Source organism: Clostridioides sp. ZZV14-6150, assembly GCF_020657875.1.
In the GTDB taxonomy this organism is placed as follows: Bacteria; Bacillota; Clostridia; order Peptostreptococcales; family Peptostreptococcaceae; genus Clostridioides.
The window spans coordinates 1-43,348 of sequence record NZ_JAGWDA010000024.1 but is presented as its reverse complement, the minus strand read 5'-3'; the positions used below and the strand labels follow the sequence as shown (position 1 = coordinate 43,348).

At 29.6% G+C, this 43,348-nt stretch carries 30 protein-coding genes, 3 tRNA genes and 1 other annotated feature; of the genes, 32 read left to right on the top strand and 1 reads right to left on the bottom strand.

Going from position 1 to position 43,348, the window contains the following annotated elements; all coding sequences use genetic code 11:
• Positions 1-82 precede the first annotated feature (82 nt).
• From KGF41_RS19170 to KGF41_RS19095, 16 genes are all read left to right on the top strand, one after another.
• A tRNA-Cys gene (locus KGF41_RS19170) sits at positions 83-156 on the top strand.
• A 7-nt stretch (positions 157-163) separates the two neighbouring features.
• A tRNA-Arg gene (locus KGF41_RS19165) sits at positions 164-240 on the top strand.
• A gap of 12 nt (positions 241-252) precedes the next feature.
• Positions 253-328, top strand: a tRNA-Val gene (locus tag KGF41_RS19160).
• Between the two features lie 74 nt (positions 329-402).
• Positions 403-816 carry a hypothetical protein gene (locus KGF41_RS19155; RefSeq protein ID WP_227830198.1) on the top strand — a complete coding sequence of 138 codons (414 nt, stop codon included), beginning with the start codon at positions 403-405 and terminating at the stop codon, positions 814-816.
• Between the two features lie 303 nt (positions 817-1,119).
• Positions 1,120-4,551, top strand: coding sequence for a pyruvate carboxylase (locus tag KGF41_RS19150; RefSeq protein WP_227842880.1), 3,432 nt, complete (start codon positions 1,120-1,122; stop codon positions 4,549-4,551).
• A gap of 239 nt (positions 4,552-4,790) precedes the next feature.
• Positions 4,791-6,719: an elongation factor G gene (locus tag KGF41_RS19145; RefSeq protein WP_227830196.1), complete on the top strand. Its 1,929-nt coding sequence runs from the start codon at positions 4,791-4,793 to the stop codon at positions 6,717-6,719.
• Between the two features lie 504 nt (positions 6,720-7,223).
• On the top strand, positions 7,224-7,688 hold the full coding sequence (locus KGF41_RS19140; protein WP_227830195.1) for a CtsR family transcriptional regulator: 465 nt from the start codon (positions 7,224-7,226) through the stop codon (positions 7,686-7,688).
• A gap of 6 nt (positions 7,689-7,694) precedes the next feature.
• Positions 7,695-8,189 (top strand): UvrB/UvrC motif-containing protein, encoded by a 495-nt coding sequence (locus KGF41_RS19135; RefSeq protein WP_227437113.1) that lies wholly within the window; start codon positions 7,695-7,697, stop codon positions 8,187-8,189.
• A gap of 15 nt (positions 8,190-8,204) precedes the next feature.
• Positions 8,205-9,230 carry a protein arginine kinase gene (locus KGF41_RS19130; protein WP_227830193.1) on the top strand — a complete coding sequence of 342 codons (1,026 nt, stop codon included), beginning with the start codon at positions 8,205-8,207 and terminating at the stop codon, positions 9,228-9,230.
• Positions 9,217-11,664, top strand: coding sequence for an ATP-dependent Clp protease ATP-binding subunit (locus tag KGF41_RS19125; protein WP_227842881.1), 2,448 nt, complete (start codon positions 9,217-9,219; stop codon positions 11,662-11,664). Before KGF41_RS19130 ends, KGF41_RS19125 begins: the two co-directional genes overlap by 14 nt.
• A gap of 179 nt (positions 11,665-11,843) precedes the next feature.
• Complete coding sequence (gene radA, locus KGF41_RS19120; protein WP_227830191.1) at positions 11,844-13,217, top strand: DNA repair protein RadA; 1,374 nt, start codon at positions 11,844-11,846, stop codon at positions 13,215-13,217.
• Positions 13,218-13,219: 2 nt separating this feature from the next.
• Positions 13,220-14,290: a DNA integrity scanning diadenylate cyclase DisA gene (gene disA, locus KGF41_RS19115; protein ID WP_227437106.1), complete on the top strand. Its 1,071-nt coding sequence runs from the start codon at positions 13,220-13,222 to the stop codon at positions 14,288-14,290.
• 88 nt (positions 14,291-14,378) lie between these two features.
• The gene (locus KGF41_RS19110; protein WP_227830190.1) at positions 14,379-15,473 is read left to right on the top strand and encodes a PIN/TRAM domain-containing protein; all 1,095 of its coding nucleotides are present in this window, start codon (positions 14,379-14,381) and stop codon (positions 15,471-15,473) included.
• A gap of 128 nt (positions 15,474-15,601) precedes the next feature.
• Positions 15,602-17,779, top strand: coding sequence for a hypothetical protein (locus KGF41_RS19105; RefSeq protein ID WP_227842882.1), 2,178 nt, complete (start codon positions 15,602-15,604; stop codon positions 17,777-17,779).
• Between the two features lie 227 nt (positions 17,780-18,006).
• Positions 18,007-21,435 (top strand): excinuclease ABC subunit UvrA, encoded by a 3,429-nt coding sequence (gene uvrA / locus KGF41_RS19100; RefSeq protein ID WP_227857061.1) that lies wholly within the window; start codon positions 18,007-18,009, stop codon positions 21,433-21,435.
• Positions 21,436-21,447: 12 nt separating this feature from the next.
• Entirely contained in the window at positions 21,448-22,659 is a 1,212-nt protein-coding gene (locus KGF41_RS19095; protein WP_227857060.1) for an MFS transporter, read from the top strand.
• On the opposite strand, the gene KGF41_RS19090 is transcribed toward KGF41_RS19095, so the two are convergent.
• Positions 22,642-23,472: a MerR family transcriptional regulator gene (locus KGF41_RS19090; RefSeq protein ID WP_227839840.1), complete on the bottom strand. Its 831-nt coding sequence runs from the start codon at positions 23,470-23,472 to the stop codon at positions 22,642-22,644. The two genes, KGF41_RS19095 and KGF41_RS19090, sit on opposite strands and share 18 nt — an antisense overlap.
• Positions 23,473-23,886: 414 nt before the next feature.
• Between KGF41_RS19090 and KGF41_RS19085 the strand changes: the two genes are divergently transcribed.
• The 16 genes from KGF41_RS19085 to proS all read left to right on the top strand — a co-directional run bounded on the left by KGF41_RS19085 (position 23,887) and on the right by proS (position 42,973).
• Positions 23,887-24,840: a sugar-binding transcriptional regulator gene (locus KGF41_RS19085; protein ID WP_227857059.1), complete on the top strand. Its 954-nt coding sequence runs from the start codon at positions 23,887-23,889 to the stop codon at positions 24,838-24,840.
• A gap of 37 nt (positions 24,841-24,877) precedes the next feature.
• Complete coding sequence (locus KGF41_RS19080) at positions 24,878-25,840, top strand: thiamine pyrophosphate-dependent dehydrogenase E1 component subunit alpha (RefSeq protein ID WP_227830184.1); 963 nt, start codon at positions 24,878-24,880, stop codon at positions 25,838-25,840.
• Between the two features lie 24 nt (positions 25,841-25,864).
• Positions 25,865-26,851, top strand: a complete 987-nt coding sequence (locus KGF41_RS19075; RefSeq protein WP_227830183.1) for an alpha-ketoacid dehydrogenase subunit beta — start codon at positions 25,865-25,867, stop codon at positions 26,849-26,851.
• 12 nt (positions 26,852-26,863) lie between these two features.
• Complete coding sequence (locus KGF41_RS19070) at positions 26,864-27,910, top strand: 2-oxo acid dehydrogenase subunit E2 (RefSeq protein ID WP_227842885.1); 1,047 nt, start codon at positions 26,864-26,866, stop codon at positions 27,908-27,910.
• Between the two features lie 169 nt (positions 27,911-28,079).
• Positions 28,080-29,810, top strand: a complete 1,731-nt coding sequence (gene lpdA, locus KGF41_RS19065) for a dihydrolipoyl dehydrogenase (protein ID WP_227857058.1) — start codon at positions 28,080-28,082, stop codon at positions 29,808-29,810.
• A 391-nt stretch (positions 29,811-30,201) separates the two neighbouring features.
• Entirely contained in the window at positions 30,202-33,153 is a 2,952-nt protein-coding gene (locus tag KGF41_RS19060; protein ID WP_227857057.1) for a sigma 54-interacting transcriptional regulator, read from the top strand.
• Complete coding sequence (locus KGF41_RS19055; RefSeq protein ID WP_227830179.1) at positions 33,128-33,592, top strand: PTS sugar transporter subunit IIA; 465 nt, start codon at positions 33,128-33,130, stop codon at positions 33,590-33,592. Before KGF41_RS19060 ends, KGF41_RS19055 begins: the two co-directional genes overlap by 26 nt.
• Positions 33,593-33,673: 81 nt before the next feature.
• A complete protein-coding gene (locus KGF41_RS19050) occupies positions 33,674-33,976 on the top strand; it encodes a PTS sugar transporter subunit IIB (RefSeq protein ID WP_227437087.1) in 303 nt (100 codons plus the stop codon).
• Between the two features lie 77 nt (positions 33,977-34,053).
• A complete protein-coding gene (locus tag KGF41_RS19045) occupies positions 34,054-35,409 on the top strand; it encodes a PTS galactitol transporter subunit IIC (protein ID WP_227839845.1) in 1,356 nt (451 codons plus the stop codon).
• Positions 35,410-35,438: 29 nt separating this feature from the next.
• Positions 35,439-35,912: a hypothetical protein gene (locus KGF41_RS19040; RefSeq protein WP_227839846.1), complete on the top strand. Its 474-nt coding sequence runs from the start codon at positions 35,439-35,441 to the stop codon at positions 35,910-35,912.
• A gap of 175 nt (positions 35,913-36,087) precedes the next feature.
• Complete coding sequence (locus KGF41_RS19035; RefSeq protein WP_227857056.1) at positions 36,088-36,738, top strand: class II aldolase/adducin family protein; 651 nt, start codon at positions 36,088-36,090, stop codon at positions 36,736-36,738.
• 178 nt (positions 36,739-36,916) lie between these two features.
• A complete protein-coding gene (locus KGF41_RS19030) occupies positions 36,917-37,849 on the top strand; it encodes a biotin/lipoate A/B protein ligase family protein (RefSeq protein ID WP_227830175.1) in 933 nt (310 codons plus the stop codon).
• 277 nt (positions 37,850-38,126) lie between these two features.
• Complete coding sequence (gene ispD, locus KGF41_RS19025; protein WP_227830174.1) at positions 38,127-38,840, top strand: 2-C-methyl-D-erythritol 4-phosphate cytidylyltransferase; 714 nt, start codon at positions 38,127-38,129, stop codon at positions 38,838-38,840.
• Positions 38,837-39,322 (top strand): 2-C-methyl-D-erythritol 2,4-cyclodiphosphate synthase, encoded by a 486-nt coding sequence (gene ispF, locus KGF41_RS19020; protein WP_227830173.1) that lies wholly within the window; start codon positions 38,837-38,839, stop codon positions 39,320-39,322. The genes ispD and ispF overlap by 4 nt, the downstream gene beginning before the upstream one ends.
• Before the next feature lie 94 nt (positions 39,323-39,416).
• Positions 39,417-39,625 (top strand) — a binding site (T-box leader).
• A gap of 63 nt (positions 39,626-39,688) precedes the next feature.
• Entirely contained in the window at positions 39,689-41,404 is a 1,716-nt protein-coding gene (locus KGF41_RS19015) for a proline--tRNA ligase (RefSeq protein ID WP_227830172.1), read from the top strand.
• Positions 41,405-41,527: 123 nt separating this feature from the next.
• Positions 41,528-42,973 carry a proline--tRNA ligase gene (proS, locus tag KGF41_RS19010; protein WP_227857055.1) on the top strand — a complete coding sequence of 482 codons (1,446 nt, stop codon included), beginning with the start codon at positions 41,528-41,530 and terminating at the stop codon, positions 42,971-42,973.
• Positions 42,974-43,348: the final 375 nt, after the last annotated feature.

Genomic DNA, 43,348 nt, shown 5'->3' with positions numbered 1-43,348 from the left:
GTCTATTAGCTCAGTCGGTAGAGCACCTGACTTTTAATCAGGGTGTCCCGCGTTCGAGTCGCGGATAGATCACCAAAAAGGTGGCGACATAGCCAAGTGGTAAGGCAGTGGACTGCAACTCCTTGATCCCCAGTTCGAATCTGGGTGTCGCCTCCAATAAAATGCGCTCATAGCTCAACTGGATAGAGTGTCTGACTACGAATCAGAAGGTTAGGGGTTCGAGTCCCTTTGGGCGCACCATATAAACATCGAGGGATTATAGCTCAGCTGGGAGAGCACCTGCCTTACAAGCAGGGGGTCACAGGTTCGAGCCCTGTTAATCCCACCAGTGCAAACCTCTAGTAATTTTACTAGAGGTTTTATTTTTGATTAAAAAAGATTTATATTTAGGAGGTAAAAAATTTGTATATAATTATAGGAAATGAAATAGTTGATAGTGAAGAACTTAAAATAATCATAGATAAAAATAGTAAATTCAAAGTTGAGAAGGATTTAAGTAAAAGTACAAAAAGAGAGGATGTAATAGCTTATCAATTAAGTATAAATTTGGATTACTTAGATACTATTATAAGTGAACAAGATGAGTATATGACTTTATCTGATGAGGAAAAGTTTGATGAGTATATGACTTTATCTGATGAACTTGCACTAGATTTAGAAGAACTTATGCCAAAGTACACAATAATAAATGCTAGAGCATATAAATTAGATGAGGTAGAAGGAGTAGTAAAAATAATACTAGTTATAGCATATGCAGATTTAGGTCATCTAAAACTTTCTGATGTAATAAAACGTTTGTTAAGACAGATAGATTAAGATATGAACTATATTGAGAAAAGTATGTGAAATATTACGTAAAGATGAAAATAATTATGTAAACAGAGAAAAAAATAGTATAAAATAAAATCAATTGTAGAAATTTTCACACAAGTTTGTCTGAAATTCCATAAAAAATCCCTTAATTTTAGTGAGGTAAATTGAGTTTAGACAGTCTAAAAGTTATATATATTTATAAATTTATCTTATTAATTAAGGAACTTGCTTAAACATCTTCAAAAATAAAGTATTTTAGTCTATAATCTTTAATATTACACAAACAATAAAGGAGAAGAATAGAGTATGCTTAAAAAGTTTAATAAAATACTAGTAGCTAATAGAGGCGAAATAGCTATAAGAATATTTAGAGCCTGTTCAGAATTGGGGATAAAAAGTGTTGGTATATATAGTAAAGAAGATAAATATGGATTATTTAGAACAAAAGCAGATGAATCGTATTTAATAGGGGAAGGCAAAGGTCCAATAGATGCATACCTAGATATGGATGGAATAATAGACTTAGCAAAGAGAAAAAAAGTTGACGCTATACATCCAGGATATGGTTTTCTAGCAGAAAATGCAGAATTTGCTCGTAAATGTGAAGAAAATGGAATTACTTTTATAGGCCCATCATCTAAAGTAATGAATATGATGGGGGATAAGATAAACTCTAAAAAAATTGCAAAAGAAGTTAATGTTCAAACTATACCAGGAGTGGAAAAAGCAATAAGAAGTACTGAAGAAGCAAAAGAAGTTGCAAATAAAATAGGTTATCCTGTTATGATAAAAGCATCTAATGGTGGTGGCGGTAGAGGTATGAGAATCGTACATCATGAAAAAGATTTAGAACTTGAATATGAAACTGCTTGTAGTGAATCAAGAAAAGCTTTTGGTGAAGATATTATATTCATAGAAAAATATATAGCTGATCCAAAGCATATAGAAGTTCAAATATTAGGGGATAACTATGGAAATATAGTTCATTTATACGAAAGAGATTGTTCTGTTCAAAGAAGACATCAAAAGATAATAGAATATGCACCAGCATTTTCATTAGATGAAAAAGTAAGAAAAGAAATATGTGATGATGCAGTCAAGTTATCAAGATATGTAGGATATTCTAATGCAGGGACACTAGAATTCTTAGTAGATGCAAATGGTGGTCATTATTTTATAGAAATGAATACAAGAGTACAAGTTGAGCATACTGTAACAGAAATGGTTACAGGAATAGATATAGTTCAAAGTCAAATATTAATAGCTCAAGGATACAGTTTAGATAGTGAAGAAATAAATATAAAATCACAAGATGATGTTGAAATAAGAGGATATTCTATCCAATGTAGAATAACTACAGAAGACCCTAAAAATAGATTTATGCCAGACACAGGTAAAATTCAAGTTTATAGAACTGGTTCAGGATTTGGTATAAGACTAGATGGTGGAAATGGATTTACAGGAGCAAACATAAGTCCTCACTATGATAGTTTATTGGTTAAGACAATATCTTGGGATAGAACATTCCAAGGAGCAATAAATAAAACTATAAGATCTATAAAAGAACTTAGAGTTAGAGGTGTTAAGACTAACGTAGGATTTTTAGTTAATGTCTTAAATAATCCTATATTCTCAAATGGTAAATGTAGTACTAAATTTATAGATGAAAATCCAGATTTATTTGAAATAACAGAAAGTAAAGATAGAGGAACAAAATTACTTCAATTTATAGGTGATGTAATTGTAAATGATAACGCTTGTCAAGAAAAACCATTATTTGATGCGTTACATGAACCAAGAATGAATAAAGATGGTTCAAAGGCAGAAGGAAGTAAGATACTTTTTGATAAGTTAGGTAAATCTGCATATATAGAAAAAATAAAAAATGATAAAAAACTATTATTAACAGACACAACAATGAGAGATGCACATCAATCATTATTGGCAACAAGATTAAGAACATATGACTTACTAAAAGCTGCTAAACCAACAGAAAAATATCAAAAAGATTTATTCTCACTTGAAATGTGGGGTGGAGCTACTTATGATGTTGCATATAGATTCTTAAAAGAGTCACCTTGGCGTAGATTACAAAAACTAAGAGAAGAAATACCAAGTATAATGTTCCAAATGTTGCTTAGAGCATCAAATGGAGTTGGATATAAAAACTATCCAGATAATGTAATAGAAGAATTCACAAAAGAGTCTGCTAAACAAGGAATAGATGTATTTAGAATATTCGACTCATTAAACTGGGTTGAAAATATGAAACCATCTATTAATACAGCTCTAGAAACTGGAAAAATAGTTGAAGCAACTATGTGTTATACAGGTGATATATTAGATAAGACTAAAACTAAATATGACTTAGAATATTATATTAAGATGGCAAAAGAGTTAGAAAGTTTAGGAGCAGATATAATAGCAATAAAAGATATGTCAGGACTTCTTAAACCATACTCTGCTTATACATTAGTCAAAGAACTAAAGAAAAATGTAAAAGCACCAATACATTTACACACTCATGATACAAGTGGAAATGGTGTGGCAACTTGTTTGATGGCATCAGAAGCTGGTGTAGATATAATTGATGCTGCATTAGAATCTATGGCAGGGCTTACAAGTCAACCATCGCTTAATGCAATAGTAGAAGCTCTTAAAAATACAGAAAGAGATACAGGTATAGATTTATTTGGATATGATGAGTTAGGAAAATACTATAAGGATTTAAGAAAAGTTTATAACAAATTTGAAAGTGACTTAACTAACTCTTGTGCAGAAATATATAATTTTGAAATACCAGGAGGTCAATATACAAACTTAAAACCTCAAGCTGATAGTTTAGGATTAGTTAATAGATTTGATGAAGTTAAAGAAAAATATAAAGAAGCTAATGAAGTTGTAGGAGATATAATAAAAGTAACACCATCTTCAAAAGTTGTAGGAGATTTAGCTATCTTTATGACTAAAAATAAATTAGATAAAGATAATATAATAGAAGAAGGTAAGAACTTATCATTCCCAGATTCTGTTGTAGACTACTGTAAAGGTATGATTGGTCAACCAGAAGGTGGAGTACCAAAAGATTTACAAGAAGTAGTTTTAAAAGGTGAAGAAGCTATTACAGTAAGACCAGGTTCACTATTACCAGCAGAAGATTTTGATGAGATAGCAAAATATCTAAATGAAAAATATGATATAAATGCAAATATAAGAAATGTTATAAGTTATGCTTTATATCCAAAAGTTTATGAAGACTATATTAAACATTTACAACATTATAATGATATATCTAAACTTGAAAGTGATGTATTCTTCTATGGATTAAATAAAAATGAAGAATGTGAAGTAGAAATAGAAGAAGGTAAAGTATTAACAATAAGATTAGTTGAAGTTGGCGAAGTTAAAGAAGATGGATTTAGAACTATAGGTTTTGAATTAAATGGAATGGTTAGAGAAGTGGAAATAAAAGATAGAAACTTCTCTGGAAAAGTTACTAATGTTGAGAAAGCTGATATGAATGATCCACTTCAAATCGGAGCAAGTATACCAGGAAAAGTTATAAAGATAATGGTTAAAGAAGAAGATGAAGTAAAAGCAAATCAACCATTAATAGTTATAGAAGCAATGAAAATGGAAACTATAATAGTTGCTAAGACTGATGGAGTAATTAAATCAATTAAAGTAAAAGAAGATGATATGGTTGAAGATAAACAATTATTAATGATAATGAAATAATTGAATTAAAACAACTTATAAAACACTCTAAAATATTTTTATTAAATATTTAGAGTGTTTTTATTTATTTAAATTAAATATTTGTTAAAAAAAAGAGGAAAATTATATCCCTATGTAGAAATAAAGCTAGTAAGGAAAATGTTATCTAAAAATTCTAAAAATAATAAACATTTTCTAGACTATTTCTTAGGAAATAACAGCTAAGAGAAAATACATAAATTTAAAAGGTGGGTGCTTATATGAAAGTTTATGATAGTAATATGTTGAGAAATGTAGCGGTATTAGGACATAGCGGATGTGGTAAAACAAATCTAATCGAAACTATAGCTTACACAGCAAACACTAATAAGATACCTAAATTAACTGACAAGGTAAATATGACTTATAGTATGGGATTAATACCTATAGAATATAATGACTATAAGTTTAACTTATTGGATACACCAGGATATTTTGACTTTAGCGGAGACGTTGTATCATCTCTTAGAGCAAGTGATGCAGCAATAATAGTAATAGATGCAACAGCACCTATTCAAGTTGGTACAGAGAAATCATTAGAACTAACTGAGAGTATTCCTAAGATAATGTTTATAAATAAAATAGATAATGAAAAAGCAAGATATAAAGATGCAATAGCAATGTTAAGAGAAAAATACAATAATAAGATAGTTCCAATGATAAGTCCTATATACAAAGATAAAAACTTTGTCAAGTTACATAATGTATTTGAAAATATAGATGATTTAGAAGGTGAATTTAAAGAACAAGCTATGAGTGTAAAAGAAGCTTTAATGGAACTTATAGCAGAAACAGATGACCAAATATTAGATAAGTATTTTAATGGAGAAGAGTTAACTACAGAAGAAATCCAAAAAGGTATTGTTATAGGTATACAAAGAGGAGATATTATACCTGTAATATGTGGTTCAACTATAAATAACATAGGGACAAAAGAAATATTAGATACAATATCAAATTATATAGAACCTATATTTACAGAAGAGAGTAAGCCATTTAAAGGATTAGTATTTAAAACTATGGTCGACCCATTTGTAGGAAAAATGTCATATATAAAAATTACTCAAGGTACAATTTCTAAAGATAAAGAAATTTTTAATATAAACAAAAACATAAAAGAAAAAATAGCTAACATATATACATTGAGAAATAGTGAGTTAGTTGAAATAGAAAAAGCTAAGGCTGGTGATGTAGTAGTTGTAACTAAAGTTAATTCTCTAAAAACAGGAGATACTATATCTGTAGATAAAGATGCAGAAGCTTTAGATAAGATAGATTTCCCAAAACCACAAATATATTATGCTGTCAATCCTAAAAATAAGGGTGATGAAGAAAAGGTAGCTGCTGTATTAAACAAACTTGTAGAGGAAGACCCTACATTACATTGGTATAGAAATACAGAGACAAAGCAAGCTCTTTTAGGAGGACAAGGGGAACTTCACATAAAAACAATTAAAAATAAAATGAAAGATAAGTTTGGGGTAGATGTTGAATTAAATGACCTTAAAGTTCCTTATAGAGAAACTATAAAGGAAACAGCTGATGTACAAGGGAAACATAAGAAACAATCAGGTGGCCATGGTCAATATGGAGATGTAAAGATAAGATTTGAAAGATGTGAATCTGATTTTGAATTTGCAGAAGAAATATTTGGTGGTTCTGTACCAAAACAATATATACCAGCAGTAGAAAAAGGTTTAAAAGATTCTATGCAAAAAGGGGTATTGGCTGGTTTCCCTGTTACAAATATAAAGGCTACACTTTATGATGGTTCATATCATGATGTAGATTCTTCTGAAATGGCTTTTAAGATGGCAGCAAGTGCAGCCTTTAAAAAAGGTATGGAGGAAGCTCATCCAATATTATTAGAGCCTATTATGAAACTTAAGATAACTGTTCCAGAAGAATATATGGGAGATGTTATGGGAGATATAAACAAGAGAAGAGGTAAAATATTTGGTATGGAGCCAGATAATAAAGGAAAACAAATAATATTTGCAGAGGCTCCACAAGCAGAGACATTTAAATATGCAATAGATTTAAGAGCAATGACACAAGGTAGAGGATACTTTGAAATGGAATTAGAAAGATATGGAGAAGTTCCATCACAATTTGCAGAAAAAATAATTGGATTAGTTACTGCAAAGTAATAAAGAAGATATAATATTATATAATTAATATCCATCTATTATATAATATTATATAAAAATAATTTTGTAATTAAAGCTAGGTATATGCTTATTTTAAATAAGTATATATCTAGTTTTTATGTGTTTTTATAAAAAACAAGAAAAAATCAAATTAAAGTAATAAAAAATGTGAAGAATAAAAGATACTTTCTTAAACTGTTTTAATAAAAGAAAGTATCTTTTTATATTATTATTTTTAGAAATGTTTAATAATAATGATATGAAGGTATATTTACAAATACAAGGTATAGATACATTAAAAATAAATTAATAACCAAGAATTTTAAAACTTAATTATTGTAAATGTAAGAAGTAGAAGCTTATATTTAAAAAAAGATGGACACTTACATTTAAATTATTATGAAAAAAATAAATTTACACAATTTAGGGCTTTAAAAATTTAAATAATAGGTGTAAAATAGTAGTCAAAGAAAGTCAAAAATAAAAAGGTGTGTGGTGATATAAATGGCAACTATGACAGATATAATTGAAAAATTTATTAAAGATTTGATGGAAGAAGATAGTAGTATACAAATTCAAAGAAATGAACTAGCAAACTTGTTTAGTTGTGCACCATCACAAATAAATTATGTTTTAACGACAAGGTTTACCATAGATAAAGGTTATTATATAGAAAGCAAAAAAGGTGGCGGAGGATATGTTCAGATAGAAAAAATACGAAGAAGTAAAGATGGACATATTAGAGAAATATTGAATGAAAGAATAGGAAGCCAAATATCCTATAAGAAGGCAAAAGAGTTGGTAGAAAGTTTGAGAGAATCAGACTTGATTAGCGAAAGAGAATTAAAACTAATATTATATGCAATAGATGATAAGTCATTATGTATGCCAGTATATGAATTAAAAGAGAAGGTAAGGTCTAATGTTTTAAAGAATATAATAATAGGAGTATTTAGTATAGAGGAGTGATAATTTATGCTATGTCAAAAATGTAATAAGAATAAAGCATCTGTATATTACAATAAAATAGTCAATGGAGAAAAGACTGAAATGTATCTGTGTAGTGAATGTGCTAAAGAGAATACAGAGATGAATTTTAATTTAGATATGCCTTTTTCAATGATGGATATATTTTCTAACTTAGGATTTCAACCTAAAAAAGAGCTTGAAGAAAAGTTAGTTTGCCAAAAATGTAATATGACATATAGTGAATTTAAGAATAATGGAAGATTTGGATGCAGTGAATGTTACAATGCATTTAGCAGTCAAGTAAATCCAATGCTTCAAAATATACATGGCCATATAGAACATATAGGTAAGGCTCCTAAAAAATCATTTTATAAAATAAGTGTAGAAAATGAGATTAGAGAATTAAAAGAAGATTTAGATAGAGCTATAAAAAATGAAGAGTATGAATTAGCTGCTCAATTTAGAGATAAGATTAAGTATTTAAAAGGCTCTATTGACTAAGATTGGAGTGATATTATGAAAGAGAATATAGTCATGAAATCAAGAGTTAGGCTAGCTAGGAACTTGAACAATTATCCTTTTCCAAATAGATTAGATAAAGAGTGTGCTATGGAAATAATAGAAAAGGTAAAAAATGCATTTATGAATTCTAGTTTAGAACATAAAGAAGAGTTTGATTTCTATAAGATTGAAGATTTAGACCAATCTAAAAAGATGCTTATGGTTGAAGAGCATATGATAAGTCCAGACTTAGCAGAAAATGATAAAAGCGCTGTTATAGTAAAAAAAGATAAAACTGTAAGTATAATGATAAATGAAGAAGACCATATAAGAATACAAACTATATGTGATGATTTAAATTTAGAAAATGCTTATAACATAGCAAATGAGATAGATGATTTATTAGAATCAAATTTAGAATATGCATTTAGTACAAAGTTGGGTTATCTAACATCTTGCCCAACTAACACAGGAACTGGAATGAGAGCTTCTGTGATGATGCACTTGCCTGCATTAAGTCAATTAGGTTATATGGATGAACTTTATAAGATTTCATCACAAATAGGTATAGCAATAAGAGGTATATATGGAGAGCGAACAGAAGCATTGGGAAATATATACCAAATATCTAATCAGCTTACACTTGGAAGAACAGAGTCTAATATTATAGAGAATGTAAGTGGCCTTACAAAGGATGCAATTTCAAAAGAAGTGAAAGCCAGAGAAATATTACAAAAAAAATTGGGTATAAAATTAGAAGATAAAATATTTAGGTCAATAGGAACACTTGAAAATTCAAGGGTAATGAGTAGTTCAGAGGCAATGAGCCATCTATCAAATATAAAAATGGGAATAGAAATGAACTATATAAAAAAATTAGATTTAAAAGCTATAGAACAACTTATGATAGGTATACAACCAGCACATCAGTCAATAATGTATAAGAGTGATGATGTTGAGAATAGAGATATAAATAGAGCAACATACATTAGAGAAACTTTGGAAAAATTAAGAGGAGGGATAAATTATGAACTTCAATAGATTTACACAAAGAGCTAAAAAAGCAATTGATTTAGCGTTTGAGTCTGCTAAAAACTTAGGACATAATATTGTTGGAAGCGAGCATATACTTTTAGGTCTTTTAAAAGAAGAAGAAGGAATAGCTGCCAAAGTTCTAAGTAAGGTTGGATTTACAGAGGCTTATTTAGAAGGCAAAATAATTGATATGGAAGGTAAGGGTGAAGGAATCCCAGAGGATATAGTATTAAGCCCAAGAAGTAAACAAATATTGGAACTATCAGGAATGTTTGCAAATAAATTAAAAACAAATTATATAGGAACTGAGCATATATTATTAGCTATTATTCAAGAAGGTGAAGGAATAGCCAATAAAGTTTTGAACTATGCAGGTGTAAATGACAGAACTCTAGCCCAATTAACAATTGATATGATGGGTATAAGTGATAATAATCAATATAAATCAGAAAATAGTTACACGGGCAACCAAAATCAAACAGAGTCTAAGATTCTCGATAAATATGGAAGAAATCTTACACTATATGCAAAACAAAATAAAATAGACCCTGTTATAGGAAGAGAAAAAGAAATACAAAGAGTTATACAAATATTAAGTAGAAGAACTAAAAACAATCCTGTGCTAATAGGAGACCCAGGAGTAGGTAAAACAGCTATAGCTGAAGGTCTAGCAACAAACATAGCATTAGGTAATGTTCCAGAAACACTAAAAAGTAAAACGCTGTATTCTTTAGAGATGGGTTCTTTATTAGCTGGTGCTAAGTACAGAGGAGAATTTGAAGAAAGAATTAAAGAAGTTGTAGATGAAGTTGTTAAAAACGGAAATATAATTTTATTTATAGACGAGATGCATACCATAATAGGAGCTGGGTCTACAGGAGAAGGCTCTATAGATGCGTCAAATATATTAAAACCTGCGTTAGCTAGAGGCGAAATACAAGTTATAGGTGCAACAACAATAGATGAGTATAGAAAGCATGTTGAAAAAGACTCTGCACTAGAAAGAAGATTCCAACCAGTTATGGTGGATGAACCAAGTAAAGAAGATTCAATAAAAATATTAGAAGGATTGAGAGATAAATATGAAGCTCATCACAAAGTCAAAATAACTGATGATGCTATAAAAACAGCTGTAGAATTATCAACTAGATATATATCAGATAGATATCTACCAGATAAAGCGATAGATTTGATTGATGAAGCAGCATCAAAAGTTAGGCTAAAGGAAAATACTCCTCCAGCCGAAATAAAAAAATTAGAATTAGAAATAGAAAATATAGATAAAGAAAAAGAAGAGGCAGTAAGATGCCAAGATTTCGAGAAAGCAGCAAAAATAAGAGATGAGCAAGGTATACTTAAAAAACAATTAGAAGATGTTAGAGAAAGATGGAATAAATCATCTAAACATTCTGATTTAGTTGATGGAGAAGTCATTGCTGAAGTAGTAGGTTTATGGACAGGAATACCTGTTAATAAAATTCTTGAGGAAGAAGCTGATAGACTTTTAAAACTTGAAGAAATCTTACACAATAGAGTTATAGGTCAAGAACAAGCAGTAAAATCTATTTCCAAGGCAATAAGAAGGTCAAGAGCGGGTCTTAAGGATCCTAATAGACCAATTGGTTCATTTTTATTTTTAGGGCCTACAGGAGTAGGAAAAACAGAATTATCTAAGGCATTAGCAGAAGTGCAATTTGGAGATGAAAATCAAATAATAAGAATTGATATGTCTGAATATATGGAAAAACATGCTGTATCAAGAATGATAGGTTCACCTCCTGGTTATATAGGTCATGATGAAGGAGGTCAATTAACTGAAAAAGTAAGAAGAAACCCATATTCAGTTATTTTATTTGATGAGATAGAAAAAGCTCATCCAGATGTGTTTAATATTCTATTACAAATTCTAGATGATGGTAGATTAACAGATTCAAAAGGAAGAACTGTTGACTTTAAGAATACTATTGTTATAATGACATCAAATGTTGGTGCATCTACAATTGGTAGACAAAAAACTTTAGGGTTTAGTATAGCTAAAGGAGACGAAGAAGAAAAGTCTCAATATGAAAAAATGAAAGAAAACATAATGGGTGAATTAAAGCAAAGATTTAGACCAGAGTTTTTAAATAGAATAGATGATATAATAGTTTTCCATTCATTAAATGCAGAACACATATCTAAAATAGTAATTTTAATGGTAGACAAATTACAAGAAAGACTAAAAGATATGGATATAAAACTAGAAATGAGTGATGAAGCTATAAATTTAATTTCTAAATCTGGGTTTGATTTGGAATATGGAGCAAGACCTCTTAAAAGAGCCTTACAAAAAGAACTAGAAGATGAGTTATCTGAAGCGATTTTAAAAGGTGATGTAAAAAAAGGAAGTAATATAATAGCAAAAGTTAAAGATGAAAAAATAGTTTTTGAAACTAAATAATTCAATAGAGTTGCATTTTAAAATCTTATAGATATAAGTTTTATAGTTTAAAGAAAATTTTAAGGGCAATGAATCTATAATAATTCATTGTCCTTAATTATTTTATTTAATCTTTACCTATTCTCTTTCACATATGCTAAAATTATAGTATAGAATAATAAATTAAGGATGATTAAAATATGGCAAAAATAAAAACTAAATATGTATGTCAATCCTGTGGATATGAAACAGCTAAGTGGCTTGGAAAATGTCCAGAGTGTACAAAATGGAATACATTTGTAGAAGAAGTAGATCAAAAAAGCACAAAAAAAGAGGTCTTTATAATAGATAAATCTTCATCTAAACCAGTTAGTATAACTTCAATAGAGAGCAAAGAAGAAGAAAGGTTTACAACAGATATAAAAGAATTAGATAGAGTACTTGGGGGAGGTATAGTTAAAGGTTCTCTAGTACTTGTTGGTGGAGACCCTGGTATAGGTAAATCCACACTTTTAATTCAAGTTTCTAGTAATGTAGCTAAGTTAGGAAAGACTGTTTTATATATAACTGGAGAAGAATCAGAATCACAGATAAAAATGAGAGCAAAAAGATTAGGTATTAATTCAGAAAATTTATATATATTTGCCGAAAATAATTTAAGTATAATTGAATCTTATTTAGAAAGTGTAAATCCAGAATTAATAATTCTAGACTCAATTCAAACTGTCTTTAGTCCAGAAATATCTTCAGCACCAGGAACTGTCAGTCAAATTAAAGAAGGTACTTCAAAATTCATGAAGATTTCTAAAAAAATGGGAATTTCAACATTCATAGTTGGTCATGTAACCAAAGAAGGTTCACTAGCAGGGCCAAAATTATTAGAGCATATGGTTGATACTGTTTTATATTTTGAAGGTGAAAGATATAATACATATAGATTAGTAAGGGCTGTTAAAAATAGATTTGGTTCAACAAATGAACTTGGGGTATTTGAAATGAGGGACTTGGGATTAGTAGAGCTTGATAACCCGTCTAAGATTTTGATATCTGAAAAACCAAAAGATGTAGCAGGCTCAGTTATAATATCTACTGTAGAAGGTACAAGACCAATGTTACTTGAATTACAAGCATTAGTTTCGCCGACAAGTTTTGGTATAGCAAGAAGAACATCTACAGGAGTAGATTATAATAGAGTTGGTATGTTATTAGCAGTCTTAGAAAAACGTGTTGGTCTGCAAATACAAAATCAAGATGTATATATAAATATAGTTGGAGGTATAAAGATAAATGAACCTTCGATTGACTTAGGAATAGCTATTTCTGTAGCATCTAGTTTTAGAAATATACCTATAGATGAAGATATAGCTGTTACAGGAGAGGTAGGGCTTACAGGAGAAGTTAGATCAGTAAGTTTTATAGAAAAAAGAATTGCTGAGTGCAAAAAACTTGGATTTAAAAAGATAGTAGTTCCTAGAAGTAATTATGAGGTTGTAAAAGATACTAAGGGTATAGAAATATGGCCAGTAGATAACTTAAGACAAGCTATAAATATAGTACTTGGGAGGAATCAATAAATATGGAGAATTTTTTGGATAATAAAAATATGCTGTATGCATTAAAAATGATATCTCCTGGAACCCCTCTTAGATTAGGTCTAAACAATGTACTAAGAGCTAAGACTGGTGGTTTAATTGTAATTGCGACAAATGAAGATGTAATGAAAATAGTAGATGGAGGATTTGCTATAAATGCAGAGTATTCACCATCATATCTATATGAATTAGCAAAAATGGATGGAGCGATAGTTTTAAGTGGTGATGTAAAGAAAATATTATTTGCTAATGCACAACTTATACCAGATTACTTTATAGAAACGTCAGAGACTGGAACTAGACATAGGACGGCAGAAAGAGTAGCAAAACAAACTGGTGCTATAGTCATAGGAATTTCACAAAGAAGAAATGTTATAACAGTTTATAGAGGAAATGAGAAGTATGTGGTCGAAGATATATCTAAGATATTTACTAAGGCAAATCAAGCAATACAAACTTTAGAAAAATATAAAACAGTATTAGACCAAGCTATAACTAATTTAAATGCTCTAGAGTTTAATGATTTGGTAACTATTTATGATGTAGCGCTAGTCATGCAGAAAATGGAAATGGTAATGAGAGTTACAAGTATAATTGAAAAATATGTGATAGAATTGGGGGATGAAGGAACTTTAGTAAGCATGCAATTAGAGGAATTAATGGGTACAACTAGAATAGATCAGAAATTAATATTCAAAGATTATAACAAAGAAAATACTGAAATAAAAGAACTTATGAAAAAAGTTAAAAATTTAAATTCAGAAGAACTAATAGAATTATTTAATATGGCAAAACTATTAGGGTATAGTGGATTTTCAGAAAGTATGGATATGCCTATAAAAACAAGAGGATATAGAATTCTTAGCAAAATACATAGACTACCAACAGCAATAATAGAAAACTTAGTAAATTATTTTGAAAACTTCCAAGAAATATTAGATGCATCTATTGAAGAGTTAGATGAAGTTGAAGGAATAGGCGAAATAAGAGCAACATATATAAAAAATGGACTTATAAAAATGAAACAATTAGTATTATTAGATAGACACATATAATGAATTTTAAGTGAATTTTACTACTTTTTTCTTGAATATAATATACACTTTGGTCTATAATAGATAAGTATAACTAGGGGGTGAAGCATTGATAAGGAAAGTAACAAGGATATTGTTTATTTTACTTGGATTTACGATAGGTATAACGACCTATTTAACATTGATGAGAGATTTTGAAATATTAACATTTGGAAAAGAAACGTATGGTTATATAGCAGCTGTAGTAGCAGGTATAGTAATAGCTATTTTAGGATATCTTATAGAGCCGTGGGTTGTAAATAGAACAAAAGAAATTGCTAAAGTTGTGGATAAAGAGTTATCAAAATATCCTCAAACGGATATATTATTAGGGTCTATGGGTCTTATAGTAGGATTCGTAATTGCATATTTATTGAGTGGATTAGTAAACAGAATACCAATAGTAGGTGGAATACTATCTTTACTATTATATTTATTCCTAGGATATCTTGGAATGAAAGTTGCGCTTAAAAGTAAAAATGATTTATTTAATATTGGAAAATTAGGAAGATTAGCAAATCCTATTAAAGATAAGGATAAAGACAAAGATAATAAAAAAGAAGTAAAGGCGATACCTCCAAAAGTATTAGATACAAGTGTAATAATTGATGGAAGGATAGCTGATATTTGCAAAACAGGATTTGTAGAAGGAAAACTTATTATCCCTGCTTTTGTTTTGGAAGAACTAAGACATATTGCAGATTCTTCAGATGATTTAAAAAGAGTAAGAGGTAGAAGAGGTCTGGATATATTAAATATAATTCAGAAAGAATTAAATATAGAGGTTGAAATAAGTGAAAGGGACTTTGATGATATAGCAGAAGTTGATAGTAAATTATTAAAGCTTGCCCAAGTATTAAATGGAAAAGTTGTTACTAATGATTATAACTTAAATAAAGTTGCTCAATTTCAAGGTGTTGAAGTATTAAATATAAATGAGTTGGCTAATGCTATAAAACCAGTTGCAATACCAGGTGAAGATATGGTTGTTCAAGTGGTTAAAGAAGGAAAAGAAGCTCAACAGGGTGTTGCATATCTAGATGATGGAACTATGATAGTTGTTGATGGAGGAAGAAAACATATGAATGAGACTATAAAAGTTTTAGTAACTTCTGTTCTTCAAACTCCTGCTGGTAGAATGATATTTGCAAAACCTAAAAATTGATATATTCAAATAAACCTAAAATTTGGGCTGTTTATTGTAAATAGATGGTCCAAATTTATTTATTTATAACGATAATGTTTAATGTATTCTTAAGTGTGAGGATTTAAATCAGAAAGCAGGGAGAATTTATGAGAAAAAAGATTATATCTTTCTTAGCAACATTTATCATAATATTAATATCGATGAGTCAGTATAGCTTTGCAGATGATATACCAACGCATGGAAAAGTAATATTTATAGATATGAATAGAACTAGTATGAACAATATGTTAAGAATAAAATCATTGAGAGAAGAGCTAGAAAATAGAGGGTATATTGGCTTGATGAACATAAGAGGCGATAAAGGTAGTGATGATAGAAGGTCATATGCCAGTATGGGTGCTGGTGGAAGAGCCAATGTAGCTAATGAAGAAGATATTAATTTTGAAAGCTCAAGCAAAGATAGAAATATAGTTTTTGAATCAGTTACAGGTAAGAAAGCAAAAGGTATAAATGATTTGACTATAAATATGTCAATAAATGAGAATCTAAACTTTGGAGAATATGGCTCTACATTGGGTTCATTAGGTCAAAGTTTATCTGAAAATGAACTGAAAACGTCCATATTAGGAAATGCAGATATAGTTGAAGGTGGTCAACTTGTAAAAAATAGAAATTTATGCCTAACAGCTATGGATGAGTATGGTAGAATTCCTTATGGAAATGTAGATAATATCAATAAAAAAGATTTATCTATGCCTTATGGAATATCAACTGATTATACTAAGCTTGTTGCTGAAACTAAAGAAGCTTATAAAAACAGTGATGTAGTTTTTGTAGAACTTGGAGATACATATAGATTAGATTTATATAAACCAAACTTGAATGAAAATACATATAAAAACATGAAAGACAAGATAGAAAAAAATATAGATGAATATTTAAAAAATATATTTTCTATGGTTGGAGAAAATGATACTGTTTACATAGCCAGTGCATTTCCAAGTGATTTAGATTATAAAAATAAAAGAAGACTTTCTCCAATAATAAAGTTAAGTGGGAATGGAAAAGGATTGTTGTCATCTTCAACTACTAGAAGAGAAGGTATTGTAACTAATTTAGATGTAGGAGTAGACATACTAGATAGTTTTGATTTAAAAAATCCAAATATGGTTGGAAGAAAGTATGAACTTATCAATAGAGATGATAATAAAGAATATTTAATGGATGAATATCAAAAGATAGTATCTATTTCAAGTATAAGGTCTGTGATATTAAATGGTTTTGTAAATGTAGTTTTTTTGTCGTGGATAGTTGCGATGATTGCAATTTTATTTAGAAAACATATATCAAAAAAACACAAAGAAACAACATACTTTATACTAAAAGAACTTTTAAAAATAGGAATAGTAATGCCTCTGTCATTTATGATAACCCCAATAATGAACTTTAAAACACCAGTAGCAATTTCCTTAGGCATAATTATAATAACACTTACTATATATTTAATAAGTAAAGTTTTAATAAAAAATGACCTAAAAAATATTCTATTCTTTACAGGATTAACTATATTGATTATGGTTATAGATTCTGCACTTGGTGCATATCTAATGAAAGGTAATGTAATGAGCTATGATTGTATAATTGGAGCTAGATATTATGGTGTAGGAAATGAATATCAAGGTGTGGCAATAGGGAGTGCAATTTTTACATTTGCAATTTTATTGACATATAAAAAGATACCAAAATGGTCTGTAATAGTCTTTTCTTTAGCCATTTTAATTACTAGTGCATCTCCAATTATGGGAGCAAATGTAGGAAGTGCTATTTCTGAATGTGTAGCATTTTTACTATTTATATTATTGATATATGATGTAAAGATAGATTTTAAAAAAGTTATATTGTTAGGCATAGCAGTACTACTTGTTTTAGGAGTTTTTGTAACAATAGATATAGTTTCAGGAAGCAACTCACATTTAGGTATGTTTGTAAAAGACATTTACTTTAATGGTCCAGGAGAAATAATACAAACATTTAGTAGAAAGATAGAAATGAATTTAAAATTAGCTCAAACCAGTGCATGGGTAAATATATTATTAGCTGGAATAGGAGTAATTTTAGTACTTATGCTTACTCAAATTAGATATTTCAAACAATTAATTAATGAATATCCAATTGTATTTAAAGGGTTTATAGCATCCGTAGTAGGATGTTTTGTCACTCTTTTAGTAAATGATTCTGGTATAGTTTCATCAGCTACAGCTTTTATATATGTAATTGTACCTATGATTATATTAAGTATAAATATGACAGCATTAAAAGAATAAATTATAGATATCGCTATATAAAGGTTAAAATATTAATTTAAATTGATTTTTATATAATACAATTAAAGAGAGTGTCTCAAAATAATTTTTTAAGATTATAGATGAGACACTCTTTTTTATGTAAATACAATATATTATATATTTGTTAATAAAAAATAAAGAAAAAAATACCCCTTGCTATTGACACAGTGTCATGTTGTAACCTCTATTTAGAGAGGTGAATGATGATGAAAATATTAAACTATACAAATCAAAGTATAATTACTAATCCTACAAAATTTGAAAAAGAGTATAAGAACCTTCCTACTACTCCTACTGAACTATTAGAGATTGTTCAGAATTTAATTATTCATGGAGAACATGGAAATCTATATGGTGTATCGTTTAGTAAGCAACAATCAGAAGAAGAATTACTACGTACAGTTTCACAAATGCTAGGGAAGATTATGAAGATAAATTCTCAATCGATAACTATACCTAGAGAACCAAAGCAACGATTAGTAGGTATGTGTAGAGATTATTCTTTACTCTTTGTTTCTTTTCTTAGGTATCAGGGTTACGAAGCCAGAATGAGAGCTGGGTTTGCCAGCTACTTTCAAAGTGAGATTCCTTATGAGGATCATTGGGTTGTTGAATATTATAATAAAATCCAAAACAGATGGATAAAAATTGATGCTCAGATTGATGAGATTCAAAAGAAACATTTTCAACTTGATTTTGATACTCATGATATTGGTAAAGAAAATGGATTTTTAACAGGAGCAGAAGCTTGGATAAATTGCCGACAAGGTACTGCTCATCAGTATGATTTTGGATACAACAAAAACTGGAAAGGATGGCACTCAGTAAAAGGAAATCTTTTACATGATTTTAATAATCTCATTGGATTAGAGTTACTTCCTTGGGATTTATGGACAGAATTGAGTACAAAAAAATATAGTCAACTAACTATAGAAGAAAAAAATTTATTAGATGAAATCGCCGAAATAATATCTGATAAAGATATGAAGATAAATAACATAAATAAGCTGATTTCTAAATTACCAGAAGAATACATTACATCTATTTTTTCTCAACTTAAACTATTAGGTATTTTAGAATCAAAACAATTTAGCAATCCTAAAGAATTGGAGAAAAAATTTGAACTTATTAAGACTTCGAAAATACCTAGTAAATACATACCTTCTTCTAACAAAGATACAATTTATTTAAAAGGAGGGAGACAAAATAATTTAAAGGATATAGAAGTGAGTATTCCCAAAAATAAGTTTACAGTAATTACGGGAGTAAGTGGCAGTGGAAAATCATCCTTAGCTTTTGATACAATTTATGAAGAAGGAAAAAGACGTTATTTTGAGAATCTAAGCAATGCTGCAAAGTTACAAGAACAAATTCAAAAGCCTGAGTTTGATTTGCTTCAAGGGTTAACACCTACAATTTCTATTGAACAGAAAAAAGGAAGTAAAAATCCACGTTCTACAGTAGGAACTCTTACTGGTATTTGGGATTATTTACGAATGCTATTTGTTTCAATTGGGAGAAGCTATTGCCCATACTGTAAAGTACCCTTAAAGAAAAAGAATAAAACAAAAAATTATTGTCCACATTGTGAAACTCTTTTTTCGAAAATAAATACTTCAACATTCAATGCTAATTCCCATACAGGAGCATGCCATACGTGTAACGGTTTAGGTATTATTTATGAAGTTAACCCTCAATTAATCGTAAAAAATCCTAATATTTCCATATTAGATGGAGCTACTTATTATTGGGGAAAATTAAGAGGTAAAAAGCTAACAGGAAACTGGATGGTAGGCGAATTATTTGCAATTGCAGAACATCAAAATATTGACTTATCTACACCTTGGAACTTACTTCCTAAGGAATTTATTGATGCTATTTTATATGGTACTGGAAATAAAATATATGAATTTAGCTATGAATCAAAAGGTAGATTAGCAAAAATCAAAAGACCTGCTTCTGGAGCAATTAATCATATTCAGCGACTTTTTAGAGAATCTAGTGCAAATAATAATGCTTCACAACAATACATGGAGGAAGTACCATGTCATACGTGTAATGGTGAACTACTTAGCACAGAAGCAAGGTTTACTACCATTCAAGGTTATAGGTTTCCTGAATTAACTAAACTGACAATAGAACAATTATGGGATTGGTTATCTGAATTACCAAACTACCTTCAACAAAATGAAATAAAGGTTGTACAAGATATACTAATGGAACTAGAAATTCGAGTTAATTATTTACTAAAAGTTGGGCTACACTATTTGACTACTGACAGAACGGCACCAACATTATCAGGCGGAGAATTACAACGTGTCCGTTTATCTAGCCAATTAGGTAGTGAATTAATTGGATTAACTTATATTTTAGATGAACCTTCTATTGGATTACATCCTAGAGATCACCATTTAATGATTAAGATGATGAAAGAACTCAGAGATAAGGGTAACACTGTTATTGTCGTAGAACATGACAAGGATACCATGCTACAGGCAGATTATATTATTGATGTAGGGCCTGGTGCAGGTATAAATGGGGGAAAAATAATTGCGAAAGGAACCGTTCAACAAATTATAGAAAATCCAAACTCTATTACTGGGAAGTATCTTCAAATAACAGAGAAAAAAGGAACACTAACTAAACAAGTACCTAAAAAATGGTTAAGCTTAAAAGGATGTAATGCCCATAATTTAAAAAATATTGATGTAGAAATTACATTGAACTGTATGTGTTGTATTACAGGTGTGAGTGGTTCTGGAAAAAGTTCGCTTATTTTTCATAGCTTAATACCAGCTTTAGAAGAACAAATAAATCAGAAAATTAATCGTAACAAAAAATATGATGAACTAACTGGAACAGAGCATATTGATGGTTTCATAACGATGGACCAAACACCTATAGGAAAATCAAATCGATCTACTCCAGCTACTTATATCAATATTTTTGATGATATTCGCTATATATTTGCTCAAACACCAGAGGCCAAGATGAGATTATTTGATGATAGTTGTTTTAGCTTTAATAGCAAAAACGGTCAATGTCCTAATTGTCAAGGATTAGGAAAAACAAAAATTACTCTACAATATATGGCTGATAGTTGGGCAACTTGTTCTGAATGTGGCGGGAAACGATATAAAAAGGAAATTTTATCAATTTTATACAAAGAAAAATCTATTGTAGATATTCTTTCCATGGAAGTACGAGAAGCAAAAGAGTTTTTTAATGACAATTCTGAATTATTTAGAAAATTATCTATATTAGAAGAGGTTGGGCTAGGTTATTTAAAACTAGGACAAAGTACTTTAGGTTTGAGTGGTGGAGAATCTCAAAGAATGAAGTTAGCGAAAGAATTGGGAGCAAAAACGAAAAAGCGAATGCTATATATCCTAGATGAACCTACTACAGGTCTTCATTTTCAAGATATTGAAAATTTACTAATTACATTTAAAAAATTAGTAGAAGAACAACACTCTTTGTTAGTTATTGAACATAATACTGAAATTATGAATGCATCTGATTGGATAATTGATGTAGGTCCTAATAGTGGTGCTCAAGGGGGAGAAATCATTGCTTTTGGAACACCTAATGATATAAAAAATAACCATGATAGCATAACTGGAAGATTCTTATAGGAGGAGAAATACATGAGAAAAGAAAAAAGTTGGCAAATGAAATTGACTGCTTACATGCTTAGTCAAACAATCTCAATGTTAGGCTCGTCTATTGTATCTTTAGCAATGATATGGCATGTCACTCTTCAAACAAACTCAGGAATTAGTATTGCAGGAATTACAATAACTACATTTCTCCCACAAGCACTCATTATGTTAGCGGGAGGAGTAATTGCAGACCGCTTTTCCATGAAAAAGATTATCATTTTGTCTGATATTTTTATTGCAGGAGCTACACTCTGCTTAGCAATTTTATACTTTTTAGGTTATCAGTCTATTTTATGGATTTACATTTTTAATACTTTCAGATCTTTGGGGACTGGAATTCAATTACCTGCCTCAAAAAGTATCCTTCCTCTATTTATTCCAGAAGATGAATTATTGCGAGCAAATAGCTATTCAACAACTATTTGGAGTGTAATACAACTTATCTCCCCTGGTTTAGGAGGATTGGCACTAACCATGTTGCCATTGGGAGAAGTTTTTCTTATTGATGTTGTGACTGCACTTATTGGTGTTAGCTTATTGTCAACCATTTCAATACAGGAAACAGAGCAAAAGGTAGCAGAAAATAGTATCAGAGAAATGAAAAAAGGATTTCAATATCTGTCTCGCTCAAAAACATTGAAAAGTATATTAATACTATACACAGTTTTTCAATTTCTAGTAGTTCCTGCTTCTCAACTAACTCCTCTTCTAGCTTCAAATAATTTGGGAGAAAAAGTGTGGATATTAAGTATAATCGAAATTTCTTTTTCAGTAGGGGCACTGGTATCAAGTCTAGTAATGGGTTATAAAAAGATTAAAATTTCCCATTTTAAGCTAATTGGTTGTTCTGCCTTTCTATTTGGCTTGATGATGATTTTAGTAGTAATTAGTAAACAAGTGCACCTATTTCTGGTGAGTATGTTTGTTATGGGTATAGGAAGCCCTCTCTATTATACTCCACTCATTACAATTATCCAGAAAGAAACACAATTAGAATATATGGGACGTGTTTTCTCCTATGTAGACTTATTGGGAACTTTGGCTACACCATGTGGGATGTTTATATTTGGACCATTAAGTTCTATAAATTTGAGCAGTGCCTTTATCATACCTGGATTATTTCTGGCATTTTTAGGTGGAAGCATACTAATAAAAAAGGAAACAATTCTATCCAACAAATCAGATAGAATCGATTAAAACTAGAGGAATTTGAATTTCGGTTAAGTATTCTTGTGGATTATCTGTATGTCTATAATCAACAATGGTAATTTGGCGTGAGTAATTACCGATTGAATATTCATTATGTTCAATTAACCATTGCACAAATGATGAATAAGCAACCTCAAGATTAGAATAAGGTCCATAAACCATCATTGAAGCCATAACGTCAACAGATTCCAACATTCTAAAACAAATACTACCAGAAGAAGTTCCAAGTTTCTTTACAATGAAAGCAACTTCAATGTCAACTCTATCATCTGCGTGTTCAATATCATGATAAATAGCTATATTGTTGTATCTAGTTTGGTCAATAGTAATATTATTCTGTATGACAAATTCAGTTAGCTCTTTCCAAAGGAGTTCTTCTTCGAAAGGGCTGTTCATCTTTCTTCTTAATGAAATGATAGGAATTGCTTCTACTCTTTTTAAAGATATATTGTAATGTTTTTCAATTTCATTTTTTTGAATATGCTCAATTGCTTCTTTTAGTTTGTTGGCACGAAGTTTTTCTTCTTCTATGTATTCATAGGTTGCATTTAATTTCTTTGACATTTTATCTAAAAGATACTGCTGATTCCAATGGTCAACTATATCTTTTATTTCTACGATACTAAAATTTAAGTCTCTTAACATTATAATTTTTTGAAGCAAAGGGACTTGATTAGTTGAATATAATCGGTGACCTGTAGAGGAGTCAATGTATTCGGGTTTTAAAATTCCTTTCTTATCATAATACCTCAACATTCGTACTGAAACTTTTGTTAATTTTGAAAAATCACCTATTTTCATTTGTTTCACCTCCATAAATTTAGTATATAAGATTAATTTTGATACTTCAAGATTTAATATAAATAAGAAATAAAAAATAATTTTATTAATGTTTATAAAAAATGAGTTATGATATAGATTTATATTAAAAACTAATTCTTCAAATAAAGTCAATATAACTTACAAAATAGGACATATCCATGTACATTCTTACTACTAATAAAATATTCTTACACAAAGGTGAATCTTGTATATCAGGATTTACCTTTTTATATAGGAGAATCTCTATTTTATTTTAAAACAGTATATTTTTTGTTATACAAAAAAAACAGTTGACTTTTTATATATACCACTTCTATAATGTTATTGAAATTAAGTAAAATCATTGAACAAATGTAAAAATAATTAAAAAATCTTGATTTTGGAGGAAGGGAAATGAAAAAAATTGGAGATTTAAGATTAATGATGAAATGTTGTTCACTTTATTATGAAGATAATTTGAATCAACAAGAAATAGCAAATCAATTGGGAATATCAAGACCAACAATATCAAGAATACTAAAAGAAGCTTTTGAGCAAGGAATAGTAAAAATACAAATAGTTGATGTTTTAAAAAATGACTATCAAAAAATAGAGAGAAGTTTAGAAAGAAAATATAAATTGAAAGAAGTAATAGTAGTAGATGATAAACAAGATTCATTAACACAAAAACAAGAACTGGCAAGAGCTGTGTCTGAATATCTTACTAGAGTAGTAAAAGAAAATGATATAATTGGGGTTTCCATAGGAACAACTCTAAAAGAAATTCCTAGATATGTAGAAAAAAATAACTGCAAAAATGTTACATTTATACCTTTACTAGGTGGAATCGGAGATAATGAAATAGATATACATGCAAATCAAATAGCTGTAAGCTTAGCAAGAGCTTTTGGAGGAGATTTTAAGTTATTACATGCTCCTGCTGTGATGTCTGATTTATCTACAAAAGAAAAACTTTGTAAAGATGAAAAAATTAAAGAGGTACTAGATTTAATAGATAAAACAACTATTGCAATTGTAGGTATAGGAAACCCTATGAGTTTAAACTCAACGATAATGGCTTCAGGATACATGCATGAAGAAGATATAGACGATTTAAAAAAGTATAACTCAATAGGTGCAATTTGTTTGCAAGCTTTTGATAAGGAAGGAAAAACTTCAATACTTGAATTTAATCAAAGAGTATTAGGAGTAAAACTAAATGATTTGAAAAAGATAAAAAGAACAATAGGTGTTGCTTCAGGAGATGAAAAAATAGAAGCAATAAAAGCATCATTAAAAGCCAAATTTATAAATAGCTTAGCAATTAATCACAGTTTAGCACTTAAATTATTAGAAGATTGTGACTAATAAAAAGATAGATAAAAATTAATAGGAGGGAATTTATATGACAGTATCAAAAGAAACATTGCTTGAAATGTATAAGAGAATGAATCAAGCTAGAAAGTTTGAAGAGAAAGTTAGTTGGTTTTTTGCAAGAGGTATGGTACATGGAACAACTCATTTATCAGTAGGTCAAGAAGCTTCAAGTGTAGCCGCAGTAATGGCATTAGAAAAAGGCGATTTGGTTTCATTAACTCATAGAGGTCATAGCCAATTTATAGGAATGGGAATAGATTTAAATAAAATGATGGCTGAACTTATGGGGAAAGAGACTGGGTTTTGTAAAGGAAAAGGAGGCTCAATGCACATAGCAGATATTGAGTCAGGCAACTTAGGAGCAAATGGAGTCGTAGGTGGAGGTCTTACTATAGCTCCTGGAGCTGCACTTACACAACAATATAAAAAGACAGGAAAAATAGTTTTATGTAGTTTTGGTGATGGTGCATCAAATGAAGGTACATTTCATGAAGGAATAAACTTGTCATCAATATGGAAATTACCAATAATATTTTATTGTGAAAACAACCTATATGGTATGTCAACAAGTATAAAACGTCATATGAATATAGATAGTGTTGCTACAAGAGCAGCATCTTATGGTATAGAAGGTATATCTATAGATGGATATAATCCAATAGAAGTATATGAAACAGTACAAAAAGCTGCTGAAAAATGTAGAAGAGGAGAAGGGCCTGTACTAATTGAAAGTAGAACTTATAGATGGTTAGGTCATTCGAAATCAGATGCAAATGTATATAGAACAAAAGAAGAGATAGAATCATGGAAGTCAAAAGACCCTATAAAATTTTTAAGAAATTATCTTATAGAAAATAATATGGCAAATGAAAATGAATTAGATACAATTGAAGATTTTGCAAAACAATCAATAGAAGATGCAGTAGAATTTGCTCAAAATAGCCCAAATCCAAAAATAGAATCTTTATTAGAGGATGTATATGCAGACTAAAAATAGTAAAGGAGGAAAATAAAAATGAGTACAAGAGAATTAACATATGCACAAGCAATAAAAGAAGCAATGTCAGAAGAAATGAGAAGAGATGAAAATGTAGTATTTATGGGAGAAGATATAGGAATATACGGAGGAGCATTTGGCGTATCAGTGGGAATGATAGATGAATTTGGTCCAGAAAGAGTAAGAGATACACCTATATCAGAGGCAGCTATAGCAGGTGCAGCAGCAGGTGCAGCGGCAACTGGGTTAAGACCTATTATGGAAGTAATGTTTATGGATTTTGTTACAATATCTATGGATGCGATTGTAAATCAAGCAGCAAAAATGAGATATATGTTTGGTGGGAAAGCCCAAGTTCCAATGGTTGTTAGATGTCCTGGAGGTTCTGGAACTGGTTCAGCAGAACAACATTCACAAAGTTTGGAAGCATGGTTTTGTCATGTACCAGGAGTAAAAGTGGTTGCACCTTCAACACCAGCAGATGCTAAGGGATTATTAAAAGCAGCTATAAGAGACAATAATCCAGTAATATTTGTTGAAAACAAATTGTTATATAGAAAAAAAGGAATTGTCCCAGAGGGAGATTATGTAATTGATATTGGAAAGGCAGATGTTAAAAAAGAAGGTTCTGATGTTACAGTAATCACTTACGGAAGGATGTTGCAAAGTGTTGAAGAAGCTGCAGAAACTCTATCAAAAGAAAATATAGATGTAGAAATTATAGATTTAAGAACTTTATATCCACTAGATAAAGAGACAATCGTAAAAAGTGTATGCAAAACTGGTAGAGTTTTAATTTGTCATGAAGCAGCTAAGACTGGTGGTCTAGGTGGAGAAATATCAGCATTAATAACAGAAAGTGAATCATTTGATTATTTAGATGCACCAGTAAAAAGAATATGTGGAAAAGATGTGCCAATACCATATAATCCAGAACTAGAAAAAGCAGTAGTCCCAAGAATTGATGAAATAGAAGATGCAATAAGATCTTTAATTGTTAGATAAGGGGGGATAGAAATGGTGGCAAATAAAGTAAAAGCCACACCAGCAGCCAGAAATCAAGCAAGAAAAGGCAACATAGAGTTAGATAGGCTGATTGGAAGTGGAGAAAATGGAAGAATACATCTAGTAGATGTGTTAAATTATATAGAAAATAATAAAGTAAAAGCAACTCCTTTAGCAAAAAGAATAGCGGAGGATTTAAATATAGATTTAGAAAATGTTGTAGGTACTGGATATAATAGAAAAATAAAAAAATCAGATATAGAAAAGATACATACAAAAGAGACTCTCGTATCAACTGATGTATCTAAATCTAATGATACAAAAGAAACAAAATCAAAACATGAAAATTTAAGTACATTTAATACTGTAGAAGGAGAGTTTGAAAAGCCAAATCCAATGAGAGCAACTGTAGCAAAACGAATGTCAGAAAGCTACTTCAGTGCTCCTGTATTTACATTCAATATAGAGGTAGATGCTACAGAACTTAAAGCACTTAGAGCAAAATTAATAGATACAGTAAAAGAGTCTACTGGAGTAAAATTAACAATGACAGATTTAATAGTAATGGCTGTATCTAGAGTACTTCCAAAGCATCAAGCATTAAATTCAGCATGGACGGATAATGGAATATTTAGATATAAAGATATAAATATAGCTATTGCTGTTGGGCTGGATGAAGGTTTATATGTCCCAGTAGTAAAAAATGTAAATGAAAAATCGTTAAAAGAAATAGCCAAAGAAAGCAAAGAACTTGCTGAAAAAGTAAAAACAGGAAAGCTTTTACCAGCAGACCAAGAAGGTAACACATTTACTATAAGCAATGTTGGAATGTATGGCATAACGACATTTACCCCTATAATAAATATGCCTTCAAGTGCGATACTTGGTGTGGGAGCAACTCAAGATAAGTTTGTTCCAGTAAATGGGGAGGCTAAAATAAAACCTATAATGAATTTATCATTAACATCAGACCACAGAATAATAGATGGTACAGTAGCAGCTAAATTCTTAAAGGATTTAAAAGAATTATTAGAAAATCCATTATCAATGCTTGTATAGGTTTTGATATCTTACTCTTTATGTAAATAAATTGAATAAAATACATAAAAGGATGTGTGTAATTTTAATAGATTTAAAATTATTATGTGCAATATTATTTGTAAAAAATATCTGTATGAATATAAGAGGATTAACTAAAATATATAAAAAATAAATAGGAGGATAGCCTATGTCAGTAGAAGTCATAATGCCAAAAGCTGGAGTAGCTATGGAAGAAGGTACTATAGTATCTTGGCTAAAACAAGAAGGCGAAGAAGTAAAAATTGGAGAACCTATATTAGAGATAACAACAGATAAAGTCAACATGGAAATAGAATCAGAAGGAGAAGGTATACTTGCTGCAATTATACACAAAGAAGAAGGAGAAGTATTACCAGTATTTACAGTAATAGGTGTAATAGCAGAAAAGGGAGAAAAGCAAGAAGAAATAAAGGCTAAATATTTATCTGGAAATATATCAAAAGAGGATTTAATTGTTGAAACAGAAAAAATAGAAATAGAAGAAGAAAAGACAATCAAAAAAGAGGGTAATCATGATTATGATGTGGTAGTAGTAGGTGGAGGTCCTGGAGGGTATTTATCAGCACTAAAAGCAGCTATATTAGGAGGAAAAGTTGCATTAGTAGAAGAGGACACATTAGGAGGAACTTGCCTAAATAGAGGTTGTATTCCTACAAAAACTTATGTAAAAACAGTAGAAATATTAGAAGAAATTGAACAATTATCAAAGAGAGGTGTGAAAGTATCTGTTGATAAGGAACAAGATATAAAAAAGGCTATAAAATATAAAAATAGAGTGGTTAAAAAGCTTACAGCTGGTGTTGGTGGATTGTTAAAAAGCAGAGGAGTAGATGTTTTTAATCTTAAAGCTACTGTCAAAGAAGCACATAAAGTAATATTATCAGATGGAAAAGTTTTAGATACAGAAAATACAATAATTGCCACTGGTTCTAAGGTGAGAATCTTACCAATAAAAGGGATAGAATCAAAATTAATAATAACTAGTACGGAAGCTTTAGATTTAGACATAGTACCAGAAGAGTTAGTAATAATTGGTGGTGGAGTAATAGGTTGTGAATTTGCAGAGATATTCAACTCAAGAGGCTCTAAAGTAACTATAATAGAAATGGAAGACAGAATAATTCCAAGAATGGACAAAGAATTGAGTCAGTCTTTAAGAGATTCACTTAAGAAAAAGGGAATAACTATATTAACTGAAAAGAAAGTTTCTGAATTTAAGGAAGAAGGAAATAAAATAGTAGTATGTATTGAAGGAGAAGAACCAATAAAGGCAGATTTAGGTCTATATGCTATAGGAAGACAAGCTAATCTATCTGGTATAGAAGACTTAGATGTTAAAATAGATAGAGGTTCAATAGCTGTAAATAGCAAAATGGAAACAAGTATACCAAGTATATATGCAGTAGGTGATGTTACTGGAGGTATAATGCTAGCTCATGCAGCTTTTAAAATGGGAGAGGTAGCAGCTTCAAATGCTTTAGGTATGGATGAAGCAGTAGATTTAAGTGCATTACCTAGTTGTGTTTATACAGTTCCAGAGGTTGCATCAGTTGGACTTACAGAAGAAGATGCTAAACAAAAATATAATATAAAAATCGGTAAATTTAACTTTGCTGGAAATGGAAGAGCTTTAGCTTCTGGGCAAGAGCAAGGATATGTAAAAGTAATATCAGATGCTAAATATGGAGAAATTTTAGGTGTGCATATGTTTGGATGTGGTGTAGCAGAACTTATAAATCATGCAGCATCATTTAAGGCATTAGAAATACCTGCCGATGAAGCTAGTGATTTGATTTTTGGTCATCCATGCACTTCAGAAGCTCTAATGGAAGCTTTAGCAGATGTAAATGGTGAGTGTTTACATTTACCAAAAAAATAAGCTATTAACCTAAGTTTATATAATATATAAAATCTTGAAACACTCAATTAGCCATACCCTTTTTGTATAAATGTATGTATTTATACAAAAAGGGGTATTTTTTTTGGAAAAATATAACATAGAGTTATTTGTAGTTTTTGTTGTACAAAAAAGATAGTAATATAGAATAATAGTGTCATTTTATATTTATTACAGAAAGATTTAGGAGAAAAGACTTTTTTGTTTTTTAAGATAGTATTATTTGTAAAAAATAAAAAAAATTTTCTTAATATTTAAATAAAAGAATAGCTTGATTTAAACGTTATAAGTTTATGAAGTAAAAAATGGCACAAAAAAAACACTATGTGGCATGTAAGTTGCTTATATAAATAGTAAGGAGGGACAATTACAAATGAGGCAAAGAATAAAAAACTTAATTGAAAATGAAGATAAAAAAAATCCTTTAACAGATGAAGCAATTTCAAGTATGTTAAATATTCGAAGAGAAGATGTTACCTTTTTAAGAAATGAATTAAAAATAGAAGATTCTAGACAAAGAAGAAAAGTTGTTTTGATTAAAGCTATAAAAGATATTGTAAAAGAAGAAAAAAATATAAATAAAAATGATATAACAAGAAGATTAAATAGTATTGGATTTACTGTATCGAGATTTACAGTTATACAGTATTTAAAAGAAATCCAAGATTCTGGTGATTTAAAACATGATAAAGAGCATGATGATAAAAAAGAGGAACTAAATGATAAAGAAGAAAAAATAGATGTAGCCTTTGATAAATTAATAGGAAGTAGTGGAAGTTTAAGTACAATCATCAAATTAGCTAAGGCAGCTATACTTTATCCACCTCATGGATTGCATACTATTATTATGGGTCCAACTGGTGTTGGAAAAAGTGAGTTAGCAGAGTGCATGTATAACTTTGCAGTAGAATCATCTAGATTTCCTAAAAATGCACCATTTATAGTCTTTAATGCAGCTGACTACTCAGAAAATCCACAACTTTTGTTATCTCAATTATTTGGTCATGTTAAGGGTGCTTTTACAGGAGCTGATGAAACTAAAGAAGGTCTGGTAACAAAAGCAGATGGGGGAATCTTGTTTATAGATGAAATACATAGATTGCCGTATGAGGGTCAAGAAATACTCTTTCAATTGATTGATAAGGGAATGGTTAGAAAATTAGGAGAAACAAAGCTTACAAATAAAATAAATGTAATGATTATTTCTGCAACTTCTGAACCAATAGATTCTCATTTACTTAATACCTTTAAAAGACGTATACCTGTGACAATTGAAATACCAGAATTAGTTGCAAGACCATTAAACGAAAGATTTGACATTATAAACAATTTTTTCTTGATAGAAGCCCAAAGAATGGGAGCAAACATACACATAAAATCAGATGTCTTAAAAGCCCTTATGCTTTATGATTGTATAGGAAATGTAGGTCAGCTTAGAAGTGATATTCAGGTAGCTTGTGCTAGAGGACTATTAAATCAACTTACAAATAAACAAAAAGAAGTAACTATAAATATATCAGATGTACCTGGGTATGTGAAACAAGGTCTTATAAGGATAAGAAATTGTAGAGGAAAGATAGAAAATTATGTAGATGGAGATTTAATTATAGATTCAGACTTTCAAATTGAGATAGAAAAGAAAAATGAAGATATATATACTTTCCCAGATGAAATCTACAAACTTACTGAAAGAAGACACATTGATTTATTAGAACAAGGTTTAGACTTTGATGTTATCAATAGGATTGTCGGAGGAGAATTAGAAAGCTGTATTCAGAAGTACATAAAACAAGTTAAAAAAGTTTCTATCACTGAGAATTTACCTGATATAAGTCCAATTGTTGGAAAATACATTGTAGAGTTAACTTATGAAGTAATCAAAATAGCATCACAGTATCTTAATTCATTAGAACCAAATCTACATTTATGTTTAGCTGTTCATTTAAAAGCAGCTTTTGAAAGATTAAAAGAAGGAAAGGTAATATCAAATGCTCATTTGAAAGAGATAATAGGAAATTATCCATTAGAGTATTCTGTAGCAGAAAAGGTAGCACAACATTTAAAGGAAAGATACAATATAAATTTGCCAAAAGAAGAAATAGGTATAATAGCAATATATTTTAAAATGAGTAGTAGAGGAGAAATTTCTGAACAAAAAAAGATAGGTGTACTTCTCATGGCTCATGGAAGAGTTGCATCATCTGTGTGTGAGGTTACCAATAAGTTATTAGGTATTAATCACGCAAGGTATTTGGATATGCCCTTTGAGAAAAAGCCGGAAGAAATGATTGAAGAAGCTACTACTGTAATAAAAGATATTGATGAAGGAAGAGGAGTAATTATATTAGTTGATATGGGTTCACTTTCATACTTTGGAGATATTATCTCTGGAAAAACAGGGATTGATATAAGAACAATATCTAGATTTGATACATTACTCTGTATAGAAGTCATACGAAGAGCAGTTCTACCAGATTTAACAATAGATGAGATAGTTGATGAAGTTAAAAATATAGAGCCATTAGTAAAAGATAAAGTTAGTAAAGAGAACAATTCAAAAGTAGACAATAGAAAGCCTATAATTGTAACATTATGTATTACTGGATTGGGAGGAGCTTGTAAGATAAAGCAAAGTTTAGAGGAAAGTATTAAAGGGATAAATGAAAAGGTTGATATAGAGACTATTGGTATGATTGAATATCCAAGTCTTGATTTAGAGATAAAACAAATAAGTAATGAGAAAAATGTAATCGCAATAGTTGGAACAATTGACCCTCAGATACCAAACATCCCATTTTTTAGCCTAGTAGACATTAATGATAAAACAAAATTAAATCAAATAAATAACTTAATTGATACAAATCAAATTGCCAAAATAAATAAAAAATATGAATTATCTGATTTAATTCAAAAAGAAGATATATTTGTAGATTTAGAAATAAAATCAAAAGAAGAAGTTCTCAAATATATGAGCAAAAAACTTAGAGAAAAAGGCTATGTAACAAAAAATTTCTATAAAAAAGTAGTGGAAAGAGATAACTTATTTCCAACTGAGTTGTCAGATGGAATAGCAATACCTCATACAGATGGAATTGATGTAATCAGACCAGCAATAAGCATAGCAATCTTAAAAAATCCTATTGTATGGAGTAAAAACAAAGTAAAAATAATACTTTTACTAGCTGTAGACCAGAAATGTTTTAATCCATTGAATACTCTACTTACATTTATAGAAACAGATGAATTTAAAAAAATAAAAAACATTAAAGATAGAGATTTTATTAGGGAGATGATATTAGATGGAGTCAATGCAAATAATCAGTAGCAATTTAATTTTTAAAGATATTGAAGTATCAAGTAATGAAGATGCTTTGAAGTTTTTGGGACAACGTTTATTTGAGGAACAATATGTAAAAAAAAGTTATATAGAAGCAGTCATAGCAAGAGAGAAAAAATATGCAACAGGACTGCCAACAGGAATTTATGGAGTAGCAATACCACATACAGATATAGTCCATGTAAATGAACCAGGGATAGCTATTGGTATATTAAATGAACCTGTAAAATTCATAATGATGGGTACAGATGATACTGAAATTGATGTAAAGGTTATATTTATGTTGGCAGTTAAAGAGCCACAAGAGCAATTACAACTATTAGAAAGACTTATGACAATATTTCAAGATGAAAATATTTTAAATAATATTATTGATTTAAGTGAAGAAAGTGTAAGTGATTTATTAAATTCTAAACTGAATAATTAAACATACACAAATAGTATTAAAAATATAAAAAGTTATCAAAGATTTCTAATTACAGATATCTTTAAAAATAAAATAATTTTAATGGGGGTGAATAATGTGGCTAAAAAAATATTAGTTGCATGTGGAACAGGAGTATGTACTTCAACAATTGCTATAAACAAATTAAAGAAGGCATTAGAAGAAGCTGGTAAATTAGATAGGGTTAGTATTACGCAATGTAAAGTAGTAGAAGTGGCTTCAAAAGCACCAGATTATGATTTAATAATCTGTACTACACAAATATCTAGTAGTATAAAAACACCTGTAATAAATGGGCTACCTTTTTTAACTGGAGTAGGAATGGATAAATTAATCAAAGAAGTGCTTGAAAAATTAGAGTTATAATTTGAATTTTTAAATGAAATAGTCTCTAAAATTTTTCGGTTTTAGAGACTGAAAATTAAATAGAGGAGGAAATTTAGATGGCGATATTAAATTTCATTGTTGGTTTGGGTGCACAAGTAATGATGCCAATAATAATATGTATTTTTGGCTTGATATTAGGTACAAAGCTTGGGAAATCTTTAAGAGCTGGTTTAACAGTAGGGGTTGGATTTATAGGTCTTAATACTATTATAGCTTTGTTAACAGATAACTTAGGTCCAGCTACACAACAAATGGTCAAAAATTTAGGGCTAAGCTTATCAATAATAGATGTTGGATGGCCAGCAGCATCAGCTATAGCTTTTGCATCAACAGTGGGTGCTTTAATTATTCCAATAGGTCTTGTAGTAAATATAGTTATGTTAATTACTAATACAACTCAAACTGTTGATGTAGATATATGGGATTACTGGCATTTTGCATTTACAGGAGCTTTGGTGGCAGGGGCTACACAAAGTGTTATGTGGGGTGTATTTGCAGCAGTAGCCAATATGGTAATTGTTTTAGTAATGGCAGATTTAACAGCTCCAGGTATAGAAGAATACTTAGGAATGCCAGGTATATCTCTTCCTCATGGATTTACACAAGCATTTGTTCCAATTGCTATAGTTGTAAATAAAGTACTAGATTTGATTCCAGGGATAAATAAAATTGAAATAAATGCTGACACATTACAGAAAAAATTTGGTCTATTTGGAGAACCTTTAATAATGGGGTCTTTAATAGGGATAATAATTGGTATTGCAGCGAAGTATGACATAAAAGGTATATTGCAGTTAGGAATAACTATGGGAGCTGTTTTAATACTAATTCCAAAGATGGCAGCTTTGTTAATGGAAGGTTTGTTGCCAGTTTCAGAGGCAGCACAAGAATTTATTGAAAAGAGATTTAAAAATAGAGGTAAAATATACATCGGTTTAGATTCAGCAGTAGGAATAGGACATCCTGTTACATTATCAGTTGCATTAGTACTAGTACCTCTAACTATAGTTATAGCAGCTATCTTACCAGGTAATAAAGTTTTACCTTTTGCAGATTTAGCTGTAATACCATTTGCACTTGTTTTAATCGTCCCAATTACAAAAGGGAATGTATTTAGAACTCTAATAATAGGAATAGTTATTATTACTTCTGGACTACTAATTGCAACTAATTTAGCACCTCTATTTACCCAAATGGCTTTAAATGCAAGCTTTAAAATGCCTGAAGGAGCAACTATGATTTCAAGTATTTGTGATGGTGCAAATCCATTAAGCTGGGTATTTGTAAAAATTATGAATTACAAAGTAATTGGAGGAATAATTTTGGCAGTTATAGCTTTAGGGATGGCTATCTATAATAGAAGTAGAATAATAAAGGAAAATAAAGCATTGTCTACACAAGATGAAGCTTAAATGCAATTTTATTAAGGAGTGTGTAAATTATGAAAAAATATATATATGATTCTAAAAGATATATAGTTAGTGTAACAATACCAGGAATTTTTATGATTTTAATATTGATTTATGCACTATTTAATAATTATATAAATCCTAGTATTAATATATATAGCCTGATGATAGTTATTTGTACTTATGGAGTATTTAATACGTTTGTATCTTCAAGTAATCCTAAAATGATTACTATGGACAATAAATACATATGTTTTAGTTCATTTAATATTACACATAAGTATGAAATTAAAGATATAAAAAAAATAAGAATAAGAGAATTTCATGACAAAAAAATGTATCTAAAAATTAATGATGGTAGTTTTCTTAAGGGGAGATATTGGATAAAAACAAACATGTTTAATGGCAATATAGAATTATATAATTATTTTATTGAATTAGAAGAATGTTTGCACCCAGAATCATTAAAATTTAGAAATAAAAGCTTAAAGAGTAATGAACTATAAAAAATGAAAATTTCAAATTAAAATCGACTTGTGTTTAGTATAAGTATATAAGTTTAAATTTTATAAAGAGTTTTTAGAATTTTCAATTAAAATGTCAAGAGTAATATCTTATTGTGTAAGATATATAACAGGAACATATAAAACTATGTTTCTAATAAATGGGAGGATTTAGCTAATGTTATTAGAAAATTTGAGAAAAGAGGTATTACAAGCGTCTTTAGACCTTCTAAACTATAATTTAGTTACATTGACAGGAGGAAATGTCAGTGGAAGAGATGAAGAAACTGGATATATAGCAATCACACCAAGTGGAATGGATTATAGAAATCTTACACCAAGTGATATTGTTGTAATAGATATAGATGGAAATACTGTAGATGGTAAATGGAAAGCATCAGTGGATTCACCAGACCACTTATATATATATAAACATAGAAATGATATAAATAGTATAATACATACACACTCTACATATTCAAGTTGCTTTGCAATTTTAAATGAGTCTATAGAGTGTTCAAGTACAACTCTTGCAAATGAAGTAGGAGGTTCAGTTCCAGTTGCAAAATTTTCACCACCAACATCTAATCAGATGGGAAAATCTGTTATTGATGCAATAGGTGATAAGAGAGCTTGTCTTTTAGCAAATCATGGAGTAATTGCAGTTGGACCATCTGTAAACCATGCATTTACAGCAGCAGTAATGTTAGAAGACGCAGCAAAAGTATATTATTTGGCAAAGTCAATTGGTACACCAGTATTATTGCCAGATGAAGAAATTCAAAGAGCTAGAAATGTATTTCTTAATGTGTATGGTCAGGACAAGTAAACCTAATAAAACTCTCAGAGTAATATAAAAACACAGATGTTCAGTAATAGTAAGGTGTTGTATTATGTTATAATAAGTTTAATGATTTAGAAAGAATAATTTAAAGTTAAATACTATGTAAACTTATTTAAATTTAAAATAAATAGGAAGATAAAATATAAAAGGAGTCTATATTTTTATGTATTACTTATTAAACAAAAACACCAATCCTTACTTTAATTTAGCTCTAGAAGAGTATCTATTTTTAAATGAGAAATATAATGATGATATCATAATCATATGGAGAAATGAAGAATCTATTTTTATAGGAAAAAATCAAAATCCATATCAGGAGATACATCATGATGTTATTGAAAATGGCGAAATTCCCATTTTAAGAAGAATATCTGGTGGAGGTACTGTGTATCATGACTTAGGAAACATCAATATATCATTTATACAAAAAAATAGGAATCTTCATGAAATAGATTTTTTAGAACATACTAAATTTATGCAAAGTATGCTTTTATCATTTGGATTAGATGTATCTATAACAGAAAGAAAAGATTTATTCTTGAATGGTAAAAAAATTTCTGGTTCTGCACAATCTATAAAAAGGCAAAATTCTCTTTATCATGGAACTCTTCTTTATGATTCAGATTTAAATAAATTAACTAAGTATTTAAATTCAGATAAATCAACAGAATCAAAGGCAACTAAGTCTGTTTCAAGCAAAGTTACAAATATTAATTTTCTACTTAAAAAAGATATAAATTATTTTTTAGATTATTGTGTTAATTATATGAAAAATAATATAAAAAATATAAAAGAAATTGAATTAGACGATGATGATATCAAAAGTGTATACAATCTGGTAGAAGATAAATATAAAAAAACAGAATGGATATATAATAAAACGCCTAAGTTTCAAATAGTTTTACCAATTGATAATAAAAGGAAAATCAATGTACATGTTAATAAATGGAAAATATCAAAATGTTTTATTTCTTGTAAAGATGGTATAGTCAATATGGATAAATTGATAGAAGTAGGTTTTAACAAACAAGAAATAAAAAACAATATTTTAGAAAATTATCCAGATTACATGGATTTAATTGATTTAATATTTTAATACAAAACCTCTAGATTGATAAACTTGTTTTATATCAATCTAGAGGTTTAAATATTTTTTATAGATATACAAACTGTTACAAAGTTGTAAAATAAAAAGATGAAGCTATTGAAAAATCAATATAATTTGCAACAGACACACATATTTTAGGCTAGAAAATGGATATTACCTATTTATACAACTGAAAATTTAATATATAATTAATCAGATGGTTAAAATATAAAAACATTAAAAGTTTTAATAAATGATAGGTAAAAATAAAATACGAGGTGATACCATGTATAGTGTTATAATTGTTGCGGCAGGAAGCGGAAGGAGAATGAACTTAGACGTAAATAAGCAGTTCATAAAATTAAGAGAAAAAGAAATCATAGCGCATACAATTCAAGTTTTTTACGAAAATATAAATATAGATGAAATTGTGGTATGTATAAAAAAAGAAGAGGAAGATTTTTTTAAGGAAAATATAATAAATAAATATAACTTTAAAAATATAAAAATAGCATATGGTGGAAAAGAAAGACAAGACTCAATATATAATGGATTAAAAAAATTAGATAAAAATTGTGATATAGTACTTATTCATGATGGAGCGAGACCTTTTGTAGACCATAGAATAATAAATGAATCTATAAAAATGGCTAAAGAAAAAAAGGCCGTGGTTGTAGGTGTACCAGTAAGTGATACTATAAAAATAGTATCTGATGGTACAGTACAAGAAACTCCAGAAAGAAGTCTATTGTGGGCAGCACAGACCCCTCAAACTTTTGAATATAATCTTATAATAAATGCTTATGAACAAGCGTATAAAACTAACTATTATGGAACAGATGACTCAATGTTAGTAGAAAATATAGGGCAAAGTGTTACGATGGTAATGGGTTCTTATGAAAATATAAAAATAACTAGTCCAGAAGATTTAAATATAGCAGAACAAATATTAAATATGGAAAAAAGAGATGAAGTGAATAGTAGAAGGAGAATTGTATGAGAATAGGATTGGGATATGATGTACACAAATTGACAGAAGAAAGAAAACTTATAATTGGTGGAGTAGAGATACCACATGATAAAGGTTTACTAGGTCATTCTGATGCTGATGTATTGATACATGCAATAATGGATTCTATTTTAGGGGCATTAGCTTTAGGCGATATAGGGAAGCATTTCCCAGATACAGATGAAAAATATAAGGGAATAGATAGTATGAAATTATTAGAACATGTATATAATCTAATAACAAGTAAAGGATATAAAATTGGTAATATAGATAGTACTATAATTGCTCAAAGTCCTAAAATGGCTCCTCACATTGAGAGTATGAGAAAAAACATAGCAAAAGCTTTAAGTACAGATATTGAAAACATAAATATAAAAGCAACTACAGAAGAAGGTCTTGGTTTTACAGGAGCAAAACAAGGAATAGCTTCACAAAGTATTTGTTTATTATTATTGACAAGTCAGAATAATTAATATATTATTAGTAATAAGTTTAATGGATATCAAATAATAGGCCTATATAGAATATCTATAATATGTGAATTTAAGTAAAATTAATATAAATATAAAATTAGCTATGATAAAGAAATAGTAAAATGATGAAATCTTCACAGAGAGAAAACAGAGGTGAGAGTTTTCAAGAGGAAGTCTTTGAACCTGTCTTTTAGCTTAAAGGTATAAAAATCTTTACGGTAGGAACCGTTACATTCCCTAAAGAGAGCTATTTATATAGCTAACTAGAGTGGTACCGCGGAAATCAAACCTTTCGTCTCTATACTTGTATAGAGACGAGGGGTTTTTTATATTTTCAGGAAAACAATATTCAGGAGGAATTTATTAATGAAAATGTCTAAAATGTTTATGCCAACATTGAAGGAGATTCCAGCAGATGCTGAAATCACAAGCCATCAATTAATGGTGAGGTCAGGAATGATAAAAAAAATGACTTCAGGAGTTTATAATCAATTGCCAATGGGGTTAAGGGTATTCAAAAAAATTGAGCAAATAATTAGAGAAGAATTAAATAAAAAAGATTGTCAAGAAATATTATGTGCGGCTTTACTTCCATCAGAATTGTGGAAAGAATCTGGAAGATGGACTGCTATGGGTGCAGAAATGTTTAGGTTAAAAGATAGAACAGAAAGAGAGTACTGCCTTGGGCCAACGCATGAAGAAGCTTTTACTGACATAATAAGACAGGAGATTACTTCATATAAACAATTACCACTGAACTTGTATCAAATACAAGTAAAGTATAGAGATGAGAGAAGACCAAGATTTGGTGTTATGAGAACTAAGACTTTTACAATGAAGGATGCATACAGTTTTGATGTAGATGAAGCAGGGTTAGATAAATCATATCAAGATATGTTTGATGCATATGTAAGTATATTTGATAGATGTGGATTAGACAATAGCCCAGTACAGGCAGACTCAGGAGCTATAGGAGGTTCTACATCAGCTGAGTTTATGGTTAAATCAGAAGTTGGAGAAGATGAAGTTGTATTCTGTAGTGGATGTGACTATGCAGCCAATGTAGAAAGAGCAGAGTCTTGTAATGCAGTATCAGAAAAAGAAGAAATGAAGGAATTAGAAGAAGTTCATACACCAGGAGCATCTACAATAAAAGAATTAGAAGAGTTTTTAAATGCTTCTCCAGATAAATTTGCTAAGACTTTAGTATATGAAGCAGATGGGAAAACAGTTGTAGTTGTTGTAAGAGGAGATAGAGAAGTTAATGAAGTCAAAGTATCTAATGCAATAGGTTCTGTTATAGAATTTGCACTTGCTACAGACGATGTTGTAAGAAAAGTAACTAATGCAGAGGTTGGATTTGCTGGACCAATAGGAGTAAATGCTGATTATGTCTTTATAGATAAAGAAATTGTTGAGCAAAGAAATATAGTTGTTGGAGCTAATAAAACTGAGTATCACATAAGAAATGCTAACTATGGAAGAGATTTTAAAGGTATAGTTGGAGACTTTAGAAATGTTCAAGAAGGTGACAAGTGTATAGTATGTGGCAAACCTCTTGAAATAGCTAGAGGTGTTGAAGTAGGACACATATTTAAGTTAGGAACTAAATACTCAGAATCTATGAATGCAAACTTTATTGATAGAGATGGTAAATCAAAACCTATAATAATGGGATGCTATGGTATAGGTGTAGAAAGAACAGCAGCAGCTATAATTGAGCAACATAATGATGAAAAAGGTATAATTTGGCCTTTATCAGTAGCTCCATATCATGTTGTGATAGTTCCAGCAAATATGAAAAATGAGGAACAAATGTCATTAGCTGAAAAGATATATAATGATTTACAAGATATGGGTGTTGAAGTCTTATTAGACGATAGAGATGAAAGAATTGGTGTTAAATTCAACGATTCAGAATTAATAGGAATACCTATGAGAATTACAGTAGGTAAAAATATTGATGAAGGTAAAGTAGAATTTAAACTTAGATACGAAGAAGATAAAGAGTTAATTAAAATAGAAGAAATAAGTGAAAAAGTAAAAGCAGAATTTATCAAAAACAATGTTAAGTTAGGATAATAATTTAAAGAAAGCTACTGTATAGATAATCAGAGTTGTACTTTATAAATGCCCTTTTATCTATATAAAAAAGATAAAAGGGTGTTTTTGTATAAAAACATAATAAATGAGGAGGTAATTAAGATGGCAAAAAATGAAAAACAATTTGTTGAAGAAATAACAAAGATGGAAGATGATTTTCCACAGTGGTATACAGATGTTATAACTAAGACTGATTTAGTTGATTATGCACCAGTAAAAGGATTTATGGTCATAAAACCATACGGATATGCTTTATGGGAAAAAATGCAAGAATTTATGGATAAAAAATTCAAAGAAACTGGACATAAAAACTGTTATTTTCCATTATTGATACCAGAAAGTTTATTAAACAAAGAAGCAGAGCATGTTGAGGGGTTTGCTCCAGAAGTTGCATGGGTAACACATGGAGGAAATAAAAAACTAGAAGAAAGATTATGTGTAAGACCTACTTCAGAAACTATAATATGTACAATGTATGCTAAATGGCTAAAATCATATAGAGAGTTACCATATCTTTATAATCAATGGTGTTCAGTTGTTAGATGGGAAAAATCAACTAGACCTTTCTTAAGAACATCTGAATTCTTATGGCAAGAAGGTCATACATTACATGAAACAGCAGAAGAAGCACAACAAGAAACAATACAACAATTAGAAATATATAAAGCTTTATGTGAAGAATTGCTTGCAATGCCAGTTGTATCTGGTCAAAAAAGTGAAAGTGAAAAATTTGCAGGTGGTGAAAGAACATATACTATAGAAGCTATGATGCATGATGGGAAAGCATTACAATCAGGTACAAGTCACTTCTTAGGACAACACTTTACAAAAGCGTTTGATATTACTTTTGCAGATAGAGAAGGTAACTTAGCTAATCCATATCATACATCTTGGGGAGCATCTACAAGACTTATAGGTGGGCTTATAATGACTCATAGTGATAATAGAGGTTTAGTATTACCACCAAGAGTAGCCCCAATACAAGTTGTTATAGTTCCTATAGCTGCTAAAAAAGGCAATGTAATGGAAACTGTTGATAAAATATATGCAGATTTAAAAGCTAAAGGAGTAACTGTAGAAGTTGATGATAGAGATAACTATACAACTGGATGGAAATTTAATGAGTGGGAAATGAAAGGTGTACCAGTAAGAATTGAAATTGGACCAAAAGATATAGAAAATAATCAAGCTATGATATTTAGAAGAGATACTCTAGAAAAGAGTTCTATGCCTCTAGAAGGATTAGCTGATGCTGTATATGATTTATTTGATGTTATACACAATGATATGTTTGAAAAAGCAAGAAAACATAGAGAAGATAATACATCTGTAGTTGAAAATATGGATGAATTTAGAAAGGCCTTGGAAGAAAAACCAGGATTCATAAAAACTATGTGGTGTGGAGATGCTGAATGTGAGGCTAAGATTAAGGAAGAGACAGGGGCGACTATAAGATGCCTACCTTTTGAACAAGAAAACTTAGGTCACAAGTGTATATATTGTGGAAAAGAAGCAGACCATATGGTAGTAATGGCAAAAGCTTACTAGAATCAAATATTTAAATGTAAAAATAATTTAGCTGGGATGTAAAGTATTAAATACTTTATCCCAGTTTTTTATTGTTTAATATTCTACTAAGATTAATAATACTTTCAATGGGTGATAATAATATAACTGAGTAGATTAAAGATTTGAAAAAGTAAAATTTTAAATTTAAATAATGTTAAAGAAGATTCTAATAGCAAGGAACATGTAGAAGAAGGATTTAGAAATTACAATAAAATTGCCGAAAAGCCCCCTTCTTTAGATGTGGGGATGAAAGGCAAGGTCTTAATATAAATAAAAGTCAGAATAATACTTGCAACCTAACACTACGAATGATAGATTATGTGTAGGAGGTGTTAGTTTTTATGTATAAATCTA

Bases quoted from the DNA above. Each gene is read 5' to 3' on its own strand.
- KGF41_RS19150 (WP_227842880.1), top strand. From the start codon at position 1,120: ATGCTTAAAAAGTTTAATAAAATACTAGTAGCTAATAGAGGCGAAATA.
- KGF41_RS19145 (WP_227830196.1), top strand. From the start codon at position 4,791: ATGAAAGTTTATGATAGTAATATGTTGAGAAATGTAGCGGTATTAGGA.
- KGF41_RS19140 (WP_227830195.1), top strand. From the start codon at position 7,224: ATGGCAACTATGACAGATATAATTGAAAAATTTATTAAAGATTTGATG.
- KGF41_RS19135 (WP_227437113.1), top strand. From the start codon at position 7,695: ATGCTATGTCAAAAATGTAATAAGAATAAAGCATCTGTATATTACAAT.
- KGF41_RS19130 (WP_227830193.1), top strand. From the start codon at position 8,205: ATGAAAGAGAATATAGTCATGAAATCAAGAGTTAGGCTAGCTAGGAAC.
- KGF41_RS19125 (WP_227842881.1), top strand. From the start codon at position 9,217: ATGAACTTCAATAGATTTACACAAAGAGCTAAAAAAGCAATTGATTTA.
- radA (WP_227830191.1), top strand. From the start codon at position 11,844: ATGGCAAAAATAAAAACTAAATATGTATGTCAATCCTGTGGATATGAA.
- disA (WP_227437106.1), top strand. From the start codon at position 13,220: ATGGAGAATTTTTTGGATAATAAAAATATGCTGTATGCATTAAAAATG.
- KGF41_RS19105 (WP_227842882.1), top strand. From the start codon at position 15,602: ATGAGAAAAAAGATTATATCTTTCTTAGCAACATTTATCATAATATTA.
- uvrA (WP_227857061.1), top strand. From the start codon at position 18,007: ATGAAAATATTAAACTATACAAATCAAAGTATAATTACTAATCCTACA.
- KGF41_RS19095 (WP_227857060.1), top strand. From the start codon at position 21,448: ATGAGAAAAGAAAAAAGTTGGCAAATGAAATTGACTGCTTACATGCTT.
- KGF41_RS19090 (WP_227839840.1), bottom strand. From the start codon at position 23,472: ATGAAAATAGGTGATTTTTCAAAATTAACAAAAGTTTCAGTACGAATG.
- KGF41_RS19085 (WP_227857059.1), top strand. From the start codon at position 23,887: ATGAAAAAAATTGGAGATTTAAGATTAATGATGAAATGTTGTTCACTT.
- KGF41_RS19080 (WP_227830184.1), top strand. From the start codon at position 24,878: ATGACAGTATCAAAAGAAACATTGCTTGAAATGTATAAGAGAATGAAT.
- KGF41_RS19075 (WP_227830183.1), top strand. From the start codon at position 25,865: ATGAGTACAAGAGAATTAACATATGCACAAGCAATAAAAGAAGCAATG.
- KGF41_RS19070 (WP_227842885.1), top strand. From the start codon at position 26,864: ATGGTGGCAAATAAAGTAAAAGCCACACCAGCAGCCAGAAATCAAGCA.
- lpdA (WP_227857058.1), top strand. From the start codon at position 28,080: ATGTCAGTAGAAGTCATAATGCCAAAAGCTGGAGTAGCTATGGAAGAA.
- KGF41_RS19060 (WP_227857057.1), top strand. From the start codon at position 30,202: ATGAGGCAAAGAATAAAAAACTTAATTGAAAATGAAGATAAAAAAAAT.
- KGF41_RS19055 (WP_227830179.1), top strand. From the start codon at position 33,128: ATGGAGTCAATGCAAATAATCAGTAGCAATTTAATTTTTAAAGATATT.
- KGF41_RS19050 (WP_227437087.1), top strand. From the start codon at position 33,674: ATGGGGGTGAATAATGTGGCTAAAAAAATATTAGTTGCATGTGGAACA.
- KGF41_RS19045 (WP_227839845.1), top strand. From the start codon at position 34,054: ATGGCGATATTAAATTTCATTGTTGGTTTGGGTGCACAAGTAATGATG.
- KGF41_RS19040 (WP_227839846.1), top strand. From the start codon at position 35,439: ATGAAAAAATATATATATGATTCTAAAAGATATATAGTTAGTGTAACA.
- KGF41_RS19035 (WP_227857056.1), top strand. From the start codon at position 36,088: ATGTTATTAGAAAATTTGAGAAAAGAGGTATTACAAGCGTCTTTAGAC.
- KGF41_RS19030 (WP_227830175.1), top strand. From the start codon at position 36,917: ATGTATTACTTATTAAACAAAAACACCAATCCTTACTTTAATTTAGCT.
- ispD (WP_227830174.1), top strand. From the start codon at position 38,127: ATGTATAGTGTTATAATTGTTGCGGCAGGAAGCGGAAGGAGAATGAAC.
- ispF (WP_227830173.1), top strand. From the start codon at position 38,837: ATGAGAATAGGATTGGGATATGATGTACACAAATTGACAGAAGAAAGA.
- KGF41_RS19015 (WP_227830172.1), top strand. From the start codon at position 39,689: ATGAAAATGTCTAAAATGTTTATGCCAACATTGAAGGAGATTCCAGCA.
- proS (WP_227857055.1), top strand. From the start codon at position 41,528: ATGGCAAAAAATGAAAAACAATTTGTTGAAGAAATAACAAAGATGGAA.